Source organism: Rhodomicrobium sp. Az07 (assembly GCF_018619475.1).
Classification (GTDB): Bacteria; Pseudomonadota; Alphaproteobacteria; order Rhizobiales; family Rhodomicrobiaceae; genus Rhodomicrobium.
In genome coordinates this window covers 1-55,187 of the sequence record NZ_JAHFZG010000009.1, presented here as the reverse complement: position 1 = coordinate 55,187, position 55,187 = coordinate 1, and the positions used below count along the sequence as shown (strand labels likewise).

Below are 55,187 nucleotides of genomic sequence, written 5' to 3'. Positions count from 1 at the left end.
GCATAGACGATGCCGAGGGGCGCTTCGCCGCGGCTGACGAGGAGGAGCGCGGCACGCACGCTTTCGGCCTGCGCAAGCTTGCCCTCGACCTGCGACCAGAGGCCCAGCTTTTCGAGCGCGGCCTTGGCGTATTTGCCGGCGGGCACGGACGTGACCTGTCCGGCCGCGAGGCGGCCATCGCCTACGAGCTTGCCGAGATCGGCGCCTTCCTTCAGCTCGATCGTCGCCGTGCTATCCTTCGGCGCGATGAGCACGATCGCGTTGCCAAGCAGGTTCGCGCGGCTTGCCGTATCGATCAGCGCTTTCTTCTCGACGTAGTTCATCCAGTCGAGGTCGGCCGAAATGAAGATGTCGGCGGGCGCGTCCTGTTCGAGTTGCTTCGCGAGCGCCGAGCTTGCGGCGTAGCTGGTCTTCACGGATTTGCCCGTCTCCTTCTGCCAGTCGGCGGAGATGGCATCGAGCGCGTTCTTCAGGCTCGCGGCGGCGAACACGATGACGGGTTTCGTTTCCTGGGCGATGGCCTGCGGCACAAGGAGCGCCGCAGAGAGAAGCGCGGCGGAGACCGTCGCCACGAAGCGTGATCTGAAGCTCATTCTTTTCCTCGTTCGATCTGATGGATCGGTGGGTGAGATATGTCCGTCTGTATATATGCAATGTATCCCTGTCTATATAGCTGACGGGAAAAACTGTCGACATTAAACAGGTCCCTGCCCGTTCACGGAAACGCTAGGCAAATTGGCCGGCTTCGCGCAAAATGACGCAGCGCGGCATTCGACGTTTTTTGTTCAGCCTTCGGACAAGAAGGAAGCTTGCAAGCCGCGCCGTCGGGTTCCTCTTGTGAAGCCGGCGGGCGAAAACCGAGTTCGGCTCAAAGAGAGTGCCATGATCGACACGCTTAGTCCCGCCCTCGGCGGTCTTTCCGATCTCGAATCCCGCCTTCAGGACGACATCCGCCTTCTGGGCGCGCTCCTCGGCGACACGATCCGCGAGCAGGAGGGCGAGGAAGCCTTCCGCATCATCGAGACGATCCGGCGGCTGAGTGTCGCCTTCGAGCGCGAGGCCGATACCGACGCCGCCCGTGCGTTGGACGACATCATGGCCGGCGTCACGCCCGAACAGGCGGTGATCATCGCGCGCGCCTTCAGCTATTTTTCCCACCTCGCCAACATCGCGGAAGACCGGCACCGCATCCGCGCGGCGCGCGTCGCCCTGGAGCAGCGTCCCGACGGGCAGGGAGGGAGCCTCGACCTTACCTTCGACCGCCTGGCGAAAGCCGGTATCGAAACCGACACCGTGTTCGACATGCTGGCGACGAGCCTTGTCTCGCCGGTGCTGACCGCGCATCCGACCGAGGTCCAGCGGCGCAGCATCCTCGATGCCACAAGCTCCATAGAGCGCCTGCTCGAAGAACGCGACCGCCTCACCGGCCTCGAACTGAAGCGCAACGAGGCGCTGCTGCGTGGGCGAGTGCTGCAACTTTGGCAGACGCGGCTGCTGCGCTCCACCCGTCTCACGGTCGCCGACGAGATCGAGAACGCGCTGCGCTTCTACAAGTCGAGCTTTCTCACGGAAATCCCGCGCCTTTACGAAACGCTGGAACAGCGCATCGGCAAGCCGCATGTCGGCTCTTTCTTCCAGATGGGATCGTGGATCGGCGGCGACCGCGACGGCAATCCGAACGTGAACGCCGACACGCTGCGGCTGGCGCTCAGGCGGCAAAGCGAAATCGCGCTGCGCAATTATCTGACCGAAGTGAACGAACTCGGCATCGAAATGCCGCTGTCCACGCGCCTCACGCAATGCACGCCCGAGCTTAAGGCGCTGGCCGAGCGGTCGAACGACAACGACCCGCACCGAGCCGACGAGCCTTATCGCCGCGCGCTGACGGGCATCTATGCGCGGCTCGCCATGACGCTGCGAAAGCTCGCCGACACGTCCGCGCTCCGGCCGCCGCTCACCTCCGCGGCGCCTTATGCGCGGGCCGAGGATTTCCTCGCCGACCTCGTCGTGATCGAGGAGTCGCTTCGGGCGAACAAGGGCGGCGCGCTGATCGAAACGCGGCTCGGCCCCTTGCGCCGCGCCGTCGAGGTGTTCGGCTTCCATCTCGCCACCGTCGATCTCCGCCAGAATTCCGACAAGCATGAGGAGGTGGTCGCCGAGCTTCTGGCGACCGCCCGTGTCGCGCCCGAATACAAGAGCCTCGGTGAAGAGGAAAAGCAGGCCGTGCTGCTTTCGGTGCTGCGCGACCCGCGCCAGCTTCGCATCCCGACGGCCGCTTATTCGGATCTCGCCGCCTCGGAACTCGCCATCCTCGACACCGCGCAAATGTTGCGCGCCACCTATGGCGAGCGCGCCATCCGCCAGTACATCATCAGCCACACGGAGACCGTGAGCGACCTTCTGGAAGTCATCGTGCTTCAGAAGGAGGCGGGGCTGATGAAGGGCGCGCTCGGCGACGCGGACGCGCGCGCGGCGCTGATCGTGGTGCCGCTGTTCGAGACCATCCCGGACCTGCGCCGCGCCGAGCACATCATGCGCGACTTCTTCGCGCTGCCGGGCATCCATCGACTCGCGGCTGCCGGCGACGGCATTCAGGAGGTGATGCTCGGCTATTCCGACAGCAACAAGGACGGCGGCTTCTTCACGAGCAACTGGGAAGTTTACCGCGCGTCGGTCGCGCTCGAAGGACTGTGCGCGGAAGACGGGCTGCGCCTGCGTCTTTTCCACGGGCGCGGAGGCACGGTGGGGCGCGGTGGCGGCCCGACTTATCAGGCCGTGCTGGCGCAGCCCGCGGGCACGGTGAACGGCCAGATCCGCATCACGGAGCAGGGCGAGGTGATCGCGTCGAAATACGCCCATGCGGAAATCGCCCGGCGCAATCTCGAATCGCTCGCCGCCGCCTCCATCGAAGCGACATTGCTGTCGCCCCGGCAGCCTGTCCCGCCCGAATTCCTCGAAGCGGCGGAGGAGCTTTCGGCACTGAGCATGAAGTCGTATCGCGCGCTCGTTTACGATCTGGAGGGCTTCGACGCCTTCTTTTTCGCCGCCACGCCCATTGCGGAAATCGCCGAACTCAACATCGGCTCGCGCCCCGCCTCCCGAAAGGCGACACAACGCATCGAGGATTTGCGCGCGATCCCGTGGAGCTTCTCCTGGGGACAGGCGCGCGCGGCGCTTCCCGGCTGGTACGGCTTCGGCACGGCGGTTCGCGCCTACGCGAAGGAAGCTCCGTTCGAACGCACGGCGCTGTTACGGCGCATGCGGCGTGAATGGCCGTTCTTCCGCGCGCTGCTTTCCAACATGGACATGGTGCTTGCCAAGGCGGACATGCGGATCGCGCGGCGCTATGCCGATCTCGTGCCGGACAGGCAGCTTGCGCGCCGCGTGACGGGGGCGCTGCTGGTGGAATGGAACGCCGCCGTCGAGGCTCTGAACATCATAACCGGGTCGCCGCATCGTCTCGCCGATAACCCGCCGCTAGCGCGCGTAATTTCCCGGCGCATTCCGTATATCGCGCCGCTGAACCATCTTCAGATCGAGTTGTTGAAGCGCTGGCGGCGCGGCGATCACGCGGAAAAGATCCGGCTGGCGATTCAGATTTCGATCAACGGCGTGGCCGCCGGCATCAGGAACACCGGGTGAGGTGCCCCCTGCCAAGCGCCAACCTGTTGCGCCAACGACGAAGATAAATAGGTCCGCCCGGTTCAGGCGATATGTATAATATATTATATAGCATTGCCTCGAATCCGCACTTGCGGTTTCGCAAGAACGCCATACTTTGTGTGCGACCTTATGCTGATCGTTTATAAAGGAGCCCCCCGATGAAAGTCAGCGCGCGGAATGTATTCACCGGCAAGATCACCAAGGTTATCAAGGGCACGACGACGGCGCATGTCATGCTCGACGTCGGCGGAACGACGATCACCGCCGCGATCACAAATGAGTCCGTCGAAGATCTTGGCCTGAAAGACGGCATGGAAGCGTCCGCCATCATCAAGTCTTCGGACGTCATCATCGCCGTGAAGTAAGTTCGGCGTCCCGCCAGTTCGAGTAACGCGTCTCAGTCAAACGAGATGACGGCAGCGCGATTTGCACGCGCTGCTTTTTCGACTATACGCGGTCCGCTGCGTCGATTTCGCGGCCGCGTCCGGCGTTGACGAAAAACTCGCGGATCTCCGGTCGGCGTTCGAGCTGAATCCGGTAGATCGCTCCCGCCGCCTGCGTGAACTCGCCGTTCCTGCCCAGGATCGCTTCGCCAAACTCCAGAATGCGCAGGTTCGGCCATGCCTTGTCTCGCATCGCGAAGATATGCATCATGATCGAATCGGCGGCGAGCGTCGGCTGCGACTGCGCAAGCAGCAGCGCCATTGTGGCGGTCGAGCGCGAAATTCCCATGTGGCAGTGAACGAGCAAGTGCCTGAGGCTCCCGGCCTCGGCCACCGAGTCGCGCCCGAACGCCAGCATTTGCGCAACGTCGTCGGGCGTCGGCGCGATGTGTCCGGCCGTCTCCTCGATGATGTCGTGAAACCGCATCTCAAGCCGCGCGTGCTCTCCGTAAGTGCCAAAAGCCGGCGGCTCGGGTTCGTCGGGATCGAGGATCGACAGAACGTGGCTCACCTCGCGCGACGAATGTCCGGCCAGTTCCTCCAGCCCGCAGACGGTGGTGAGGAACGGCATTTCGATTAGCGGCATCGTGGAATTCCTCTTCGAAAGATCGGCTCCCGCGGGGGCTTTTATAACTCAAAATCGGAGCGGCGCGGATCGAAACAAGCCGATTTCTGAAAATTGCGCTCAATCGTGGCGCTTCGTCATCTTCGTACAAAAAGGCCGCAAGCTTATACCAAAGAAGCAAGCTCCTGCTTCTCCGGACGGCTTTTTTGCCGCAGTTCGCATCTTGCGGAACAGCCGCCACTTTGAGCACTATGCGGGCAATCTGGAGGACTGCCTATGACTTCGCCAAATCCGGCTCAAAGCCGCTATCACGACGTTTACGAGAGCTGGAAGCGCGACCCGGAGGGTTTCTGGGCCGAAGCCGCACGCGAGATCGACTGGTTCGAGCAGCCGAAGAAGATCTTCGACGCGAACGAAGGCGTTTACGGCCGCTGGTTCACGGGCGGCGTCACGAACACGGCCTGGAACTGCATCGACCGCCACGTTAAGAACGGCCGCGCCGATCAGCCCGCCATCATCTACGACAGCCCTGTCACGGGCCAGGTGCGCATCCTGACCTATGCCGACCTCCTGACGGAAGTCGCCACCTTCGCGGGCGTGCTGAAGGAAAAGGGCATCGGCAAGGGCGACCGCGTCATCGTCTACATGCCGATGATCGCCGAGGCGCTTATTGCGATGCTGGCCTGCGCCCGCATCGGCGCGATCCACTCGGTGGTGTTCGGCGGCTTCGCGGCGAACGAACTCGCCATCCGCATCGAGGACACGCAGGCGAAGGCGGTCATCACCGCGTCCTGCGGCATCGAAGTGACCCGCGTCATCCACTACAAGCCGCTCCTCGACCACGCCATCGAGCTTTCCTCGGTGAAGCCCGAGGTTTGCATCATCGTGCAGCGCCCGCAGGAACTTGCGACGCTCATCGAAGGCCGCGATTTCGATTATGCGGCGCTTCTCGACGACGCGAAGGCGCGCGGCGTCAGCGCTCCCTGCGAGCCGATGGCTTCGACGGACCCGGCTTACATCCTTTATACGTCCGGCACGACCGGCCGCCCGAAGGGCGTCGTCCGCGACATCGGCGGCCATATGGTCGCGCTGAAATGGACGATGAAGAACCATTACGACATCGATCCGGGCGAAGTGTTCTGGGCCTCGTCGGACGTGGGTTGGGTCGTCGGCCATTCCTACATCGTCTACGGGCCGCTGCTGCACGGCGCGACCACCATCGTCTACGAGGGAAAGCCCGTCGGCACGCCGGACGCGGGCGCGTTCTGGCGCGTCATCGCGCAGCACAAGGTGAAGGCGCTGTTTACCGCGCCGACGGCGTTCCGCGCGATCAAGAAGGAAGATCCGCAAGGCTCGTTCCTCGCCCATTACGACGTGTCGAGCCTGAAATATCTGTTCCTCGCGGGCGAGCGCGCGGACCCGAACACGGTGCAATGGGCGGAAGACCTGTTGAAGGTTCCGGTCATCGACCACTGGTGGCAGACGGAAACGGGCTGGGCCATCGCGGGCAACTGCGCGGGGCTCGGTACGACGCCGATCAAGCTCGGCTCGCCCACCTTCGCGCTGCCGGGCTACGAGCTTCACGTACTGAATGAGTCGAATGAGGAAGTCGCGCGCGGCCAGACCGGCGCTCTGTCGATCCGCCTGCCGATGCCGCCAGGCTGTCTGCCGACGCTGTGGAACAACGATCGGGGCTTCATCGAAGGCTACCTCATCGAATATCCGGGCTACTACAAGACCGCCGACGCGGGCTACATCGATGAGGACGGCTATGTCTTCGTGATGGCGCGCACTGACGACATCATCAACGTGGCGGGCCATCGGCTTTCGACCGGCGCCATCGAGGAAGTTGTCGCGAACCATCCGGACGTCGCCGAATGCGCGGTGATCGGTGTGGCGGACGGTCTCAAGGGACAGGTGGCCGCGGGCTTCGTGCTGCTGAAGGCAGGCGTGATCCGCGAGATCAACGTGATCGAAAAAGAGATCGTCGCCATGGTGCGCGATCAGATCGGCCCGGTGGCGGCGTTCAAGACGGTGCTCACGGTGAACCGCCTGCCGAAGACGCGCTCCGGCAAGATCCTTCGCGGCACCATGCGCAAGATCGCCGACGGCGAGGCGTACAAGATGCCCGCCACCATCGACGATCCGGCGACGCTCGAAGAAATCGCCGCCGCGCTCAAGGCGAAGGGCTTCGGGTCGACGAGCGAAGCCGCGTAAGCGCTGCGGACCGGAGGCTTTCGCGCCTTCACACGCACATAACCGCCCCCGTTCGGCCCGTCCGTGCGGGGGCGAGTTGTCTCGACGCCCCCGCTTCCAGAACGACAAGGCTAGGCAGCCTTCGCGATGGGGAGCGGCTCGACCTCCACAGTGACGTGCGAGAGTTCGTGAATCGAGGCCAGTCGCGCCTTGTAGTAAGACGGCGCACGCGGATGGGCCGATGCGAGCGCCACGATGGCCGCGTGATGGCCGGGGCCGACTTGCCACACGTGGAGATCGGTGATGCGCTCGCCGCCGACCTCGATAGCCGACCTGATTTCGGCTTCGAGGTTGTCATGCTTCGGCACCATGTCGAGCAGCACGCCGCCCGCGTCGCGGACCAGTCCCCAAGACCAGCGCGCGATGACCAACGCGCCGACAACGCCCATGACGGGATCGGCCCAGAGCCAGCCGTAGATGCTTCCGAGCAGGAGGGCGACAATCGCCAGAACCGAAGTCAATGCGTCGGCGAGCACATGCAGATATGCAGCGCGAAGGTTGTTGTCGCGGGCATGGTGGTTCTCATGATCGTGGTCGTCGTGGCTGTGATCGTGCGCGTGCCCGTGATGGTGGTGGTGCGAATGGTCGTCCTTGAGCAGCCATGCGCTGACGAGGTTCACGGCGAGCCCCAGGATCGCGACCGTGATCGCCTGTTCGAAGCTGATCGGAATCGGATTGGCGAGCCGCACGAGACTTTCCCATCCGATCAGAAGCGCAACGAGCGCAAGCACAATCGCGCTTGAGAACCCGGCGAGGTCGCCCAGCTTTCCGGTTCCGAAGGTGAAGCGAGGATCGTGCGCATGCCGCCGCGCATAGAGATAGGCGAGCGCCGTGATGAGCATGGCCCCGGCGTGGGTCGACATATGCCACCCGTCCGCGATGAGCGCCATGGAGCCGTATATCGTCCCCGCCACGATCTCGACGACCATCATGCTGGCCGTCAACGCGATGACAAGCCAGACCTTGCGTTCGTTGCGTTGGTGATGCTGTCCGAGGAATATGTGCTCGTGGACGAAATTCGTTGCGGTGTTCTGAGTCACCGGCCGTTCTCCCGCGTTACGTCACTTCATGTATGTGCGTATGACCTGGATCAGTTCTTCGGCGCCCTTGCTCCGGTCTTCTTCCGTATCTGCCGCGAGGATATGCCCGCGCACATGCCCTTCCATGATCTCGGAAGTCAGACCGGCCAAGGCGCCACGGATCGAAGCCAACTGGCGCAGCACCTCGGCGCATTCGGCTTCGGCCTCCAGGGCGCGTTCCACGCCTTCGAACTGACCTTTCAAGCGCCGAACGCGAGCAAGCAGAGCCTCCTTGTAGATGGTGGTATGCGCCATGCCGACAGAAGCCTTCCCCAAAAATATAACCTAGAGGGGTATACTATTCAGGGCGCTTGCGTAAAGGCAACAGGGTTTCGGGATGTGGAAAAGTCCCGCTCATTGCCTGTCGGGCTGCGGAGGAATGGATGAGAACGAGCCGACCCCGGCGGCTGGTCCGCTTCCGGCGACGCCTGAAGAAATCGTCGCCGCGCTCAAGGCGAGGGGTTCGGTTCGACGAGCACGGCTGCGCAAGCGACAGTTTGCGGCCGGTGCCATGCGCCCGGTCGCGTCAGCCTTGCAACGGGAAGAGAGCGCTATTGCCCGGCTTCCGATACAGCCTTGTCGAGGAGGGACGCCATGTATTTCGATGGCGTTTGGCCGAGTGAAACGGCCTTGTCGCGCAGCGCCTCGTAAACCTTCGGCGAGATGTCGACCTGCGCCAGGATGGATGAATCGCCGGCCGATGAGATCTGCGACGCAAGCCTCTCGCGCATCACCGCTTCGAACTTCCAGATGCGGGACGACTTCTCCTGCGCGCTCAGGTTCTTCGCGTCCGCGATGACCGGGCAATATGCCGCCATCGCGGCATTCAGCAGGCTCGAATAGTCGATGCCGGGCCGCTGAGACTTCAGGCTCACGATCAGGCTTGTGATTTCGTTCGCCAGATCCGAGGAGCTGCCCTCCGTGAATACCTTCGCCTGCGCGGGCGAAATCCGCACCTCGCCCTTGCCGATCTCGGGACACTCGAACCCGGCGGCGGTCGCCGCACCGACGCCCGATACGGAAAGCAGCAGCACTGCAAGGCATATTTGCGCGGCGCGCTTCGAAGACGGAAAAGCTGGCATTTGGCCCCTCACTCGCATTTGCATCCAGAATAAAGGATGCGTCCGTCTTCGTGATGCTCTTTCAGGTTGTGTACTGAAGGCCGCGTTAAGCCGCAAGATGCGATCCTCCAAGCTGCTTGACAGACGGTGCCGCCAGAGGGCACGCATTTGGATGAAGAAAGCGGGAGGTTTCCAGCCATGACGAATGATCTGAAGGCGGTCATCGATGCCGCGTTCGAGGATCGCCAGGCCATCCGGTTCGGGCAGAAGGGCGAGATCGCCGACGCGGTCGAGGCGGCCCTCGCGCTGCTCGACGACGGCAAGGCGCGCGTGGCCGAGAAGGTCGGCGGCGAATGGGTCGTCAATCAATGGCTGAAGAAAGCCGTGCTTCTCTCCTTTCGTCTGAACGACAACGCGCTCATGGGCGATGGCGAAGCGCCGGGGCCGTGGTGGGACAAGGTGCCGTCGAAATTCTCGGGCTGGGACGACGCGCGGTTCCGCGCCGCCGGCTTTCGCGCGCTGCCGGGCTCCATCGTGCGCCGGTCCGCCTTCATCGAGAAGAACGCCGTCCTCATGCCCTCCTTCGTGAATGTCGGCGCCTATGTCGGCGAAGGCACGATGGTCGATACATGGGCGACGGTCGGCTCCTGCGCGCAGATCGGCAAGCACGTGCATCTCTCGGGCGGCGCGGGCATCGGCGGCGTGCTGGAGCCGCTACAGGCGGGGCCGGTGATCATCGAGGATAATTGCTTTATCGGCGCCCGCGCGGAGGTCGCCGAAGGCGTCGTCGTCGGCGAAGGTTCTGTGCTGTCGATGGGCGTCTATCTCGGCCAGTCCACGAAAATCGTGGATCGCGCGACCGGGGAGGTTTTCTATGGCCGCGTGCCGCCTTATTCGGTGGTGGTGTCGGGCGCGATGCCGGGCAAGCCGCTGCCTTCCGGCGAGCCGGGTCCGTCGCTCTATTGCGCGGTGATCGTCAAGCGCGTCGATGAAAAGACGCGGTCGAAGACATCCATCAACGAGCTTTTGCGCGAGTAGAATGTCGCGCGTTCGGATGGTTCCTGAACGCGGGCGGCTTGGGAAACGAAGTTCATAAGACGGATACCGATCGTATTCCGTCTTTAAATCTGAAGAAGAGCCCGTTCCGATGATAAGACGGGCTTCAGGCGCCGAAAGCGCGATGGAGAATTCTATGGGCTGGGGCGAAGTGTTGTTCGGCTTTCATGGCCGCATCAACCGGCTGACATATTGGGGCGGAAGCCTCGCGGTGACGGCAGCCGGTCTCGCTTTCGCCGCCCTTCTCTCGTGGCTTGCCACGGGCGACCCGCTCGCGCCCGCCGTCTGGCAGCGCCCCGCCGACCAGTCGGGCCTGTGGGAGCCGGTTTGGTTCAGCTATTTCGCGTTGATCGCGTGGCCGATGAGCGCATTGTCCGTGAAGCGCCTTCATGACCGCGCGTTGCCGCGCTGGCTCTGGTATTCCTATTTCGCGTTCTCCGTCGCCATGGCGCTCGTGCCGATGACGGACACGCTCGAAGCGGGAACGCCTGCCTCATCCGGCTTCCTCGCCGCCGTGCTCACCGGCTTTTCGATCTTCATGTTCGTGCAACTGAGCGTGCTTCGCGGCACGCCCGGCCCGAACCCGAATGGGCCCGACACGCTCCCGCCCGGCTTTTACGGCGGCGATCACGACATCTGGAGCGTACTGTTCGGACTGGAAGGCCGCCTGAGCCGCGCGCAATGGTGGCGGGGAACGCTGATGGTCGGCTCGGCTGCGCTGACGGTGTTTTTCGCGTCGATGCTTTTTCTTGACGACTACCTCAACCGCCACCCTGAAATCGTTCAGAACATGAACAACCGGGATTGGCTCAAGAGCGACGAGGCGAGGCCGGTGGCCGCCGAGATCGCGCGGTGGATGTTCATTCCGGGGATCGTCTTCTGCGTTGCGCTATGGAACCTGCTGGCGCTCGGCGTGAAGCGCCTGCATGACCGGGGGCTTTCCGGCTGGCTGACCCTGCTTCTGATTGGCCCGTTCTTCGTACTCGGCCTCGCGCCGGGCCTCGTTGCACAAGCCGCCATCAGCGAGGGCATGGTCAGCCTCGTGGCGCTTCTCTTTCTGGCTTCGCTGATCTGGGGATTGCTCCAATTCGGAGTTCTGCCGGGGGAAACGGGGCCGAACCGTTACGGACCCGATCCGCTCGCCGGAAAGGCGTGAACGCTCAAAGCCGCCACCCAAGCTGCCCACGAAAAGCCTGAAAAGGGGGCTTTCGTCAAGAGAAGGCACGCGCCCGGAAGATCGGCTTACAGATCATTTTCCTGTGGCGTGATTTGCCAGTTTCAGCTGCGTGAAGGCACACCATGCCACGTTTCGTGACCCTTGACGAAACCGAAGTCATCAAGTCCGCCTACAAGCTGCAAAATCGCGTGGCGGAGCGCTTTCCCGATCGCGGGCTTACCCGCGAGGCAACGCGCCTCGCCGAATACGCGCATGCCATCGCTCGGGAAGCGCGGATCCTCGCAAAGCGCAACGTGGCGGCGGATTTCGCCATCGGCGCGTTGACGATGATCGGCTTCGCAGTCACGGTCTTCATCCTAGCGCGCATTCCGTGGATCGAAATCCAGTTTGCGAAGCAACAGGAATTCTTTCAGGCAATGCAGGGCATCAGCGCGGCGATCCATGTCGCCGTTTCAGTCGGCCTTGTGATCTTCTTCGTGACAAATCGCGCGACGCGCATGAAGCGCAAGGAAGCGCTGCGGGGGCTGCATAGTTTGCGTGCCTTCGCCCATGTCGTCGACAGCCACCAGATGAACAAGGATCCGGCGGCGATGGCGGCAAACCTGCCGCCCACGCGATCCTCGCCCGACCGAGACCTGAGCCCGCGCGAGCTGCTTCGCTATCTCGAATATTGCTCGGAGATGCTGTCTCTCATCAGCAAGTTCGCGGCGCTTTACGCGCAAAGCATCCGCGATCCCGTTGTTTTCGATGCGGTGAACGACATCGAGCAATTGACGGCGTCACTCAGCAACAAGATCTGGCAGAAGATCATGATCCTGCACAATTCGCTGGGGAGCCAGCCGCATGGCCAAGAGATCCGCCTGCCGGACACGGCGTTCGCGCCGCCATCGCCCGTTACCACGGTCCAGCCGCAAAACGGGCCGCCACGAGAGCTGATCCCCTGACCGGTTCCGCTTGTTGAACCCACTGAAAAAGCCTGATCGCCCGAGGAAACAGAGAAAAGACATGACAAGCGCTACCGAGTACGCCCAGGCTCTCATTCTCTGCGAAAGCGTCACGCCCGACGAGGCCGGCGCGCTCGCCTTTCTGGAACGCGAACTCGGCGCGGCGGGCTTCGCCTGCGAGCGGCTGCGCTTCAGCGAGCCCGGAACGGCCGATGTCGAAAACCTCTACGCCCGCATCGGCGACGGGACGCCGCATATCTGCTTCGCGGGGCATATCGACGTCGTGCCGCCGGGCGATGAAGCGGCGTGGCGGTTTCCGCCGTTCGCTGGCGAGATCGAGGACGGCGTTCTTTACGGGCGCGGCGCGGTCGACATGAAAGGTGCGGTCGCGGCCTCGCTTGCGGCGGCGCTCGGATATCTGCGCGAGAAGGCGAATCTGGCGGGCTCCATCAGTTTCCTCATCACCGCCGACGAGGAAGGGCCGTCGATCAACGGGACGCGCAAGGTTGTCGAGCGCCTCATCGCGCGGGGCGAACGTCCCGATGCCTGTGTGCTCGGCGAATGCACCTCCGAAGATGCTGTCGCCGATGCGATCAAGATCGGGCGGCGCGGCTCGCTCGGTACTGAACTCACCGTGCGCGGCGTGCAGGGGCACGTCGCCTATCCGCACAAGGCGCGGAACCCGCTGCCCGCCCTCATCGACGCGCTGACGCTTCTCAAGGCGCGCCGCCTCGACGAAGGCAGCGAGCATTTTCAGCCGTCGAACCTCGAAATCACGACCATTGATACCGGAAACAGGGCGACGAACATCATCCCGGCGCAGGCAACCGCGCGCTTCAACATCCGCTTCAACGATCTGCACACCGCGCCCGCGCTCAAGGCATGGATCGAGGAGGAGGTAGCTGCCGCGCTCCTCGATACCGGCGTAGAGCATACGCTGACCTTCGATTCGGCATCCGAGAGCTTCCTGACAAGTCCGGGCGGCTTCGTGAAAATGCTGGGCGCGGCGGTGCTGGCTGAGACGGGGCGCGAGCCGGTGCTGTCCACCGGCGGCGGAACGTCGGACGCGCGGTTCATCAAGGATCTGTGCCCGGTCGCTGAACTCGGCCTCCTGAATGCCACGGCGCACAAGGTGGACGAGCATACGGCGACGGCGGACATCGAAACGCTCGCGCGCATCTACAAGCGCTTCCTGCACCTCGCCATCGGGTGACGCGCGCGGCGTGTCACCGCCGGAAGAACATCCCGCGCACGACATAGAAAACGACGGCGGCGATCCAGATGGCCGCCGCAATCGCGCCCGCGATCATGGCCAGGAGCGCGATGAGGAAAAACCCCATGCCCACGGTATAGAGGAGCGGCCCGGCGTCGAAACCGCCGATGAGGCAGGTCTGCGCGCCGCTTTCGTCGAGGCGGCAGCCCGCGAAATGCGCCACGCTCGCGGCGAAGATCACCGGGATCATCGGCAGCACGGATAAAACGAGGATCGCGATGGCCGCGCGGCGGAAGCGCCTGCGACGCGCCGATTCGGGCTTTGTCATTCGGTCGTTTTCGCCTTGCATGCGCCACCGCCCGTTGAGCACGCCTTGCGGCAAAAGCGCGGCTTTTCGGTCTGCGCAAGATGCGCCACAAAGCCGAGACTAGCCCAACGCCTCGCGCTCCGCCTGTGCGTTGTCCGCCTCGCTCTGCTGGCCGGGATGCGAAACCTCGACCAGCACCCCGTCATCGAGTTGCAGCACGCGATCCATGCGGCCGGCAAGTTCGAAATTATGCGTGGCGATGAGCGCGGCGACACCTGAATTTCGGATGAAGAAGACGAGTTCGTCGAACACGCGGTCGGCGGTGTGCGGGTCGAGGTTGCCCGTCGGCTCGTCGGCGAGCAGCACGCACGGATTGTTCGCAACCGCGCGCGCAATGGCGACGCGCTGCTGTTCGCCGCCCGACAATTCGGCGGGGCGATGCGAAGCGCGGTCGTAAAGGCCGAAGGTCGAGAGCAGTTCGAGCGCGCGCTCCTTCGCATCCTTTCGTCGAACGCCCGCGAGAAGCTGCGGCATCATCACATTTTCGAGCGCCGAGAACTCGGGCAGGAGATTGTGGAACTGGTAGATGAAGCCGATTTCCGTCCGGCGAACCCGCGTGCGGTCCTTGTCGTTCAGCGCGGTGCAATCGACGCCGTTGAGCAGCACGGCGCCGCCGCCCGGCCTTTCCAGCAGGCCCGCCATATGCAGCAGCGACGACTTGCCGGACCCCGATGGCCCGACGAGCGCCACAGCCTCGCCGTCGCATATTTCGGCGGAAGCGCGGCGCAGCACCTCAATCGTGCGGTTGCCCTGCACATAGGTGCGCTCAAGCTCGACGAGTTGCAGAACGGGCCTCGTGCCCGCGAAATCGCGCGTGACAATTTTCATTCGTAGCGCAGAGCCTCCACGGGATCGAGTCGCGCCGCCTGAAGCGCGGGATAGATCGTAGCCCCCATCGAAAGAAGAAGCGCGATCACGACGACCACGATCACCTCCGCGGGATCGAGCTGGGACGGCAGGCTCGACAGAAAATAGACGCTCGGATCGAACAGATGCGTGTTGGTGAGCCAGGAAACGAGCTGGCGTATGTCTTCGAGATGCAGGCTTACGAGCACGCCAAGGATGACGCCGACAAGCGTCCCGATCAGGCCGATGCTCGTGCCGGATATGAAGAACACGCGCATGACCGCGCCGCGCGTGGCACCCATGGTGCGCAACACTGCAATATCGCGCCCCTTGTTCTTTACGAGCATGGTGAGGCCGGAGATGATGTTGAGCGTGGCCACCAGCACGATCAGCATCACGATGATGAACATCACGTTCCGCTCGACCTTGAGAGTGTTGTAGAAGGTGGCGTTGCGCTGCCGCCAGTCGGTGAGCAGCATGTCGGCACCGCCCGCTTCCTGCAATACGCCGCGCATCGCCTCGACATTGTCCGGGTTGTCGATCACGACTTCCAGCACATGCACCGCCTGCCCAAGATTGAAGAAGCCTTGCGCCTCCTTCATCGGCATGAAGGCGATGGAGCCGTCATATTCGGACATGCCCATCTCGAACACGGCCGCGACGCGATATCGCTTCACGCGCGGTGCGGTGCCGAACGGCGTCGAGGCGCCCTTGGGCGCAAGCAGCGTTACCTCGCTGCCGACGAACACATTGAGGCTGTTCGCGAGGCGCGTGCCGATGACGATGCCGCCCGAATCGTCGAAGCCGTCTAGGGTGCCGAAGCGGATATTGCCCGAGATCGATTTCAGGGCTTCGAGGTCGCGCCCCATGAGGCCGCGCACGATGACGCCGGACGAGCCGTTCTGCGAGGAGATCATCACCTGCCCCTCGACGACGGCGAGCGCATGGTCGACGCCCTTCACGGCGTTCAGCCGCTTCGCGACTTCGTCGTAGTCGGTGAACGGGCGCGCGAGCGGCCGCACGATGACATGGCCGTTAAGCCCGAGGATCTTGTCGAACAATTCCTTGCGGAAGCCGTTCATCACCGAAAGCACGATGATGAGCGTGGCCACCCCGAGCGCGATACCGAGCACGCAGAAGAACGCGATGACGGACACGGAGCCCTTCTTGCGGCGCGCGCGCAGATAGCGGAAAGCGAGAAGCCACTCGAACGGCGCGAACGCGCCCGGTTCTTTCACGGCTTTTTCTGTCATGCCTCGTCCCGCGTGTTGATTTTCGACAGGCATCCGCGCGCACGCGATTTCGCGACCGCAACGCCGGGCTGTGTGGTGCAACGGATTTATGGCTGCATCAAGGGCGAAAATGCGTCATTGCCGGGCCGCCCCGCGCGGGCAATATCGAAAGAGTGCGTGGCGAGCTGCGAAACGCGTCTGGTTCGCCCGTGATCGCTGTCTTAAAGTATAGGTTGCGTGGCCGAAGCGGACGCGGTCAGATTGTGCTTTTTACTAGCGGGGAAACGATAATGGCGGAAATAAAAACGTCGGTCTTGTTCGTGTGCCTTGGCAATATTTGCAGGTCGCCCCTCGCCGAAGCGGCGTTCCGCGCCGAGGCGAAGAAACTCGGCCTCGATGTCGAAGTCGATTCGGCGGGAACGGGAAACTGGCATGTGGGCGAGCCGCCCGACCGGCGCGCGCAGGCGGTGGCGCGGAAGAACGGCGAGGACATCGGCGGTTATCGCGCGCGTCTCGTCACGCAGGACGACTTCCGCCGCTTCACGCATATCGTCGCACTCGACGGCTCGAATCTGTCCGTGCTTCGCTCGATGCGCCCGTCCGATGGCACGGCGAAGCTCGCGCTGTTCCTCGATTATGTGGACGAGCGCAGAGGTGAGGCGGTCGCGGACCCATATTATGGCGACGAGGCGGGTTTCGACACGACCTGGGCCGACGTGACGGAAGGCGCGCGGGCCCTGGCGCGCGCGATCGCCGACGGGCAATGAGCACGCTCGGCGAGGCGGGCGCGGCACTTCTCGGCGGCACGCTCGCGGCCGAGGCGGCGCTTGGCGGCGGCTCGCTGTCGGAGATCGTGCGCATCCGTCTCGGCGACGGGCGCGAGGCGGTCGTGAAGGGCGGCGGCCTGCCAGAAATTGAAGCGAGAATGTTGCGGGCCATGGCGGCGGCTGGCGCGCCTGCCCCGGCGGTTCTGGCAGTGGGCGACGGCGTTCTCGTGATCGAGGCTCTCGATGCGGGCGGCTCGATGAGCCGGGCATGGCCGCAAATCGGCGTGGCGCTTGCCACACTCCATGCTGCAAAGGGCAAATGTTGCGGATGGGACGACGATTACGCCTTCGCGCGCGTGGCTATCGAAAACCGCTGGATGCAAAACTGGCCCGCCTTCTGGGCCGAGCGCCGTCTGCTTGTGAATGTCCCGCATGTTGGCGCGGACCTCGCACACCGCCTCCAAGCGCTGGCGCAATCGCTCCCCAATCGGCTGCCCGAGCTTGCCGCGCCGAGCCTTTTGCATGGCGACCTCTGGGGCGGGAATTTGCTCGTATCGCGCGGCGGTGCCGTGTCCTTCATCGATCCCGCCTGCTATTACGGCCACGGCGAGGTCGATATCGCGATGCTGAACATGTTCGACACGCCGCCCCGCGCCTTCTACGACGCCTACGGCCCGCTCGAACCCGGCTTCGATGAGCGCCAGCCGATCTACCGGCTTTGGCCCGCGCTCGTGCATCTAAGGCTGTTCGGTTCCGGCTATCGGGGCATGGTCGAGCGGCTGCTCGCGGCGGCGGGCGTTTGAGCGGCGCCGCTGATCGCAGCGTGAGGCGAACCAGATGCGCCGAAGCGGCGTACGGCGTTACCGGAGAATGGTTGACGAACGAAAGGGTGTTGAAATGCACGGGCCTGCGGTTATGCCGAACGCGCGAACGTGGCGGAATGGAAAGGCTCGCTTGAGCCGATCATGGGCCGCGTAAGGCGCGAAATTCGCACGCAGCCCGTCATGCGCCTGCCCCTCGGTGAGTTTCAGCGCGATCGGCAGGCCGTTGGCGTCGACGAGCGCGTGGATTTTCGTCGTCAGGCCGCCGCGCGAGCGACCCATGCAACGGGATCGCACGGCTTTTTTCGTGACCTTAGTGCAGCGAATTAAGTCTCGCTCAAATGTCAAATGTAACAGCTCCACTACAGCCGCTTGAGTATTGCCTCTTTCTTCGCGGCAAACTCTTCTTCCGAAATGTAACCCTTGTCGCGCAGACCGCCGAGCTGTTCGAGAAGGGCCAGCCCCGCGCTTTGAATCTCGCTCGCCGAGGGCGCGCCCGAGGTCGTTACCGCAGCAGGCGACGCATGCTCGCCGCCGTGCGACGCTGCGGCAGGAGCTTTTTGTCCAGCGGAGCCGCCCACGCGCGGCAGGGTGTCGATACGCACGGTGCCGTTCTGGCTCGAAAACGTCATGCTCTCGCCGCCGCCCTGCTGCTGGCCGAAGCCATAGACCGAATAGCCCGTCGTATCGTAGACCTCGATGCGGCCGTTGCCGTAATCGATTGCGAGGCGATTGGAGTCCGGAAAATAAGCGTAGCGAGTCGTGTTCTGCCCGCCCGTGGAGGACGGATTGCCAAGCTCCGATGGCCACCAGCCGCCGGACGACGACTGGCCGAAACCGAATCCGCCCCCGCCCTGATATTGCGACTGTCCGTACCCACCCGACTGTTGCTGCTGACCGGGATAACCGCCGGACTGCTGCTGCTGATTGGAATAGTTCTGGTTCGCGTGGGGTTGCTGCTGCGGCTGCGGGGCAAAGACGCCCGGCTGATACATCAGGTTCGACAACTCGTTGCAGAGGTTATCGACCGTGATCTTCGCGGAGTTGTTGAACATGTCGCCGACCATGGTCATGCCGCCGCGCATCCACTGGCCGCCGCCGCCAAACTCGGACAAGTTGAACTGCGCCATGCTCCCGCCACCGCGAATGACGGCGTCGAACATGATTTTCACCGAGTCGATGGCGATCTGGTAGCGTTCGGCGATGGCGGCGACGAGGCGCTCGCCCTCAGGGGTAAGATTTGTCATTGCGGCGTCTCCCTTGGCGCATCGGGCGCATGTTTGAAGAGCGAAAGCATTCGAGCGGGCCGTGCACGCTCACGCTTCTGGTCAGGAAATCAAATGCAAGACCGGATCTTGCTTTTCGCGGAATACCCTAAAGAATGAACTTCGAAAGGTCCGCGTTCTTCGCGAGATCGCCCACCTGCGCCTTTACATAGGCGGCGTCGATGACGAACTTTGTACGCCCTTTATCCGCTGCCTCGAAGCTTATTTCATCCAGCGCGCGTTCCATGACAGTGGAAAGACGCCGCGCGCCGATGTTTTCGACATTCGCGTTTACTTCCACGGCTATGTCGGCGATGGCGTCGATGGCATCTTCGCTGAACTCAAGCTCCACGCCTTCGGTTGCCATAAGCGCGATCGATTGCTTGATGAGGCTCGACTTCGGCTCGCGCAGGATGCGGCGGAAATCGTCGCCCGTCAGCGCCTGAAGCTCGACGCGGATCGGAAGGCGCCCCTGAAGCTCGGGCAGCATGTCTGAAGGCTTCGCGACATGGAACGCGCCCGACGCGATGAACAGGATGTGGTCGGTTTTCACCGGGCCGTATTTCGTGCTGACGGTCGTGCCTTCGATCAGGGGCAACAGGTCGCGCTGCACGCCCTCGCGGCTGACATCCGCGCCGAGCCGCTCCGAGCGCGCGGTGATCTTGTCGATTTCATCGAGGAAGACGATGCCGTTTTCCTCCACCGCCGTGATCGCATCCTGAACCACGGCCTCGTTGTCGAGCAGCTTGTCGCTCTCGTCGTTGATCAGCACCTCGTAGGAATCGCGCACGGAAAGGCGGCGCGTCTTGGTGCGCTGGCCGAACGCTTTGCCGAGCACGTCGTTGAGGTTCATCATGCTGATGGACGAGCCCGGCATGCCGGGGATCTCGAAGCCGCCCATTGGCCCGCCCGAATCGGCCACCTGCACCTCGATTTCCTTGTCGTCGAGTTCGCCGTCGCGCAGCTTCTTGCGAAACGCGTCTTTCGTGGCGGGGCTCGCATTCGGGCCGACGAGCGCCATCAGGACGCGCTCTTCCGCCAGAAGATGCGCCTTCGCGCGCACGTCCTTGCGCTTTGTCTCGCGCACGAGGCCGATCGCGCTCTCCACGAGGTCGCGAATGATCTGGTCGACGTCGCGGCCGACATAGCCGACTTCGGTGAATTTCGTGGCTTCGACCTTCAGGAACGGCGCGTTGGCGAGCTTGGCGAGGCGGCGCGAAATCTCCGTCTTGCCGACGCCGGTCGGGCCGATCATGAGAATGTTCTTCGGCAGAACCTCCTCGCGCATCTCGTCCTTGAGTTGCTGCCTGCGCCAGCGATTGCGCAGAGCGATGGCGACGGCGCGCTTCGCGGCGTGCTGGCCGATGATGTGGCGGTCGAGTTCGGAGACGATCTCGCGCGGGGAGAAATTGACTTCAGTCATTGGACGCCAGGCTTTCGACGATGATGTTGTTGTTCGTGTAAACGCAAATGTCGGCGGCGATGGCCATGGCCTTGCGCGCGATCTCCTCCGCGGAAAGGTCTGTATCGAGGAGCGCGCGCGCGGCCGCGAGCGCGTAATTGCCGCCCGAGCCGATGCCCATGATAGCGTGCTCGGGTTCGAGAACGTCGCCCGTGCCGGTGAGCACCAGCGTCGCGTTCTTGTCGGCGACGATCATCATCGCTTCGAGGCGGCGCAGATAGCGGTCGGTGCGCCAGTCCTTCGCAAGGTCGACGCAGGCGCGCACGAGTTGGTCGGGATACATCTCAAGCTTGGATTCGAGGCGCTCGAACAGCGTAAAGGCGTCGGCCGTCGCGCCCGCGAAGCCGGAGATCACATTGCCCTTGCCGAGCGTGCGAATCTTTTTCGCATTGGCCTTGATGACCGTCTGGCCGAGAGACACCTGTCCGTCACCGGCGACGACCACCCGTCCGCCCTTGCGAACGGTAAGAATTGTGGTGCCGTGCCAGCCCGTGGGGTCGTGAGGGGATTGCGCAAAATGCATCATTTGTCGTACCTGCTTTATCGAGCGGATATGGCACGCGGGTTTGAACCGTCAAGAAGCGGCTTCGCTTGCGCGGCCTGTATAGGATCGAGACTGTGAGAAAAGCGCGGATCGAACGGAAGACAAAGGAAACCGGGATCGCTGTCGAGGTAAATCTGGACGGGACCGGCGCTTTTTCAATAGCGACGGGCGTCGGCTTCTTCGACCATATGCTGGAGCAGCTTTCGAAGCACTCCCGCATCGACATCGCGGTTTCGGCCGAGGGCGATCTGCACGTCGACCAACACCACACGGTTGAAGACGTCGGCATCGCGCTGGGTCAAGCCATCGCGCAGGCGCTGGGCGACAAGCGCGGCATCGCCCGCTACGCACACGCCTACCTGCCGATGGACGAGACGCTGACGCGCGTCGCGCTCGATGTCTCGGGGCGGCCTTACCTCATATGGCGCGTGAAGTTCCCGACCGAGAAGATCGGCCAGATGGACACGGAGCTTTTCCGCGAGTTCTTTCAGGCGCTGGCGCAAAATGCCGGGATCACGCTTCACATCGAGACGCTCTACGGCGAGAATGCGCATCACATCGCCGAAAGCTGCTTCAAGGGCTTGGCGCGGGCGCTGCGTGAGGCCATTCTGATCGACGAGGCCGCGCGCGGCGAAATTCCATCGACGAAAGGGCAGCTCGGCGGGTGACGCTTGGCTGGAACCGCCCATGATCATCTACACCGTGCACGAGCCGCCGCACTCCACCGGCAATGTGGGGGAGCGCTCCGAACGCATCGCCTTCGTGCGGGAGAGCTTCACGTTCTGGGGCTTTCTGTTCGGCCCGTTCTGGCTCATCTGGAACCGCCTCTGGCTCGAAGCCATCGCCGTGGTGGCGCTCGCGGCGGGGCTCTACGCGATTATGATGCAGGCCGGCGTCGGCGAGCAGTCGGCCGGGATCGTCAATCTCCTGGTCGCGCTCATCATCGGCTTCGAGGGTAACGACCTCATCCGCTGGCGGCTCCAGCGCAAAGGCTACACCTTCATTTCCTCCGTCGCCGGGCGCAACCGGGAGGAATGCGAACACCGCTTCTTCGCCGCGTGGATGCCGACCGTCATGGCGAGCGGCGGCGGGCGCACATCAGGCGCCGTGAAGGGCGATTGGCAAACGCCGCATTCCGTGGGCACCTGGCCGGAGGCGGCGGCCTGACATGAGCGTTGCAATTGTAGACTACCAGTCGGGCAACCTGCATTCGGCGGCCAAGGCGTTCGAACGCGCGGCGCGCGAAGGCGGCTTCGACACCGACATCCGCGTGACATCGGACCCCGACACCGTGCGCCGCGCCGACCGCGTCGTGCTGCCGGGCGTCGGCGCGTTCGGGGATTGTTATCGTGGGCTGTCGGAAACGCCCGGCATGATCGACGCGCTGAAGGAAGCCGTGTTCGAGCGCGGAAGGCCGTTCTTCGGCATTTGTGTCGGCATGCAGATGCTGGCGGATCGCGGGCTTGAGCATGGCGAGCACAAGGGACTTGGCTGGATCGGCGGCGAGGTGGACCTCATCAAGCCATCGGACCTGCGCCTCAAGATCCCGCATATGGGCTGGAATACGCTCGACATCGCGCGCCCGCATCCGCTGCTGGAGGGCATTCCCGGCGGCGACGAGGGCTGGCACGCCTATTTCGTGCATTCCTACCATTTCAAGCCGACGGATGAGGCCGACGTGGTGGCGCGCACCGATTACAGCGCCCCGATCACCGCGCTCGTCGCGCGCGATAATGTCGCGGGCAGCCAGTTTCACCCGGAGAAAAGCCAGAAGCTCGGCCTCAGGCTGATTTCAAATTTCTTGCGATGGCGGCCTTGAGGTGACGCGACGCCTGTCCGTTGCGGCTGAAGATGGCGGTGAGGATGTGGCTCTTTGCCCGCGCGTCAGCGATCTGCGACACCTTCTCGCCACCAGCGTCGCAGGTATTGAACGCCGCCGCTTCCTCGCCCGCCTCACAGACAAGCACGCGATCCCTGAACGTCAGCTCCTGCATCAGCGCCGCGCGAATTTCCGTCGCCGTGACTTCGGTGCGGATGAGCCAGACGCCCGTCATCGGATGTTCCCATTCCGTTGCGAGCCTGCGGATGCAGTCGGCCGCCTTCGCGGCGCGCTTCTCCCGTTGAAACTCGCAGCAAATGAGATAACGGCGCATCGCACTCTCTTCGAAGAACTCGGTTTGAACGGGGCATCGCTGACTGATACTAAAGGAAAGCGGCATCGTCCGGTCAAAGAAAACAGCCTGCGCACGTGGTATTGATCCACGTGTGTTTAATCCTGGGGACAACTTGCATGATTCTCTATCCCGCCATCGATCTCAAAGACGGGCAATGCGTGCGCTTGAAGCAGGGCCTCATGGACCAGGCCACGGTGTTCAACGACGACCCGGCGGATCAGGCGAGACAATTTCAGACGCAAGGGTTTTCCGCGCTGCATGTGGTGGACCTGAACGGCGCCTTCGAAGGCCGCTCGGTCAACGCCGACGCGGTGACGCATATTCTCGCGGCGGTGACGATCCCCGTGCAGCTCGGCGGCGGCATCCGCACCCTCGAAGGTGTGTCGCACTGGATCGACCGCGGCGTCTCCCGCGTGATCCTCGGCACCGCAGCCGTGCGCGATCCTCATCTCGTGAAGGAGGCATGCGCGCGCTTTCCGGGCAAGATCGCGGTCGGCATCGATGCGAAGGACGGCCGCGTCGCGGTGCAGGGCTGGGCGGAGACGTCCGAGCTTTCGGCGGTGGACCTTGCACAGCGCCTTGCCGACGTGGGCGTCGCGGCGATCATCTACACCGACATCGCGCGCGACGGAATGCTGACGGGCCTCAACCTCGAAGCGACCGCCGAACTTGCGCGCGCGGTGCACCTTCCCGTGATCGCGTCGGGCGGGTTGGCCGGCATCGCCGACATCGAAAGGCTTCTGTCTCCGGCCTATGCCATCATCGCGGGCGCTATCGCCGGGCGAGCGCTCTATGACGGGCGGCTCGATCCCAAGGCCGCGCTCGCCCTTATCGGCGGGCAATCGTAATCTTGACGGAGCGACGCAAGCTTCGCCTCACCTCGCGGATTTATCTGTCAGGCGCCGGGGCTTTAACGCCCCGTTGCCACTTCATGGTTACCATTGCTTTCGGCCACGCTAGACTTCTGCAACATATAAATGACGAAATCGGCCACTACCGGCAAAGGGAGTGGCAAAACGATGCCTGCGAAAGGAAGAGCCTCCTTAATGGCAAAGCGACCGTTGCTTGGCAGCGATTGGGCTAACCCCGCTGCCGTTCTCTTCCTTTTGCTTGTGCTTTTTGCGTTCGTTTCCATAGCCAGGGCACGCGCGCAGGAGACGCCGCAAGGCGGCGTTGCCGCATCCGACGCCCCGTCGGAAAAGAAGGCGGAAGAAAAAAAGCCCGCAGTTCCCCAGCTTTCGGAAAAGCCTGAGGCTCCTCAACCGGCGGAAAAAAAGGCGGAAGTTGCGACGGACGCCAAACCGGAAGCGAAGCCCGAAGCCGAAAAGCCGCACGCGAAGGCGGTGGAAGCCCCCGAAGCGAAGCGACCGCCCCAGGCGAGCGCTTCGGGAAACGGGAAGGCCGGGGACAACAAGTCACCCGGTGAAGCCAGGGAAGCTCGTCCGGCTGAAAAAGCCGCCGACAAGGCCCCTGCCGAGCGCGAACGTGCGACCGAAAAGGCTGTCGAGCAGCCGAAAAACCTCACGCCCCCGATTCAGGGTGGCAATGGCGCGCTTGCGGTGCGCAGTTCCAAGATCAACGCACTCTACCGTATCCATTGGATCGGCGCGCACATCGGCGATTTCCGTATCCGCTCGTCGATCACAAACCGCCAGTATTCCTTGCAGGCCGACGCCGACATCAGCGTCCTGTTCGGCAGCGTGAGTTGGCGGGGCGTGACATCGAGCAGCGGGCTCATGACCGCCAACGGGCCGGTTCCGCAAAGCTACATGTTCCGCTACCAGACGGGTAATCGGGGCGAGACCGTCAAGTTGCTCTTCCAGCAGAAGATGGTTCGCGACATTCTCATCAACCCGCCCGCGCGGCCCGGCGCGCGCAATGCGCCGATCACCGCGGCGCACCTTCAGAACGTCGTCGACCCACTGAGCGCGCTGGTGCTTCTTTCGCAGGCGCGGCTTGCGAAAAACACGGGCGAAGGCGCGTGCAACAAGCGCCTGCCGATCTTCGACGGGAAGATCCGCTACGATCTGGTGCTGTCTCCGAAGGGGAAGCGATCCGTCGCCGGGGCCGGGAAGCTCAGAGGCACGGCCTTTGTCTGTAACGTGCGTTATGTCCCGATCGCGGGCTACAAGCTGGGCAAGCCGGGCGAAAGCGATTATGCAACCGGAAATACGGGCATAGAAGTTTGGCTTGTACCCTTGCCGGAAGCAGGTTTAATAGTACCCTACTACGTGCATGTCCCGACCCCCGCAGGCACCGCTTCCCTCGTGACGACGACATTCCACGTGGAAACGGCCGGGGGGCGTCACGCACTGGCCGAGTGAAGAGGGGAAAAACAAAGGCTACCATTCGCGACAACGGGCTGAACTGCCAACGATATCACGGCAGGTTCGCTTATTGCCGCAGGCGCACCTCTTCGCACACGCATCGCGCCGAAGCCTGATACATAACCACCAACAGCGTGCGGTTTATCAGAAAGTCCGCTCATGAGCGCATCAACGCAGACGGCTTCCATCAAGCCATCCCAGTCCCGTCACGTAACAGCGGTGCTGGGTCCGACCAATACCGGCAAGACGCATCTCGCCATCGAGCGCATGCTCGGCCACGAAAGCGGATTGATCGGCCTGCCGCTCAGGCTTCTCGCGCGCGAGGTCTATGACAAGATCGTCGCGCAGATCGGTCCACGCGACGTCGCGCTCATTACGGGCGAAGAGAAGATCAAGCCGGACCGCCCGCGCTATTACGTCTGCACCGTCGAAGCGATGCCGCGCGAGGTGGAGGTGGACTTCCTCGCCGTCGACGAAATCCAGCTTGCCGCCGACCCCGACCGTGGCCACGTCTTCACCGACCGCCTGTTCCACTCGCGCGGGACAAGCGAGACGCTGCTTCTCGGCGCCGCGACCATGACGGACGCGATCCGCGAGCTTATCCCCGGCGCGAACTTCATCGCGCGGCCGCGCCTCTCGAAACTGACCTACTCCGGCCAGAAGAAGATTACCCGGCTCCAGAGCCGCTCCGCCATCGTGGCTTTCTCTGCGAACGACGTTTACGCCATCGCCGAACTCATCCGTCGCCAGCGAGGCGGCGCGGCCGTGGTGCTCGGCGCGCTCTCGCCCCGCACGCGCAACGCGCAGGTGGCCCTGTACCAGAACGGCGACGTGGATTTCATCGTCGCGACCGACGCGATCGGCATGGGCCTCAATCTCGACGTGGATCATGTCGCCTTCGCGGGCAGCCGCAAGTTTGACGGCCGCAACCATCGTGACCTCACCCCCGCCGAGATGGGCCAGATCGCGGGTCGCGCGGGCCGCCACCTGAACGACGGCACCTTCGGCGTCACAGCCGATGTCGAGCCGTTCGACCAGGATGTCGTCAACAAGCTGGAAAATCACGATTTCGAACCGGCGAAGCTGCTCCAGTGGCGCAACACGCGCCTCGATTTCGACAGCGTGGACCGGCTGAAGGACAGCCTGCGCCAGGTGCCCGACCATCCGCGCCTGACGCGCGTGCGCACCGCCGACGACGTCGAAGCGCTCGACCTTGCCGCGAGCGATCCGCGCATCGCCGAACTCGCGACCGGTATCGGCTCGGTGAAGCGGCTTTGGGATGTCTGTCAGGTGCCGGACTACCGCAAGGTCGGCCCCAGCCAGCATGGCGAACTCGTCACCGCCCTCTACAAGCACATCATGACGGGCGAAGGCCACATACCGGAAGACTGGTTCGCCCAGCAGGTCGAACAGGCCGACCGCATCGACGGCGACATCGACACACTGTCGAACCGCATCGCGCATATCCGCACATGGACGTTCGTCTCGAACCGCTCCGAGTGGCTCAGGGATCCCGAACAGTGGCAGGGCAAGACGCGCGAGATCGAGGACCGCCTTTCCGACGCGCTGCATGAGCAACTGACGCAGCGCTTCGTCGACAAGCGCACGAGCGTGCTCATGAAGAGCATGCGCGACAAGGACAGCCTCTTCGCCGAGATCGAGAAGGATGGCCGCGTCGTCGTCGAGAAGCACTATGTCGGCAAGCTCGAAGGCTTCTGCTTCACGCCCGACCTCGAAGCAACGTCCGGGCTCAACGGCAAGGCCGCGCGCAACGCCGCCGCCAAGGTGCTCGTGCATGAACTCGCCGCCCGCGCGGACCGTCTCGCCGCCGCGCCCGACACCGGCTTCACGCTGACGCGCGAAGGGCGGATCGTCTGGGAAAATCAGGAGATCGGCAAGCTCGCCCCGAGCGACGATCCGCTGAAGCCGACCTTCGCGCTGAACTCGGATGAGCACCTCGCCGCCATCGACAAGGAAAATATCGGCAAGCGCGTCGAGACGTGGCTCCAGCACTATATCGAGATCCGCCTCAAGCCGCTGGTCGAGATCGCGAAGGCCGAGGAAATCACCGGTCTTGCGCGAGGCATTGCGTTCCGCCTCCGCGAGAATTTCGGCATCCTGAAGCGCGACACCGTGGCCGATGAGATCAAGACGCTCGATCAGGATGGCCGCGCCCAGCTTCGCAAATACGGCGTTCGCTTCGGCGCGCATCACATCTACTTCCCGCTGCTGCTTAAACCCGCAGCGGCGGATCTCTTGCTGCTGTTCTGGCTCTCGAAGCACGGCGCCGAGCACAATCTCACGCCCGCATCCATCGGGGATGCGCCGCGCCAGGGGCTGACCTCGGTGCCGAAGGTGGCCGAAGTGCCGGAGGCATTCTATCGCGCGGCTGGTTTCCAGGTGTGCGGACCGCGCGCCGTGCGCATCGACATGCTGGAACGGCTCGCCGATATCATTCGTCCGCTCACGACCTGGAAGCCGACCGACGCCAACGCCGAGCCACCGGCTGGTGCGGCAGGCGGCGGCGCTTTCCGCATGCGGCCCGAGATGATGTCCATCATGGGCTGTTCCGCCGAAGAACTCGGCGCGATCCTCGAGTCGCTCGGTTTCCGCCGCGAAAAGCGCCCGATCAAGAAAGCTCCCGGCGCCGAGATCGCGATAGCCAACGCAGGCGAGAAGTCATCCGCCGAACTTGCAGAGGCCGCATCGAGCGCTGTCGTGACCGAAGCAGCCGCCGAGGCGCAAGCCGTGGAGCCGGAAGGCGAACTCACGCCCGAAAGTGCGCCGCAATCCTTCTCGCAGGTCGAGCATGAAGACGCCGCACCCGTCGAGCCCGCGCAGGAAGAAGCCGCCGAAGCGGCCGCTTCCGAGATGCATGGTGAAGCAGGGTCGAACGCCGACGCATCGACGCCCGCCGTTTCGGAAACAGCGTCCGGCGACGCCATCGCCGCAGAAGCCGCGCCTGCCGAACCCGAGTTCGAGGAAGTCTGGCGTTTCCGCCGGCCGAAGCCGAAATTCGAGCGCGGCGAAGGGCAAGGCGACCGCCGTGCGCAGCATCGTCGTCACGGTGGCGCGGGACACGGCGAACGCACAGGCCAGGGCGAGCGCGGCGGTCAGCGTCCGCCGGGAGATCGCGGACCGCGCCCGCGCTCCGATAACGCGCCGCAACCGGCAGCCGCCGTTGGCGCAGAGGCACCCGCCGGACAAACCGAGGGCGCAGCCGCGAGCGGCGACCGCGCGCCGCGCCGCGAGTTTTCACGCGACCGCAGCGGGCCGCGCGATCAGAACCGCGAACGTGGAGATCGCAACCGCCAGCCGCGTTCCGATGGCAACCGTGATCGCCAGCAAGGCGCACCGGGCGACGCACCGCGGCCTGACAATGATCGTCGCGCGGGCGGCGGCCAGCCGAACCGGCCGCACCATCAACGGTCCGACCGGCCGAACGACCGCAATCGCGATTCGCGGCCTCCGCGTCCGCAGGGCATCGCCGCCAGCGCATCGCCGAAACGGTCGTCCGGCGGCGTCGATCCGGATTCACCCTTCGCAGCCTTGAGCAAGCTCAAGGAGCGCCTCGAAAAGCAGACCGAGGATCAGACCGCTTGACGGCACCGGACGAGCAGCGCCTCGACAAGTGGCTGTGGCATGCGCGGTTCGTGAAATCGCGCAGCCTCGCCGCGAAATTGATCGAGGAAGGCTGCATCCGGGTCAATCGTCAACGCGTCGTGAAAGCTGCAACCTGCATCAAGTGCGGCGACGTGCTGACGGCAAGTCTGTTCGGAGATGTGCGCGTGATCGAGATACGCGGCATCGGCGAGCGGCGCGGGCCTCCCGAGGAAGCCGCCGCGCTCTATTGCGAGCGTCTGGCCCTGCCGCCGTCGCCCTTACCGAACGGCGAACGCGAGCGATAAGCTGTAGTCGTCACGCGGCTATCTCCCGCCCCGCGCCGCTACCTCGCGCCGCACCTCGGCCCACGCGCGCAGCCGCTCTTCGATGCGCGCCTCGTAGCCGCGCCCGCGCGGGTGATAAAACTCGGCGCGGTCGAGCCCGTCCGGGAAATAGTTCTGCCCCGACACGCCCTCTTCCGTCGCATGGTCGTAGACGTAACCTTCGCCGTAGCCCTCGCTCTTCATGAGCTTCGTCGGCGCGTTGAGGATATGCTTCGGCGGAGGCAGCGAACCGCTCTCCTTCGCATAGCGCATCGCCGCACCGTAAGCCTTGTAGGCCGCGTTCGATTTCGGCGCAGTGGCGAGATAGACGACGCATTGCGCCAGCGCGAGTTCGCCTTCGGGGCTGCCGAGGAAATCATAGGCATCCTTTGCGGCAATCGCCTGCACGAGCGCGTTGTGATCGGCAAGCCCGATGTCCTCCACCGCCATGCGCACCATGCGCCGCGCGAGGTAAAGCGGCGCCTCCCCGCCATCGATCATGCGGCAGAACCAGTAGAGCGCCGCGTCAGGGTCGGAGCCGCGCACCGCCTTGTGCAGCGCGCTGATGAGGTCGTAATGGCCGTCGCGGTTCTTGTCATAGAGCGGCGCGCGGCGCTGGACGATCTCGGTCAGTTCGGCGGTGTCGATGGGGTGCGACGGATCGCGGCCGGTGGCGAACACATCTTCCGTGAGGTTGAGCGCGGTGCGCCCGTCGCCGTCCGCCATGCCGACCAGCGCGCCGCGCGCGTCCGGCGTCAGCGGCAGCGTCTTGCCGAGCACGCTCTCCGCGCGGGCGAGAAGCTGCGCGATGTTCTCATCCGTCAGCCGCCTGAAGACGAGCACCTTTGCGCGGGAAAGAAGCGCGCCGTTGAGTTCGAAGGACGGGTTTTCCGTCGTCGCGCCGATAAGGATGATGGTGCCGTCCTCGACGAAAGGCAGAAACGAGTCCTGCTGCGAGCGATTGAAGCGATGGATTTCGTCCACGAACAGGATCGTGCCCTGTCCGAAGCGCTGGCGATCCTTCGCGGCGTCGAACACCTTCCGCAGATCAGCCACGCCGGAAAAGATCGCCGAAAGCTGTTCGAAATGCGCGCCCGCGCCCTTCGCCATCAGCCGCGCGACGGTGGTCTTGCCCGTGCCGGGCGGCCCCCAGAAGATCATGGAGCGCGGCGCCTCGCCGTCTGCGATCCGGCGCAGCGGCCCGCCCTCGCCAAGGAGATGCTCCTGCCCGATCACGTCGCCAAGGGAAGCGGGTCGAAGCCGGTCGGGCAGCGGTCGCGAGGCCAGCGCAGCGGGCGACGGAGGCACGCTTTCGAACAGCGTCGCGCCTTCGGGCGTCGGGGAGGAGGAGCGCGGTTTGGCCATGACTGTTCACCGGTGGGAGTTCGACTGCACGTGTTCGCTTGCGGGTTTCCGGAAGATGGCGACGGAACGCGGGGATTTGGAGTTGCGCATCTCTTGCGCTCATCATCGCCGGGCGGTGCCGGCCGCGTCAATGCACGCCGGACGCGTTCCTCACATGTCGGCCTCACCAAAGGAACGCTTCGGGGGCCATCGTGACGATGGCCCCCCGCCCTCCGTGCCGACGCGCCTTGTCCACGCGGAGCCGGCATCCACTTCACTCGAAAACGCTCCTGTCGCTGGCGCGCGGATGCAACAAGGCGCGGCGCAGACCGGCCTTTCGCGAGATCACCAGCGAAAAGGCTGCCGCCGCATCCCAGTCGCGGGGATGCTCCCCGCTTAAGCGGCAGCAGGAGGCTTTCGCATTCGGGAACGGCACTGTCGCACGGCTGCGAAGTGCCTTTTGCTTGTTGCTTCAACCCGAACTGAAGTCATCTTGTGGCATCGCCGCGAGCTTAACAAGGCACCTGTCGCCGCTGTCTACAAGCTGGGGAAAGTTGTCTCGCACCGCTGCAACCTGTCCAAAAGCGCGATGGCAGCGTCTCGCTTGCGCTCCTGCAACGGCCTGTTATTGCGAGATATTTGGTACCGCCATGGGGCGCGTTTCGGGTTGCGCGAACGAGCGGCGAACGATGTGGAAAAAACAGCGCGAGCGTCTGGGTGGGTCTTCCACGTATGAGGCGTGCGGCGATCGCGTCGTCAGGGCCAAGCAAATCGAATGAAGCCCGGTGATCCACCCTATCATGACTTCGCTGGACAAAGTTTGTGACGCCATTGCGACGTCACGCGGCAAACTCACTGGCTAAAATCAGTCGGGGCCAGCGCTCAAGCCATCGCTTTTCCTGTACGCGCCTTCGGAAGATAGGCAATTTTTCGCCGATGAATGCGGGCGTCGGCCTGACGGTCAGGGAAAATAGGTCATCGATGCCGAACGGGGCCATGATCTCCACGCTGCGATCCGTCAGTCGCAGCGCGATCGCGGTCGCTGTTTCAGGCCATCGGCTCACAGCATCCTTGGCTGAGATGTATGGCTCATCGCCATTGCGCAGGTGCATGCGGGCTTGGTTCTTTACCGACCAGTCGATGGATGGTTCAACGGCCTTCAGTTGGGCCTCTATTTCACTGTCGACCGTTGCGGCGGCCCTCTTCCTGTCGAACCAAATCACATCGACATCATCCGTTGGGGCAGTCGCTAGGCGACCATGAAGGTAATCCCAAACGGCAGCGCGAACAAATCCTGCCCCGATCCAACAGTCAGGGAGATGCAGGGCTTGCACCTTTTCCAGCAGGCGCATGCGCCCGGCATCACCTGCTATAAGGGATGTAAGACGGTTTTCTAGGTCTGCACTCGCCGGTCGCATCAAACGTGTCTACCGCGATGCGACTCGCAAGGCTATGGCTGATCCAACTCATGCGACGGGATATGCCGTCGGAGAGACTGCAACCCGCGCCAGCGATGGGGCGAAGTGCGAATTGCAGTCGCCGCTCATTCGCTACCGGTCGGCTGAAAATCGAGCGCAACCCCGTTCATGCAGTAGCGCAACCCCGTTGGACGCGGCCCGTCCGGGAAGACGTGGCCAAGATGCGCGTCGCAGCGCGCGCAACGCACCTCGGTCCGGTTCATCATGAAGGAATGATCCTCGTGCGTTGTAACCGCGTCCTGCTCGATGGGGCCGGTGAAGCTTGGCCAGCCGGACCCGGACTCATATTTCGCGTCCGAGGTAAAAAGCGGCGCGCCGCAACAGACGCACGCGAAGACGCCTGCCCGCTTCTCGTCGTTCAACGGGCTCGAAGCCGCCCGCTCCGTGCCGTGCTGCCGCGTAACCTTGTATTGCTCGGGCGTCAGTTTCTCACGCCACTCCGCATCGCTTTTCATCATGCGCTCGGTCATCGACCCGACCTCCTCTCGCATTTTTCTTGAATGTGTTATGTGGAGACCGTTAGGTTTTTTGAAGAGGGCGACGCTTCGGGGGCGGCCCGCTCTGCTTTCAAATCGCCGTCATCCCCTGCCCCGCGCCGAGATAATTCCTCAATGCAAAATTTGCCCAGACTTCTTTTCCGTAGCATCGCGGCCATCGGCCTGCTCGCGGGGCCGACGCCTGCAATGGCCGCCGGGCCGGCGCTCGATGGCGCGGGCCTGAGCCTCTTGTGGTGTCTGCCGTTCGCGGGCGTGCTCCTGTCGCTTGCTATCCTGCCAATGGTCGCGCCCCATTTCTGGCATCGGCGGCAGGGGCTTGTCGCGCTCGTCTGGGGACTGCTCTTTCTGGTGCCTTTTGCCGGTGCCTATGGTTCGTCTTCCGCGCTCCATCAGTTGCTCGACGTGGCGCTGCTCGAATACATCCCGTTCATTGTGCTGATCGGCTCGCTCTACACCATCGCGGGGGGCATCTGGCTCGGTGGCAGCCTCAGCGGTTCGCCCGGCCAGAATACCGCGATCATGGCCGCCGGAACCGGCCTTGCCAGCTTCGTCGGCACGACGGGCGCGGCGATGGTCTTCATCCGCCCGCTGATGCGCGCGAACCGCAGCCGCTCGCATCAGGTTCATCTCGTCGTCTTCTTCATCTTCCTCGTCTGCAATGTCGGCGGGGCGCTCACTCCGCTCGGCGATCCGCCGCTGTTCCTCGGCTATCTGAAAGGCGTGCCCTTTTCCTGGCCTTTCCTGCATCTGTGGCCGCATACGCTATTGCTCGTGACGATCCTTCTCGGCTGGTTCTACATCGTCGACCGGCGCTATTACAAAACCGAACCGCCGCGCGAGCACAGGCCCGGCGAGGGCCTGAAAATATGGGGCATCGTGAACCTGCCGCTGATCGCCTGTGTGGTCGTAGCCGTGGCGGCAAGCGGCGCGACCTTTATTGGCCCGGTGGATGTCGCGGGCGTCGAGGTGCGCGGCGAAAGCCTCGTCCGCGACGGGGCGCTCGTCATGCTGGCCGTGCTGTCCCTTGCGCTCACGCCGCTCAAGGCGCGCAGACAGAACGAGTTCAATTGGGCGCCGGTGCTGGAAGTCGCGAAACTGTTCGCCGCCATCTTCGTGACCATCGTCCCGGCGATCGCGATCCTGAAAGCGGGCGAACAGGGGGCGGCCGCGCCGCTGTTTGCGGCTCTCGGCAGCACGGAGGCACCGAATCACGTCGCCTATTTCTGGCTGACGGGCCTGCTTTCGAGCTTCCTCGACAACGCGCCGTCCTATCTCGTGTTCTTCAACGCGGCGGGCGGCGACCCGGTGGCGCTCGCCGGTCCGCTCGCTTCGACGCTTGCCGCCATATCGGCGGGCGCGGTCTTCATGGGCGCGCTCACCTATATCGGCAACGCGCCGAACTTCATGGTTCGCGCCATCGCGGAGCATCAGGGCATCAAGATGCCGAGCTTCTTCGGCTTCATGCTGTGGTCGGGAGCCTTCATGATCCCGCCGCTCCTGCTGATGACGGCGATCTTCTTCGCCGGATAGGCTGTCGTCGGGGCATCGTGGGGTTGTCCGCCACCCCCGATGCGAGCGGGGACGCAGCGTTTGTCGCTGCGTTCCGTCGCCCTGAAGCCGCCGAACGAACCGTTGAGGCGAAATCGCGGCGAATTGCCTGACACGATCGCTTATGAGGTCTTGCACCTTGGCGGCGGCTGTGGCAGGTTCCCGCGCATCGCTGCAGTAGCTCAGTGGTAGAGCACTCCCTTGGTAAGGGAGAGGTCGAGAGTTCAATCCTCTCTTGCAGCACCATCCATCCCCCTGACATCTCAGAGAAAAGCGCGCCTTGCGAGGGCGAGCACTCCCTTTTCCCCTGCGAACATGCCATCGCCCGACATCGAATAGCTGCGGAAATGCCTTGACGCGCACTCCGCGGCGCAATCGGCCAGGACTTCGGGCCGCGCGATGTGACGGCCTTTGATCATAATGGCCTCACGCAGCAGCCGCAGATAGGCCTCTCCTGCTTGAGGCGATTGCAGCTCTGATGCGATTAAGGTGATCGGAGAAGGTCGACCACACGCCAATCATACCGCGCATGCGAATCCGTCACGCCGGACGCCCGGCATACGCATAACGTAGCCGCCGCCATTGTGGCTCGAAGCCCCAGCTCCAGCAGTAACGCGGATCAGTGTAATAGGTGATGACCGCCGCGAGGGTAGGTCCATCACAGTCCGCTCGTTTTGACGAGCGGACTGGGGATGATGCGGGGTCAAGGCTGCGTCTGCTGTGGCTTCATCGGGCTTTCCACTGTCTCTTGCGGATAGGACGACCATTGCGTCGGTGTCGCCGTCTTGGCCTTCACTTCCTCGCTTCGAATGCGCGAGAGAGATTCGTTCTTCTCCTTCACCTGATCTTCAGTAATGCCTGCATTGTGCGGCCGGTGGTCGATCTCCCCCTGCGTATCGACGATGTGTTTCTTGGGATCGTTGACGTACTCCCAGGATTCGCCCGAACCCCACGGCCCCTGTCCCTCGTTCCACGGGCCGCGAGCATCAGCGCCATTCGACATGTTGAAGTAAGTATGCGTATGTCGCGGATCGCCCTGGAGCACGCCGGGTGGGAAATTCGGCTGGATGGTTTCGAGGGCGGCGCCGAACATCTGGAAATGCGCGATCTCGCGCGTCATGAGAAAGCGGAGCGTTTCGCGCACAAAGGGGTCTTCGGTGAACTTAAGGAGATACTCGTACGTGATCTTTGCGCGGCTCTCCGCGGCCATGTTGGAACGTAAGTCCACAGTCAGATCGCCATTTGCGTTCACATAAGTGCCGCTCCATGGCACGCCTTGCGAATTCGTAACGCTCGGACCACCGCCCGTCTCAACGAGAAAGGCCGGATTGGTAAGCGCCTCATGCAACACGTCCTCCTTGCCCGTGGACCCTTGGGTGAGTCTCATGATCGGGCTCGCCGAGGCGGCATCCTTCAACTCGCCATTGATGCCATCAAGAAGCATGGTGATTGTCGCGCCCACGATTTCGAGGTGGCTGAACTCCTCTGTGGCGATGTCCATGAGGAGGTCATACTTATCCGGATAGGGCTTTCGTGCGGCGAAGGACTGGGTGAAGTATTGCATTGCGGCCTTCAGCTCGCCATTAGGCCCTCCGAACTGCTCGAGCAGCAGTGCTGCGAATTTCGGGTCGGGCTTGGAAACTCGAGCGTTGAACTGCAATTCCTTGACGTGGTGAAACATGGACCTCTCCTCGACAGGATTTCCGGCGCCTGGGCGGACCGGGTTTGCGCGCGCGGCGTCTGCGATCAGTGACTGCCGTTACGCAGCTAATCCTGAAGTTGTGCGATGGTTCCTTTTACAAGGAACTTCAGCAATCAAATCTCAAAGGAAAGTCGGGTCGTCTCACCCACATGGGCGCCGAAGCGAAAGGCGAGAACCCGGGAAAGGCGGTCAGCGCGGAGGAGCCGGCGGAGCCGGACCGGCGTTGGGTTTGGCCTGAATGATTGGATGCGGCAGGCATTCTTCCGAGAGAAGGGCTTTTCCTCTCAAATCCAGATGAAGCTTTATCGGCCTTGCGGTGTTGAGTGGTCATGACAATCGGCCATTCTCACTCAGGGGGCGAAGGGCCTCGCGGAGATCAGCTTATGCTCGGTTCCCGGTATGGCACCTTGCTCGCAGGGCTAACCGTTCACGCTGGCTTAAAGGAAGTCCGCCGCCCTGGTTCCGGCACCTCCGGAAGAAGGCAGGCCAATTGGGAAGATGGCTTACGGGAAGGCGGGTGATCAATAACAACGAAGGCGATCACTGCTCGAAATAAATGAAAAATCAGATGTCTTGATCCGGTGAGTGTAATATGAAGAGTCAAAGGATGGCAGTGCGGGCAGCGGGAGTTTTCCTTGCCGCAGGTATGACGGCCGCAGCGGCACAGCCTGCTCCCGTTGGAACGCTAACGTGCACGTCAATGCCTTCGAAGGAGCGAGCGGCCGCGGAAGCGGTTTTGAGCTGTTCGTTCGAAGGTGCGTCCGGGACGAAATTCCAGTATTCGGGCGCGCTGCTGCGCCAGGGCGATGCCACGGCCCCGCCGGGAAAGCGCGTGTATGTCTGGTCGGTGCAGGGGGAGCGTGAAATATCTTCAGGCGGGGATCTGGCCGGGCGCTATGTCGGCCGCACCGGAGGAGAATCGGCAGGCATACTGTCCCGCGGGCGTGATGCGTCCATCGTCTTGAAACCGCCCGTCAACACCTCTCAACTCGGGGATAACTCTGCCATTTCCGTCCTGGAGCTGAATCTCAAAGCGGTGCGAGCATAGCCTGAGTTTCCACGCAAGATGCTGCCGCGTCACATCATCCGCGACGCGAAAGCTCCTGGGACTGGACGGTTTTCGGCGGCAGCCGGACCCATCACGCGTACACCAAGCTTTCGGATGGGCCAGCCGCCGGGTTGATCCTGTTCCTGTCCTATGAGGAAGCGCCGAGTTGATGGAACGGCTACGCCTCCACCCACTCGATATTTCTCATCGGGGGATCGGCTCGCCGACCGGCGCGTCAGCCTGGAGACGCGTGCCCAGATGACGGATCAGCGCGACCGCGTCCGCCGGGGGCCTTTTCTCCACGCGCCGGTATTCGCGGCAGTCCGACGTGCGTGTCAGAAGACCGGTGTCGACCATCTCCCGTCTGAGCAGCGCGTGATCGCCGAACAGATGATTGGCGTTGAGAAGGGCATTCACCGCGCGCTCGTTCATGACCTGCGCGGCGGGCACGCGCGACCACATCACCCAGAGGCAAAGGTCGCGGTGGCTCGCCTTGGAAGGCCAGCGAGCGAAGCGCCCGGCAGCATCGAAATAACGGGCTACGCGCTCGACGCGCACGAAATCCACGGGCTCCGGCGCGGCGGGCCCGCGTTCGAGTTTCGCTTCCGCCTCCTGTTGCGCGCGGAAATGCTGGAAGTTGCGAAAGCCCGCTCCGCGCGCAAGCATGTTGAGCAACTGCACGTGGCCTGGCTTTTCGGAATCGGACTCAAGCTCGCGGCCTATCGAGCGGGCGAGCGCGGCAATATCGTTTGCGGCGTAGGGAAAAACGGTTCTGGTCATGGCTCATCCTCATGGCGCCAAACCGCTTGGAGGAACGGGTCGCGGGTCGCTCTTGACGACTGGCACCGAGGGTGACTGTCGAAAGATAATGAGGGCAGGTTTAGCTTCCCGGCGGGAATAGCGACGCCTCGGTGAACTGCCGACCGACGGGGAAGATAATGCGGACGCGCTTTTCGCGCAAGATCGAACGCAAAGCTGCCGCTGCGCGCGCTCGTTATCGCAACAGATCGTTCAGCGAGTCGGCGGGGATGGCCTTGTCGAGGTTGTCGAACTGGCCGAAGGCGAAGATTTCCTCGGCCTTGAGGCGCAGATTGCCCAGCAGCGAGCGCATCAGCGCGGTGCCGAGCGCGACGGACGACGCCCCTGCTCTACTCAGCGCCTTGAGGTCGGGCGCGGGGGTGAGCGCGACGGTGATCTGAAGCGGGCCGTCCACATGCGCGGAAAGCCGCTCCACGATCTGGATATGCTGAACGCCGGGCACGGAGATGCAGTCCGCGCCCGCCGCGAAATAGGCTTCCGCGCGCTCGACGGCGGTTTCGAACGGCGAACAGGGCGGCGGCTCCAGCAGGAACGCTTCCGTGCGCGCTGTCACCACGGCGGGAACGCGGGTTTCGAGCGCGGCGGCCTTCGCGGCCTTGATGGCCGCCGTCATGTCGCGCATCGAAGCCATGCCGTGCTGGCCGCCGCGTCCGCCGTCGCCGATGGTCACGCCCACGCAGCCGGCGGAAACAACGGCGCCGACGGCCTGGCCGATCTCCTCCATGGACCTGCCGATGACGCCTTCGAGGTCCGCGTTCACGGGGACCGAGAAGTTTGTCGCCACGCTCGCCGCGGTTTCGACGAGCACGTCGAGCGGCACGCGGTCGCTCGGCAGGAGCCCGCGCGACCATGCCACGGAAACGGGCGAGATGCCGACAATGTCGAAGCCTGCGTCGCCGATCACCCGCGCGGAGATGACGTCCCACACCTCGGGGAGGATGAACGCCTCGCGCGCCTGCAAGCGCTTGCGGAAGCGGCGCACCTTTTCCTTCTGATCCTTGAGGGCGCTCTCGTCGATGCCTGATACGCGGTCGAAATCTGCGACATGGTTCGAAATCATATCACACACTGCCCCTGCCCTTTGGTCCGCGTCCCGCGAGGCGACGCCGGATAAGGTCGATCTGGTTAAATGTCCATCGCCGATCCCGCAAGCAAAATGAGGCCTTGAAATGGCATGTCGTCGGCGCGACGCGCCTGCTTTTGCGGCTCGCAACCGTGGATGGCGCGCCCGGTATTTCGCTCGCGCGGTGCCGTTGGAACCGCGGACAGCGACGCCATATTAACGCCGGAGACTGCCTTGAGACCGGACTTGCGCCATGTTGCCCGCCATGTCACGCCGAACCGTTGCCGCTCGCGCCGCCATGGCGCTCGTCATCCTCGCCGCGCCGCTGGGGCTGGCCGTGTCGCGCGCCGCCGAGGAACGGCCCGAAGCTGCGACAGCTGCCATCGCGCAGACTGCCGAACCCGACACGCGCGGGCTTCAGTCCGATGCGCTGCTTTCGGCCATCGACCGCATCCTGAAGCGCGCGGCGGCCGAACGCGAGGCGGCGAAGACGCTTCCGAACCGGGAGAAGTTCCTGTTCGAACCGGTCTTCACCGAAACGCGGCAGGACCGTGAGAAAACCGTCCGCGCTCTGCTCGACGGCGCGCTTTCCGTCGTCACCGACGCGCCCGTCCTGAAGCTTCAGGACGACATCGCCCGCCAGCGCGAGAGGATTGTCGCGAATCGCGACCGCATCGCCACCTTGCGCGAACGGAGGCTCGACGCGCCGCAGGGCGGTATCTTGCCGGGCATCCTCACCGATACGAAGGACACGATCGACAAGACCATCGCCGCGCTTCAGGAAGACATCAAGGAGCGCGAGGCGCACATCCTCCGCGCCAAGCAGGACATCGGGAAGGCCCTCGATGCGGCGGGCGTTCCGCTCAGTCAGGATCAGCTCGACCTCTTGCTCGACAGCGTGCTCGGCGGCGACCTTCTGAAGCTGATGACTGCGTATGAGGTGGCGAAGATCGCCGACCGAAGGCTTGCGGAGCTTGTCGTGCAATCGAACGACGATCTGAAAGCGGCGCGGCGTTATTTCGCGATGCATGCGGCGCTGTTCGCGCTTCTCGTGCAGGCTCAGGAGTTGTTGCTCGAAAAGATCGACAAGATCTACATGGCGCGGCTCGACGGCATCATCGCCGACATCGCGAGGACGGGGGCCAAGACGCGCGATCTGATGCAGTCGGCCACGCGCGACGACCAGCGCCGCACGCTCGAAGCGAACGCAAAGGCGCAGGAGCTTTCGCGCAAGGTGTCGGGCTTCTACCGCGACTATCTCGTCGCGCAGCGCGGTCTTCTGTGGCAAACGCGCGAAAAGACCTTGTTCGATCTGCGTGTCGCCGACAATACCTACGAAACCGTTGAAGCCAGCTTTCAGTTGAAAGCGCTAATGGACGAAGCAAAAACATCCTTCGAGTCTTTGCAAAGACTTGACGCTCCGGGCTTCGACCAGATATTTCGCAATGAAAATTTAAGGCGGGAATTCGAAACTCTTACACGGAAGCTGACGCCTGCATCATGACCGGCAGGGGCTGTCTCCCTGAATCAACAGCGCGGGAAAAACGGGCGGCATCGCGGCCTTTACACTTCGTCAGCATGCGGTTCCGATCTATAGTTTTTGGTGTCTAGCGGGACGGTGGGTATCGAGATGCGGTTCGTACTAAGTCTGATTTTGGCGGGGGGCGTCTTTTCGGGCGCGCTCGCAAGCGATAATGACTGCGCGTACGATCCCAAAACGTCTGCCATGTCGCGCATCATCGCAGCCGATTCGACGCAAGGCGCGCTCTACGGCACGGCGCTGAACGCACCGTCGAACCGCGCCTATGCGCGCACGCTCAACCTCCGTGATCGCGAGGTGGTGCTGACCTTCGACGACGGCCCGCTCGGCACGAACACGCGGTCGGTGCTCAACACGCTCGACAAGCACTGCGTGAAAGCCACGTTCTTCTCGGTCGGCCGAATGGCCCTTGCCGACCCGAAACTTCTCCGCGAATACGACCGCCGTGGCCACACCGTCGGCGCGCACACCTTTTCGCACCCGTTCGGCATGGACCGCATGGCGCCGCAAGACGCCATCGCGGAGATCGAGAAGGGCTTCGCGGCGGTTAGCCATGCACTCGGCAAGCCCGTGGCACCTTTCTTCCGTTTTCCCGGCCTTCGCGATTCGCCCGAGGCTGTCGCCTATCTCGCCAGCCGCAACATCAGCACATGGTCGGTCGACGTGATATCGGGCGATACCGATCCAGGCGCGAATGCCGCCAAGGTGACGAAGGACGTTCTGGCGCGCGTTCGCGGGGCAGGCAAGGGCATCCTTCTCTTCCACGACATCAAGAAGCCGACGGCCGAGGCGCTGGACGGGATCATCACCGCTCTCAGGAAGGACGGCTACAAGTTCGTCCACGTCGTCTCCAACACCAACTACCAGCCCAATCCCGAAATGGTGGCGAACGCCGACGCTTTCCGCGCGAGGCCTGAAAAGCCTACATCGTCCAACGCCCGCTGGACGGCTGCGGCGCGCGCCGAAATCAGGGCCGGCAGTGTGGACGTGATGCGGACCGAATGGGTCGAACTTCAGCAGGCGAATGAGCAACTCACCGGCAAGACGCGCTCCGAGACGTCCGGCGCTCGCGGCGCCACTCAGATGGGCGGCGCATTTGTCGCCACCAGCGCGGGCAACGGTCAGACCGGCGGCGCCTACATGGCCAATAGCTGGCTTGCGACCGGACAGATTCAGTAACCGGGCGACGCCGCCTGTTCCACAGCTCGCGACTGAAGGAAGGGGACAGCGCTCAATCGCAGCTTGTTGCGCCCTTTCGCCATCCGCTATGTTTGCACCTCACAGGGGTGGCGAGCAGGCATGAGACAGGACGAAGCACTTCAAATCCTCAAATCGGGGGCGAGCGCCTTCCTCACCGGCGAGCCGGGCAGCGGCAAGAGCTACGTCGCCTCGCGCTTCTTCGGCTATCTGCGCCGCGAGGGCATCGCCGTCAGCGTCACCGCCTCGACCGGCATCGCGGCGGCCCAGCTCGGCGGCATGACCGTGCATGCGTGGAGCGGTATCGGCACGCGCTCGACCCTGTCGCGCTCCGACCTCGATTTCATCGCGCGCAACCGCCGCGTGACCGACCGCATCAAGAAGGCGCGCGTGCTGATCATCGACGAGGTGTCGATGCTGTCCGGGCAGACGCTCACCGCCGTCAGTCAGGTTTGCCAGTATGTGCGCAAATCGGCCGCGCCATTCGGCGGCATCCAGACGGTGTTCGTCGGCGACTTCTTCCAGCTTCCGCCCGTGGTGCGCCGCGACGAGCATCCCGGCGCCGAGACGGAAAGCCAGGATGAGGCGGACGCGTCGCCGTTCGCCTATGCGAGCCGCGCGTGGCGCGACCTGGACCCCGCCATCTGCTATCTCACCGAACAGCACCGCCAGACCGACCGCGAATTTTCGGAGCTTCTCGGCGCGATCCGTTCGAACGCCTGCCGCCGCGAGCACCTCGACATCCTCGGCAGCCGCAAGCCCCAGCGCGAAACGCTTCCGCACGGTATTACGCGGCTTTACACGCACAACATGGACGTGGACCGCATCAACTACGCCGAACTCATGAAGCTGCCGGGCGAGCCGAAAGTCTTCCTCATGAGCACGATGGGCGACAAGGTGCTGTCCGAGGGGCTGAAGCGCGGCTGCCTTTCGCCCGAAGAACTGGCGCTGAAGCTCGGCGCGGTGGTGATGTTCACCAAGAACGACCCCGAAGGCCGCTTCGTGAACGGGACGCTCGGCGTCGTCTGCAACTTCGACCGCGACGGCGGCTGGCCGGTGGTCGAAACGAAGAGCGGATTCACGGTCACGGCGAAGCCCGCCGAATGGAAGGTGCAGGAGGACGACGCCGTGAAGGCGGGCATCGAGCAGGTGCCGCTGCGCCTTGCCTGGGCGATCACCGTGCATAAAAGTCAGGGCATGTCGCTCGACGCGGCGCTGATGGATCTGTCGAATGCGTTCGAATACGGGCAGGGCTATGTCGCGCTGTCGCGAGTTCGCTCGCTCGGCGGGCTGCATCTGCTCGGCTGGAACGAACGCGCGCTGCGGGTGCATCCCGAAGCGCTGGCGAAGGACGCCGATTTCCGCGAGGCGTCGGAGGGCGAGGTCGACAGGCTCGCCGCGCATGGGGCGGACCAGATCGAGGCGCTGCGCGTTTCCAACCTGCGCGAGATGAAAGGACAGCCGACCGGTTCAGCCGCGCCGTCGCCTACCGCACGGCCCGCGGTCGCCGCAGACGGGGAGAACGGCCGCATCGCGAACGCCTACAAAAAATGGAGCGAGGAGGAAGAGGCCGACGTGTCAAACCGCTACAAGCGCGGCGAGAGCGTGAAGGCCATCGCCGCCGCTGTCGGCCGTCAGGAAGGCGGCATCCGCGCGCGGCTCGTGAAGCTCGGCCTCATCATGAAGTAGCCGCGCCGCGTGCGGCGCAACCGCAAAAGGTGACAGGGCGGCCGAATTCTGCTTTGTAAAGCCCTCGATAAAGAAACCGGCCCGCGTTTCCCTCCTGCCAAGATCCCAATGCCGCCCATCATCGCCGTCTCGAACGTCAGCAAGACCTACGCCTCCGGCCTCGTCGCGCTCAAGGGCGTGAGCCTCGACATCGCGCCGGGCGAGATATTCGCGCTGCTCGGGCCGAACGGCGCGGGCAAGACGACGCTGATCGGCATCATCTGCGGCATCGTGAACGCGAGCGGCGGCACGGTAACCGTCGGCGGCCACGATAACGTCACGGAATATCGCGCGGCGCGCTCGCTGATCGGGCTTGTGCCGCAGGAACTCGCGACCGACACGTTCGAGACGGTGTGGGCGACGGTTTCGTTCAGCCGCGGCCTTTTCGGCAAGTCGCCGAACCCCGCCTTCATCGAACAGGTGCTGAAGGATCTCTCGCTTTACGAGCGTCGCCACAGCAAGATCATGACGCTTTCGGGCGGTATGAAGCGCCGCGTGATGATCGCGAAAGCGCTCGCGCACGAGCCGCAAATCCTGTTCCTCGACGAACCGACGGCGGGCGTCGACGTCGAACTGCGCCGCAGCATGTGGGAACTGATCCGCAAGCTGCGCGACGTTGGCGTCACCATCATCCTCACCACGCATTATATCGAGGAAGCCGAGGAGATGGCCGACCGCATCGGTGTCATCAACAAGGGCGAAATCGTCCTCGTCGAGGAGAAGGCCGAACTGATTCGCAAGCTCGGACAGAAACAGCTCATCCTCGACCTCGCCCAGCCGCTCGCGGCGCTTCCGCCGGAACTCGCCCGGCGCAATCTCGTGCTTGCGGGAGACGGCCAACAACTCGTCTATACCTACGACACCAAGGGCGAGCACACCGGCATTACGGCGCTTCTGAACGAGCTTTCGGCGGCGGGCATCCGCTTCAAGGATCTGAACACCAAGCAAAGCTCGCTCGAAGACATTTTCGTGGGGCTTGTGAGCGGCAAATGAACTGGCGCGGCGTCTACGCAATCTACAAGTTCGAGATGGCGCGCATGCGCCGCACGCTGCTGCAAAGCGTGGTCTCGCCCGTCATCTCGACGGTGCTTTACTTCGTCGTGTTCGGCTCGGCCATCGGCGGCCGCATCACCGACATGCAGGGCGTGAGCTACGGCGCGTTCATCGTGCCGGGCCTCATCATGCTGACGATCCTCACGAACTCCGTGGCGAACGCATCCTTCGGCATTTACTTCCCGCGCTTTCTCGGCACGATCTACGAAATCCTGTCCGCGCCGATATCGGGCCTCGAAATCGCGCTCGGCTGCGTCGGCGCGGCGGCGACGAAATCGATCATTCTCGGCCTGATCGTACTCGCCACCGCCGGTCTGTTCGTGCCGCTCGACATCGCGCATCCGGTGGCGATGATCGGCTTCCTTGTGCTGACCGCGATCACCTTCAGCCTGTTCGGCTTCCTGATCGGCATATGGGCGGACAATTTCGAGAAGCTTCAGGTCATCCCGCTGCTCGTCATCACGCCGCTGACGTTCCTCGGCGGCGCTTTCTATTCGATCCATGTGCTGCCGCCTGCGTGGCAGACGGTGACGCTGTTCAACCCGATCGTCTATCTCATCAGCGGCTTCCGCTGGTCGTTCTTCAACGTTGCCGACGTCAGCCCCGGCGTGAGCCTCGCCATGACGGCGGGTTTCCTCTCGCTGTGCGTCCTCGCCGTCTACTGGGTGTTCAGGACAGGCTACAGGCTGAAGACCTGACGGCCTTCCATTTCTGGTCAGAATATCCTATATTCTGGTCAGGAGGTGCGAGCATGACACATTGGCAGGTTCAGGACGCGAAGGCGCATTTGAGCGAGGTGATTGAGCGCGCGCAGGGCGAAGGCCCGCAGATCATCACGCGGCATGGGGCCGAGCGCGCCGTGGTGCTGTCGATGGAAGATTATCGGCGTTTGGCGGCTGGTTCCGGCGGCTTCAAGGCGCATCTGCTCGGCGGCCCGAAGGTGGGCGAATTCGACGCGCCGCGCAGCCGCGACACCGGCCGCGATTTCGAATTTTAGGACAGTCCGCTCTCACGCCGTCGGCGTCGCTCCGCGATTTGCCGCAATCCTTGCCGATCTTGCGGCTTGAGCTGCGCGGCCACCAAGCGCGCGTCTCCATATCCGCCTCACCCGAAAGCGCACCATGACCGGCTATCTCCTCGACACCTGTGTTTTGTCGGAAACGCGGAAGCTGCGCCCAAACGCGGGCGTGATCCGCTTCCTCGAAGGCGTCGACGGGACGAAGCTCTATCTCAGCGTCCTGACCATCGGCGAGATGAAAAAGGGCGTCGAGAAAAAGCGCCTCACCGACGCGGTCGCCGCCGATCAGATCGGGCGCTGGGCCGACCGCATCGAGACGGATTTCTCCGACCGCATCCTCGACGTGACCGCTGAAGTCGCCCGCCTCTGGGGCGCACTCAGCAAGGAAGGCCGCGCGCCGGTGGTCGATACGCTGATCGCGGCGACGGGGCTCGTGCACGGCCTTATCGTCGTCACGCGAAATGTGAAGGATTTCGTCGCGACCGAGGTGCCGCTTCTCAACCCCTGGGATTGAGGCGAGCGAACCTCGCCGCGAATGCCGCCCTCCGCCTCTTTCCGGCCGCGCTGTCGCCAGCCTGCCATATACAGGCGCTATCCAGCGTTGCATCGCCCGCACCCGGACCGCGCAGCATGTCATTGTCCTCCGATCAGCACCTCAGAGGCGTCCTCATCGCCTTTCTCGCGTTCTTCGCCTATGCCGTGAGCGACGCCTCGGTGAAGGCCATCGCGGGCGCGATCCCGCCTTATGAATCGGCGTTTTTCGGCGCGCTTCTGGGGCTTGCCGCCGTGCCGCTCGTGCTCGGCCGGGGCGAGGGTCTGCGCGACATGTTTCACACGACCAACCGCCCGCTGTGGATGCTCCGATTCGTCGCTTCGGCGGCGGGCTCGGTCGGCGCCGTCGTCGCATTCACGCATCTTTCGATGGCCGAAGCTTTCGTGCTCATTTTTCTCATGCCATCCCTCGCCACGATCCTTTCGGTGGTTTTCCTGAAAGAGGATGTCGGCGTGAGGCGCTGGTCGGCCGTGCTGGTCGGGTTCGTCGGCGTGCTGATCGTGCTTCGGCCGGGGTTTCGGGAACTGACTATCGGCCATCTCGGCGCGCTCGTCTGCGCGCTGACGGCGGCGAGTTCCATCGTTATCCTGCGCGCCATCGGGCCGAAGGAAAAGAACGCATCGCTATTCGGCGCGGGTGTGCTCGGCACCATCGTCCTTTGCGGTCTCGCATCGATCCCGACCTTTCAGATGCCGACGCAAATCGAGTGGGCGCTGCTTGCGTCCTACGGACTGCTGGCCGCGGTTGCGAGTGTGCTGCTCATCCACGCCACCGCCGATGCGCCCGCTTCGCTCGTCGGGACGACGCAATACAGCCAGATGATATGGGCGGTGCTGTTCGGTTACCTGTTCTTCGGCGACGATGTCGATGCGCCGATGGCGGCGGGGATTTTGCTCATCGTCGGGTCCGGGATGCTGACGCTGATGCGCGAGAAGAAGCGCGGCGTGCTCTCGCCGCCGCAGCTTCCCTGAAGGACCGGTCGCTGCCATTTGCAGCCAGCCATGCGCGCCGTCGCGGGCAGCCATGTAGCTCCGAACTCTCAAGCTTGGCAAAACCCGGAAGCGCTAAGGTCAGGGCATGTCGCGACGTCATCGCCGCTGACACTCCATCGGGAAGCGCCGCATGGCCGTTCCACACGAGACACAACTGGTGATCCTGTCGGCTACGATATCGCTTCTTGGCGCCCTGACGGTGTCCATCCTGATGTCGAATCTGGACAGGCTCCGGGGCGGCGAGCGACAAGCCCGGCTTCTCATGGCCGGCGTGGTGCTCGGCGGCGCAATCTGGACGACGCATTTCGTGGGCCTTCTCGCGCTCGAATCGCCGGTCAATCTCGGGCACAATCAGGAGTTCGTCGCGCTCTCGGCGCTTGTGGCGTTCGCTGGAACGACAGCCGCGCTGCTCCTTGTCGGCCTGCGGCCGGACGGGGCGGCCAAACGCCTTCCGCTCGCCGCGACGCTTCTCGGATTGACGCTCGTGGCGACGAACTATTCGGGCCTCGTAGCCGTGGCCGGGCGGGAACTGCGGCTGTCGTGGTTCCTGACGGTCGTGGGCGTGGCGATTTCGATCCAGGCGGGCGTTGTCGTGCTGTGGCTCTTGATGCGGATCAGGCTGCGGGGGCTCCTGCTGACATGCGCGGGAGCGCTGACGCTCGGTATAGCCCTGACCTCGACGCATTATATGGCGGTCGCCTCCACCATCGGGCTCGACGATACACTTGCCGCCGTGCCGCGTGCGGTGGAACAAACCGGCGACCACTCGCTCGCCTGGACGGCGACCATCGCGCTTTATGTCGTTTGCGTGGTTTGCCTCTGCATCTTCGTGCTCTCTCAGTTCCGCTCCGAGCAGCCTTGATCGGAGTGCGCATTTCCGCGCGCGGCCGTTACTGCATGAGAACCTCGACGAGTTTCGTATCGCCCGCCGCGACGACAAAGGCTCCGGCGAACTGCCGCTCGCCATGCTGCGCCGCCACCCGGTATTCTCCCGCCGCGAGCACATGCGTCGGGAAGGCGCCCGCGCTTTCGCGGATCACCTCGCCGCCGGCATTGTAAATCGTCCAACGCGTGTCGGCGACGGCTTCGCCGCCCCTGCGCTGAACGAGCTTCAACGTCACCTTGCCCGCGTCGTGATCGACGTTCGCCTCTGCGATCTTGCCGGGCTCGATCACGATATCCGTCGACACCACCGAGTTCGCGTCGCCATAGGTGCTGACGATGTGATAGATGCCCGAGTTCAGGCGGATGACGATGCCTGGCCGGAGATCGCCGAACAGGCGCTGGCGGTTGCCCGTCTGATCCTGGGCGTCGGAATAGATTTCGAGCTTCAGGAGATGTTCCGCCACGATGGGGCCATTGGCCAGCGTGGCCATCAGCCGAAGGCCGCCCGCGTTCACGACAAAATCCTTGTTGACGGGCGTCTGCGGCCAGACGTCGATTTTTTGCGTGAGGTTCGCGCGGCCGTAGGCGACGTTGACGAGATAGCGGCCCGGTTTCAGCTCGATCGTCGGCCGGGCCTCGTAGATTTTCGTCACGAGCTTGTAGGTGCCGTCGCGGGCGTTGCGCTGCTGGAACACGCGCCAGACGACGTCGGCCACCATGGGCGCACTGCCTTCGCTCAGATAGGCGGTGAAAGTCACCGGAGCCGGAGGCCCGAAGGCTGGCGGTGCCGGCTGCGCATGCTGCTGCTCGGTGTCGGCGTCCGGCGAAATGACCGCTTTGGTGTCGGTCGGGATTTCCTCGCCGTCGACGACGTTGGGACTGCTCCATTTCGGCGCGGCATCGGCGGTAGCGAACCCAAGCCCGACGCACAGCACGCCCGCGAGCGCAACGGCAAAGGCGCTTGCAAGACACGCCTGCATTGCAGCGCGCATCGTCTCTCTCCGAAAAATCGTCATCGGATGCTCAGGCCGTCCCCCGATTGGCGTCTGCTTCGCGACGGATGCTAGAAACCGCCTTCGATGAAATTGAGGCGAAAGCGATTATTCTCCCAAATTCGTCGTCTTCACTTCTCCGGCGACGACGACGATCTCGGCGCGGCGGGGCGCATCAGGCTTGTTCTTCGCGCGGCATTCGAGGTCGTAGCGGCCCGCCTTCAGAATGAAACGAGGCTCCCCCCCAGCGGCGCGGATTGGGGCCGCGTCGGCGCGCGCGCCAGCCTCGGACACGGCGCAGATGCCCTCCTGCTTGCCGGGCGGCATGAGGATTTTCGCTTCGCCTGCGTCGAGCACGATATTTTCAGCCGTCGTCCGCCCCGCCGCGACGCTCACGGTCCGAACGTCGCGGATCGTGCCGTATACGGTTTCGAGGCGGTAGGTTCCCGCTGGAAGATCGATGCGCGGCGATGCGCCGGACAGGCGAAGGAGCGGCGCGCCCGGTTTTGCGACAGGACTTGTGTCATCGGCAAAAAGGCGATGCCAAGCGGAAACCGGTGTCGTCGCGGCCGGGGCGGCGAGCGCCTTGATCGCGAGCGTGCCCACGTTCAACGTCATGCTGACGACGGAAACTTTTCCGCCTTCGACGCGGACCGGCGCTTCAACTTTCGCAAGCCCTGCCATGGCCGCGATAATGTAGTTGCCGCCGTTGACCTGAAAAACCGCGGGCGCGATGCTTGAGCGGCCGATTTCTTCGCGAGCGCCATTTGCGCCCTGACGATACAGGGTGAAGAAAGCGCCCGCCGCCGGTTCGCCGCCCGGCGATTTGAGAGCCTCGGCGGCTATCGTGCCCGCGTCGAGCGCAATCGTGCGTTCCACCCTGGAACCCTCGACTGCGAATTCGGCGTCCGCCGTGGTGAGGCCATAGGCGAGGTTGACCTTGTAGCGGCCCTCCGGCAGCTTCGCTTTCGCCTGGCCGCCGGCGCCGACCCAAAGCGGCGCCTCGGCCGCGCGCATCTGCCCGGTGGGCGTCCGCGTCATCTTCAGGATCTTCCAGGTTACTCCGGCGTCGAGAGGCGGCAAGCCCGGCGCGAGCGTTGCGGAAAGAACGACGTTCGGTTCCGGTTGGAGAGGTGCGGGCGGCGCTGCGGGCTTGTCTTCGGCGGGTGAAAGCGACGTAGCGGCGGGCGCGGCTTTGGCCGCCTCGGCCTGCGCATCGGCGAAGGTCTGGCGCAGCGCCTTGTCGAGATCGGCGGGCGCCTTGATCGCGGTGAATGTGCCGCCCATCGCGTTGGCCGCGCAGGTGTAGGCGGCCGCAGCCTTCTCGTTCGCGCCAAGGCCGAACACGGTCAATTTCGCTTGCGGCGCAGCGTCGTGCAGCGCACGAGCTGCCGCGCATACATCCGCGGCGCAGTCGTCACCGGTGCCCGCGATAAGCACGGCCGAAACAGGCCCGTCGCCGCCCTGCGCCTTCACCGCTTCCTCGACGGCCGAAAGCGCGGGAGCGCGGCTCGCTTTCGGCCGGATTCTGGCGAGTGCCTTGGTCAACGCGGGCGGTGAAGCTTCGCGCTTCTGGCCCGACAGCACGTCGGCACGATCCTCGCACTTCTTCTGCGGATTGCCGCCGAACGTCCAGAGCGACACGCTGGCCTTCGGGCCGAGTTTCGCGAGTGCGCCGCTGATGCTCGCCCGTGCGATTGCGATCTTTTTCCTGCCGCCGAGATGCGCGTTCATCTGGGCCGTCGCATCGAGGACGATCACCGCGCGCGCTTCGGCGGCGGCTCCTGCTGCCGGAAGCAGGACCAAGCCGCCGATGCATAAGCGGCCAAGGAGACCGGCAAGACCTGTCCGCATCGCAAACCTCATTTCGCGCGTCCCGCATCATTATCCGGCAAAGGTTACGTCGTGCTTTCAGTGCAATGAATTGGGCGCGTCAGAAGCGGAATTGTTCGGCGAGTATGCGCTCCTCAAGCGCGTGGCCGGGATCGAAAAGGAGCTTCAGCCCGATGGCGCGCTCCTCACGAATGGAAACGGAGAGAATGCTCCTGAATTCGGCATGGTCGGCCACGGCGCTGACCGGGCGTTTCCCGGCTTCCTGCACCGTGATCTTCACATGCGCCTTGTTGGAAAGAAGCGCGCCGCGCCACCGCCTCGGCCGGAACGGGCTGATAGGGGTGAGCGCGAGAAGCTTCGCCTTCAGCGGCAGGATGGGGCCACCGGCCGAAAAATTGTACGCCGTGCTGCCAGCGGGCGTGGCCACGAGCACGCCATCGGCGACGAGTTCGCCGATCCGCTCCTTGCCGTCGACCGAGATCGACAGCCGCGCGCTCTGCGCGGTCTGACGGAAGAGATGAACTTCGTTCACGGCGAGCGCGTTGAGCGTCTCGCCCGCCATGTTCTCGACCTGCATCTTGAGGGGATGGATGATCGACAGCTTGGCGTTGGCCACGCGTTCGGGGAGGTCGTCCTCGATGAACTCGTTCATCAGGAAGCCGACCGAGCCGCGATGCATGCCGTAGATCGGCACCTCTGTGCCCATGAAGCGGTGGAGCGTGGCCAGCATGAGCCCGTCGCCGCCGAGCGCCACGATCACGCTGGCCGAGGACGGGTCGACCGCGCCGTAACGCTTCGCGAATTTCTTCAGGGCGGCCTGTGCTTCCGGCGCGGGGCTTGCAACGAAGCCGAGGCGCACCTTATCCGCGAAGACAGCGCCGCGGCTCGGTGCGGGGGCTACCTCGGCCATGAGAGTCCGGCCCTGTTGTCCGGCAAGCCGACCAGCCGCCATGCGATGCGCATTCGTGAACCCGTCCGAGATGAAGCCATGACCGAAGATGCCGCAATGATCATCATTTATACCACGCTTCCGAGTGAAGAGGATGCTCAGAAATTAGGCGGAGAGCTGGTGGAAAAGAAGCTCGCCGCCTGCATCAATATACTTCCCGGAATGGTTTCAATTTATCGATGGCAGGGCGCCGTCGAAAACGGAAACGAAGCCGTCATGCTCGTTAAAACCAGAAAGAGCCTGAAAGTGCGGGTGATGAGCGAAATTTCCGCGCAACATCCCTACTCGGTCCCCGCCATCCTGGTTTTTGAGCCCAGCGACGTGGCGGCGTCCTATCTCGAATGGCTCTGCAATCAAACCGTCACCTCGCGCTAGGTTAATGAGCCGAAATTATGGCAAGCTTCGCGCAAGGTTGGTGCTTTTCCGCCACGCTTCCACAGCAACAAATCCAAAACCCTCGAAAACAGAGGTACTTAAAGGATGAATCAACGAACTTGCATTCATAGAGGTTCACAATCATCTTAAGTCTGTAGCGGGAGAGTGAAACATGGGCAGGCAAGGAAAGTTGAAGGAGGCGGCACTGGCGTGTTGTATCGCCTTGTCGCTTGCCCAGCAGACGACGACAGCGGAAGCCTTCACAGCCGAGCCGGTAACACCTCCGGCTGTGACGCAAGTGCCCGCGTCACCGCTTGCGCAACCCGCCGCCCCGCAGGCCGAATTCAACGCTCCTGGCGATCAGGTCGGGAAGTCGGGCGGTACGGAACTCACCATCCCCGGCATCGGCGTTGTCGGCACATTGCCCAAGCTCGACTTCGGCCTGGAACTGCTGTACGGCCCGAAGAGTAGCGATTCTGCGGCGGATCTGTCGGCGCCGCCCCTGCAATTCGATCAGCGCTCGCTCGAAAACGACGACGTGCAGATCAAGGGCACCTTCACGCATAAATTCTGACATACGTCGGCATCCGATGACCTCGCGCTTTGTCTCGACGCTTAAGATCTTGGCCTGCGCGGGTGTACACCTTCTCACCGCGAGCGGGGCAGTGTTCGGCCTTCTGGCGCTGATGGCGGCAAGCGACTCTCAGTGGGAGGTCGCGTTCGCGTGGCTCGGCGTCGCGCTGGTTGTGGACGGCATCGACGGCCCGCTCGCGAGGGCGCTCGACATCAAGAAGACGCTGCCGCGCTTTTCGGGCGAAGACCTCGACCACGTCGTCGATTACCTGACCTATGTCACCGTGCCCGCCTACATGGTGGTCACCTCGCCGGTAGCGCCCGAAGGTCTGCGCCTGCCGCTGGCGGCGCTCATCATGCTCTCTTCGCTCTATCACTTCTCCGACAGGGAAAGCAAAACGGCAGAGGGCTATTTCGTCGGTTTTCCGGCCATCTGGAATGCTGTCGTCCTCTACTGCTTCGTGCTCGGCCTCGACCAGACGAGCGCGGCAATCGTCATCGCGGTTTGCGTGGTCTTCACATTCATCCCGTTATGCTGGGTTCATCCGGTGCGCGTGCGACGGTTGCGCCTTCTCACGCTGGGTGTCGCGCTGGCATGGGGCGCTGCCGCGATCTCGGCGATGCTCCACGGATTTCCGGGCACCATTGGCGAACGGATCGTTTTCGTGGTTGCGGCGGTTTACCTGATCGCAGTCGGCGTCAGCGGAAGAAGGCGGAGCAGTTCCCCTTCGGACGCATCGAAGTTGGCGACAGAGTCCGGCGCTTGATTTGAGGGACCGCTCTCCGAGCGGATAAAAACCGTGGAACTGCTACTCGATCCGGCTGTCTGGGTATCCCTCGTCACCTTGACGGCGCTCGAAATCGTCCTCGGCATCGATAACATCGTAGTGTTGTCGATCCTGACGCAGCGCCTGCCGCCGGAGCAGGCAAGACAGGCGCGCGCCATCGGCCTCGGCCTGGCGCTTGTGCTGCGGATCCTGATGCTGTTCGCAATTTCCTGGATCATCCAACTCACCTATCCCGTGTTTTCGGTCGTCGAACGCGAATTTTCGTGGCGCGACATGATCATGATCGGCGGCGGCCTGTTCCTGCTCGTGAAGGCGACGCAGGAAATTCACGCCTCTGTCGAAGGCGATGGACACGCGAGCGATACGACCGCCAAGGCGAGTTACGGGGCCGTCATCGCGCAGATCGCTTTGATGGATGCGGTCTTCTCGCTCGATTCCATCATCATGGCAGTCGGTCTCGCGCAGCATATCGAAGTTATGGTGGCTGCGGTCTGCATCGCCATCGCCGTGATGTTTCTTGCGGCGAACCCCGTCGCAGAATTCATCAAGAGGCATCCGACGACCAAGATGCTCGGCCTCGCCTTTCTCTTCCTGATAGGCGTGGCGCTCATCGCGGACGGCTTCGAGGTCCACATCCCGCGCGGCTATATCTACTTCGCCATGGGCTTCGCGGCCGTGATCGAGGCGTTCAACATCTGGGCGAAGGGGCGTCGCGAGCGCTCCGCCCCGCCATCGGCGGGCGCCGAATCAAAAAAGCCGGGAACTCGCGCTGTTGCAGCCGATGGGGCGCCGTCCGGCGGGGGAGGTTCCGTCGCCGGCCGCCCGGCCAGGCAGGGAAAATCCACACAAAAGCCGCGCCGGCGATAAGGTTTCCGGGGCGAACTGCGCTTTTTCCGCACAATCAAGGGCCGAGCCATCGATTTGGCCGCGGTCTTGGCCCTGATTTGGTCCATAACGCCCGATAGCCATTGGCGCGGGTTTGTACCATCGGGAAGGGGATTCATGCGCGGCCTCATCGTTTCGGCTCTTGCGGCGTTCGCGATCGCGGCGGGAGCGGCACCCAGCGCCGCCGAGCGGGTTACGATCGACCATCTCGGGCTCGACCTCACCGCCAATCTGGAACTGGCGCCGGGCAAGTCGCTGAAGAGCGACGGCGCCGTGCTGATCGTTCATGATTCGCTCGGCAGCGACCGCATGGAACCTATCGCAACGCTTCAGGATGCGCTGCGCGACCACGGCATCAATACGCTGGCGATCACGCTCGGGCTCGGAATCGACAGCCGCAAGGGCAACTTCAATTGCTCGCTGGAGCAGGCCCATCACCACGAGGACGCAATCGACGAAATTGCGGACTGGGTGAAGTGGCTCAAGGACAAGGGCGCCTCTTCCATCACGGTAGCCGGGCATGGTCGGGGCGCCAATCAGGTCGCGCTCTACGCCATCAACCGCCTCGACAAGGCTGTGAAGCGCGCCGTCTTGATATCACCGCTGATGCAGACGGAGGAGAGCGCCGAAGCAAAATATAACGCGATGTTCCGTGGCTCGCTCCGACAATATCTCGGGCAGGCGGAGGAACTTGTCGCCAACCAGAACGGCAACCAGTTTGTGAATGTGCCGGGCTTCCTTATCTGCACCAATCCGGCGGTGACGGCGAGCGCCTTCGCCAACTATTACAGCCCCAACCCCAAATTCAAGACGACCAATCTTCTGCCGAGCATCAAGCTGCCGGTTCTTGTCGCGGTCGGCGACGGCGACCCGGCGCTTCCGGAAATCAAGGCCGCTGAGAGCGAATTTTCGCAACTCAAGAGCGTGACGCTGGCGGTTGTTCCCGGCACCGACCAAAATTTCCATGACCTCGGCGCGGAAGACCTTGCGAAAAAGGTCAAGGAATTTCTCGTCCACCGCACGCAGGGCTAGGAAGTGTGGACATTTATCGGATCCACAAGATGGTTGCTGCGAGAGCGATCATGGAGCGGTAGTTTCGGGCGGTTTTTTCATATCTCGTAGCGATGCGTCGAAACTGT

53 protein-coding genes, 1 tRNA gene and 2 pseudogenes (1 of these 56 running past the window's edge) are annotated in these 55,187 nt (G+C 63.6%); 33 read left to right on the top strand and 23 right to left on the bottom strand.

The window, feature by feature from the left end:
* Positions 1-593 carry the 5' portion of a molybdate ABC transporter substrate-binding protein gene (gene modA, locus KKP04_RS08435; RefSeq protein WP_215029296.1) on the bottom strand. The gene continues 202 nt to the left of window position 1, outside the view, so the window shows 593 of its 795 coding nt (coding positions 1-593); it begins with the start codon at positions 591-593; the stop codon falls past the left edge of the window.
* A gap of 289 nt (positions 594-882) precedes the next feature.
* Here modA and ppc point away from each other — a divergent pair, with 289 nt between their 5' ends.
* Positions 883-3,642 (top strand): phosphoenolpyruvate carboxylase, encoded by a 2,760-nt coding sequence (gene ppc, locus KKP04_RS08430; RefSeq protein ID WP_215029293.1) that lies wholly within the window; start codon positions 883-885, stop codon positions 3,640-3,642.
* A 179-nt stretch (positions 3,643-3,821) separates the two neighbouring features.
* The gene (locus KKP04_RS08425; protein WP_215029290.1) at positions 3,822-4,028 is read left to right on the top strand and encodes a molybdopterin-binding protein; all 207 of its coding nucleotides are present in this window, start codon (positions 3,822-3,824) and stop codon (positions 4,026-4,028) included.
* An 82-nt stretch (positions 4,029-4,110) separates the two neighbouring features.
* Here KKP04_RS08425 and KKP04_RS08420 read toward each other — a convergent pair whose 3' ends face one another.
* Positions 4,111-4,692: a tyrosine phosphatase family protein gene (locus KKP04_RS08420; RefSeq protein WP_215029286.1), complete on the bottom strand. Its 582-nt coding sequence runs from the start codon at positions 4,690-4,692 to the stop codon at positions 4,111-4,113.
* A gap of 255 nt (positions 4,693-4,947) precedes the next feature.
* Between KKP04_RS08420 and KKP04_RS08415 the strand changes: the two genes are divergently transcribed.
* A complete protein-coding gene (locus tag KKP04_RS08415; protein WP_215029283.1) occupies positions 4,948-6,888 on the top strand; it encodes a propionyl-CoA synthetase in 1,941 nt (646 codons plus the stop codon).
* Between the two features lie 110 nt (positions 6,889-6,998).
* Here KKP04_RS08415 and dmeF read toward each other — a convergent pair whose 3' ends face one another.
* The 3 genes from dmeF to KKP04_RS08400 form a co-directional block, all read right to left on the bottom strand.
* Positions 6,999-7,967: a CDF family Co(II)/Ni(II) efflux transporter DmeF gene (gene dmeF / locus KKP04_RS08410; RefSeq protein ID WP_215029280.1), complete on the bottom strand. Its 969-nt coding sequence runs from the start codon at positions 7,965-7,967 to the stop codon at positions 6,999-7,001.
* Positions 7,968-7,988: 21 nt separating this feature from the next.
* The gene (locus KKP04_RS08405; protein ID WP_215029265.1) at positions 7,989-8,261 is read right to left on the bottom strand and encodes a metal/formaldehyde-sensitive transcriptional repressor; all 273 of its coding nucleotides are present in this window, start codon (positions 8,259-8,261) and stop codon (positions 7,989-7,991) included.
* A 296-nt stretch (positions 8,262-8,557) separates the two neighbouring features.
* Positions 8,558-9,088 carry a hypothetical protein gene (locus tag KKP04_RS08400; RefSeq protein ID WP_215029262.1) on the bottom strand — a complete coding sequence of 177 codons (531 nt, stop codon included), beginning with the start codon at positions 9,086-9,088 and terminating at the stop codon, positions 8,558-8,560.
* Positions 9,089-9,265: 177 nt separating this feature from the next.
* Between KKP04_RS08400 and dapD the strand changes: the two genes are divergently transcribed.
* From dapD to dapE, 4 genes are all read left to right on the top strand, one after another.
* Complete coding sequence (dapD, locus tag KKP04_RS08395) at positions 9,266-10,105, top strand: 2,3,4,5-tetrahydropyridine-2,6-dicarboxylate N-succinyltransferase (protein ID WP_215029259.1); 840 nt, start codon at positions 9,266-9,268, stop codon at positions 10,103-10,105.
* Positions 10,106-10,247: 142 nt separating this feature from the next.
* Positions 10,248-11,279 (top strand): DUF805 domain-containing protein, encoded by a 1,032-nt coding sequence (locus KKP04_RS08390; protein ID WP_215029256.1) that lies wholly within the window; start codon positions 10,248-10,250, stop codon positions 11,277-11,279.
* A 143-nt stretch (positions 11,280-11,422) separates the two neighbouring features.
* Entirely contained in the window at positions 11,423-12,244 is an 822-nt protein-coding gene (locus KKP04_RS08385) for a hypothetical protein (RefSeq protein WP_215029253.1), read from the top strand.
* Between the two features lie 61 nt (positions 12,245-12,305).
* On the top strand, positions 12,306-13,457 hold the full coding sequence (gene dapE, locus KKP04_RS08380) for a succinyl-diaminopimelate desuccinylase (protein ID WP_215029250.1): 1,152 nt from the start codon (positions 12,306-12,308) through the stop codon (positions 13,455-13,457).
* Positions 13,458-13,470: 13 nt separating this feature from the next.
* Here the strand turns inward: dapE and KKP04_RS08375 are convergent, their stop codons facing one another.
* The 3 genes from KKP04_RS08375 to KKP04_RS08365 all read right to left on the bottom strand — a co-directional run bounded on the left by KKP04_RS08375 (position 13,471) and on the right by KKP04_RS08365 (position 15,923).
* Positions 13,471-13,785: a hypothetical protein gene (locus tag KKP04_RS08375; RefSeq protein WP_215029235.1), complete on the bottom strand. Its 315-nt coding sequence runs from the start codon at positions 13,783-13,785 to the stop codon at positions 13,471-13,473.
* A 99-nt stretch (positions 13,786-13,884) separates the two neighbouring features.
* Positions 13,885-14,652: an ABC transporter ATP-binding protein gene (locus KKP04_RS08370; RefSeq protein ID WP_215029232.1), complete on the bottom strand. Its 768-nt coding sequence runs from the start codon at positions 14,650-14,652 to the stop codon at positions 13,885-13,887.
* Positions 14,649-15,923: a lipoprotein-releasing ABC transporter permease subunit gene (locus KKP04_RS08365; RefSeq protein WP_215029228.1), complete on the bottom strand. Its 1,275-nt coding sequence runs from the start codon at positions 15,921-15,923 to the stop codon at positions 14,649-14,651. The genes KKP04_RS08370 and KKP04_RS08365 overlap by 4 nt, the downstream gene beginning before the upstream one ends.
* 269 nt (positions 15,924-16,192) lie before the next feature.
* Between KKP04_RS08365 and KKP04_RS08360 the strand changes: the two genes are divergently transcribed.
* Together KKP04_RS08360 and KKP04_RS08355 are read left to right on the top strand one after the other, a co-directional pair.
* A complete protein-coding gene (locus tag KKP04_RS08360; RefSeq protein WP_215029225.1) occupies positions 16,193-16,669 on the top strand; it encodes a low molecular weight protein-tyrosine-phosphatase in 477 nt (158 codons plus the stop codon).
* Positions 16,666-17,472 carry a fructosamine kinase family protein gene (locus tag KKP04_RS08355; RefSeq protein ID WP_215029222.1) on the top strand — a complete coding sequence of 269 codons (807 nt, stop codon included), beginning with the start codon at positions 16,666-16,668 and terminating at the stop codon, positions 17,470-17,472. Before KKP04_RS08360 ends, KKP04_RS08355 begins: the two co-directional genes overlap by 4 nt.
* 198 nt (positions 17,473-17,670) lie before the next feature.
* Here KKP04_RS08355 and KKP04_RS08350 read toward each other — a convergent pair.
* From KKP04_RS08350 to hslV, 4 genes and pseudogenes are all read right to left on the bottom strand, one after another.
* Positions 17,671-17,772: pseudogene (locus tag KKP04_RS08350) on the bottom strand (IS5/IS1182 family transposase); the annotation flags it as partial.
* Between the two features lie 80 nt (positions 17,773-17,852).
* Complete coding sequence (locus KKP04_RS08345) at positions 17,853-18,737, bottom strand: SHOCT domain-containing protein (protein WP_215029219.1); 885 nt, start codon at positions 18,735-18,737, stop codon at positions 17,853-17,855.
* A gap of 127 nt (positions 18,738-18,864) precedes the next feature.
* The gene (gene hslU, locus KKP04_RS08340; protein WP_215029216.1) at positions 18,865-20,178 is read right to left on the bottom strand and encodes an ATP-dependent protease ATPase subunit HslU; all 1,314 of its coding nucleotides are present in this window, start codon (positions 20,176-20,178) and stop codon (positions 18,865-18,867) included.
* Positions 20,171-20,743, bottom strand: a complete 573-nt coding sequence (hslV, locus tag KKP04_RS08335; protein ID WP_215029212.1) for an ATP-dependent protease subunit HslV — start codon at positions 20,741-20,743, stop codon at positions 20,171-20,173. Before hslV ends, hslU begins: the two co-directional genes overlap by 8 nt.
* Before the next feature lie 92 nt (positions 20,744-20,835).
* Here hslV and hisB point away from each other — a divergent pair, with 92 nt between their 5' ends.
* Genes hisB through hisH form a run of 3 tightly spaced genes read left to right on the top strand, consistent with a single transcriptional unit; the run spans position 20,836 to position 22,580 of the window.
* A complete protein-coding gene (gene hisB, locus KKP04_RS08330; RefSeq protein WP_215029207.1) occupies positions 20,836-21,429 on the top strand; it encodes an imidazoleglycerol-phosphate dehydratase HisB in 594 nt (197 codons plus the stop codon).
* A 19-nt stretch (positions 21,430-21,448) separates the two neighbouring features.
* The gene (locus KKP04_RS08325; RefSeq protein WP_215029204.1) at positions 21,449-21,928 is read left to right on the top strand and encodes a DUF2628 domain-containing protein; all 480 of its coding nucleotides are present in this window, start codon (positions 21,449-21,451) and stop codon (positions 21,926-21,928) included.
* A 1-nt stretch (position 21,929) separates the two neighbouring features.
* Positions 21,930-22,580 carry an imidazole glycerol phosphate synthase subunit HisH gene (gene hisH, locus KKP04_RS08320; RefSeq protein ID WP_215029202.1) on the top strand — a complete coding sequence of 217 codons (651 nt, stop codon included), beginning with the start codon at positions 21,930-21,932 and terminating at the stop codon, positions 22,578-22,580.
* On the opposite strand, the gene KKP04_RS08315 is transcribed toward hisH, so the two are convergent.
* Positions 22,543-22,914, bottom strand: a complete 372-nt coding sequence (locus KKP04_RS08315) for a hypothetical protein (protein ID WP_215029199.1) — start codon at positions 22,912-22,914, stop codon at positions 22,543-22,545. The genes hisH and KKP04_RS08315 overlap by 38 nt on opposite strands.
* A gap of 137 nt (positions 22,915-23,051) precedes the next feature.
* Here KKP04_RS08315 and hisA point away from each other — a divergent pair, with 137 nt between their 5' ends.
* The 4 genes from hisA (at position 23,052) to KKP04_RS08295 (ending at position 29,170) form a co-directional block, all read left to right on the top strand.
* Positions 23,052-23,783, top strand: coding sequence for a 1-(5-phosphoribosyl)-5-[(5-phosphoribosylamino)methylideneamino]imidazole-4-carboxamide isomerase (gene hisA / locus KKP04_RS08310; RefSeq protein WP_215029196.1), 732 nt, complete (start codon positions 23,052-23,054; stop codon positions 23,781-23,783).
* A gap of 198 nt (positions 23,784-23,981) precedes the next feature.
* A complete protein-coding gene (locus KKP04_RS08305) occupies positions 23,982-25,259 on the top strand; it encodes a DUF3108 domain-containing protein (RefSeq protein ID WP_215029192.1) in 1,278 nt (425 codons plus the stop codon).
* A gap of 162 nt (positions 25,260-25,421) precedes the next feature.
* Positions 25,422-28,865 (top strand): helicase-related protein, encoded by a 3,444-nt coding sequence (locus KKP04_RS08300; RefSeq protein WP_215029189.1) that lies wholly within the window; start codon positions 25,422-25,424, stop codon positions 28,863-28,865.
* Positions 28,862-29,170, top strand: coding sequence for an RNA-binding S4 domain-containing protein (locus KKP04_RS08295; protein WP_215029184.1), 309 nt, complete (start codon positions 28,862-28,864; stop codon positions 29,168-29,170). Before KKP04_RS08300 ends, KKP04_RS08295 begins: the two co-directional genes overlap by 4 nt.
* An 18-nt stretch (positions 29,171-29,188) precedes the next feature.
* On the opposite strand, the gene KKP04_RS08290 is transcribed toward KKP04_RS08295, so the two are convergent.
* The 3 genes from KKP04_RS08290 to msrB all read right to left on the bottom strand — a co-directional run bounded on the left by KKP04_RS08290 (position 29,189) and on the right by msrB (position 32,480).
* Complete coding sequence (locus tag KKP04_RS08290; protein ID WP_215029181.1) at positions 29,189-30,553, bottom strand: replication-associated recombination protein A; 1,365 nt, start codon at positions 30,551-30,553, stop codon at positions 29,189-29,191.
* Positions 30,554-31,371: 818 nt separating this feature from the next.
* A complete protein-coding gene (locus tag KKP04_RS08285) occupies positions 31,372-31,884 on the bottom strand; it encodes a nucleotidyltransferase family protein (RefSeq protein WP_251133986.1) in 513 nt (170 codons plus the stop codon).
* Between the two features lie 191 nt (positions 31,885-32,075).
* Positions 32,076-32,480 (bottom strand): peptide-methionine (R)-S-oxide reductase MsrB, encoded by a 405-nt coding sequence (gene msrB / locus KKP04_RS08280; protein WP_215029173.1) that lies wholly within the window; start codon positions 32,478-32,480, stop codon positions 32,076-32,078.
* A 141-nt stretch (positions 32,481-32,621) separates the two neighbouring features.
* Between msrB and KKP04_RS08275 the strand changes: the two genes are divergently transcribed.
* Positions 32,622-34,037 carry a sodium:proton antiporter gene (locus KKP04_RS08275; protein ID WP_215029167.1) on the top strand — a complete coding sequence of 472 codons (1,416 nt, stop codon included), beginning with the start codon at positions 32,622-32,624 and terminating at the stop codon, positions 34,035-34,037.
* A 189-nt stretch (positions 34,038-34,226) separates the two neighbouring features.
* Positions 34,227-34,301: transfer RNA gene (locus tag KKP04_RS08270), tRNA-Thr, on the top strand.
* A 457-nt stretch (positions 34,302-34,758) separates the two neighbouring features.
* On the opposite strand, the gene KKP04_RS08265 is transcribed toward KKP04_RS08270, so the two are convergent.
* A complete protein-coding gene (locus KKP04_RS08265) occupies positions 34,759-35,736 on the bottom strand; it encodes a manganese catalase family protein (RefSeq protein WP_215029155.1) in 978 nt (325 codons plus the stop codon).
* Positions 35,737-36,349: 613 nt separating this feature from the next.
* On the opposite strand from KKP04_RS08265, the gene KKP04_RS08260 reads away from it, so the two are divergent.
* Positions 36,350-36,805 carry a DUF992 domain-containing protein gene (locus tag KKP04_RS08260; protein ID WP_371818737.1) on the top strand — a complete coding sequence of 152 codons (456 nt, stop codon included), beginning with the start codon at positions 36,350-36,352 and terminating at the stop codon, positions 36,803-36,805.
* 204 nt (positions 36,806-37,009) lie between these two features.
* Here the strand turns inward: KKP04_RS08260 and KKP04_RS08255 are convergent, their stop codons facing one another.
* Together KKP04_RS08255 and KKP04_RS08250 are read right to left on the bottom strand one after the other, a co-directional pair.
* Positions 37,010-37,585: a DUF2087 domain-containing protein gene (locus KKP04_RS08255; RefSeq protein ID WP_215029149.1), complete on the bottom strand. Its 576-nt coding sequence runs from the start codon at positions 37,583-37,585 to the stop codon at positions 37,010-37,012.
* Between the two features lie 214 nt (positions 37,586-37,799).
* Positions 37,800-38,684 carry an isocitrate lyase/phosphoenolpyruvate mutase family protein gene (locus KKP04_RS08250; RefSeq protein WP_215029146.1) on the bottom strand — a complete coding sequence of 295 codons (885 nt, stop codon included), beginning with the start codon at positions 38,682-38,684 and terminating at the stop codon, positions 37,800-37,802.
* Between the two features lie 268 nt (positions 38,685-38,952).
* Between KKP04_RS08250 and KKP04_RS08245 the strand changes: the two genes are divergently transcribed.
* The 9 genes from KKP04_RS08245 to KKP04_RS08205 all read left to right on the top strand — a co-directional run bounded on the left by KKP04_RS08245 (position 38,953) and on the right by KKP04_RS08205 (position 47,630).
* Positions 38,953-40,191: a hypothetical protein gene (locus tag KKP04_RS08245; protein WP_215029142.1), complete on the top strand. Its 1,239-nt coding sequence runs from the start codon at positions 38,953-38,955 to the stop codon at positions 40,189-40,191.
* Between the two features lie 222 nt (positions 40,192-40,413).
* Complete coding sequence (locus KKP04_RS08240; protein WP_215029138.1) at positions 40,414-41,406, top strand: polysaccharide deacetylase family protein; 993 nt, start codon at positions 40,414-40,416, stop codon at positions 41,404-41,406.
* A gap of 120 nt (positions 41,407-41,526) precedes the next feature.
* The gene (locus KKP04_RS08235; protein WP_215029135.1) at positions 41,527-43,113 is read left to right on the top strand and encodes an ATP-dependent RecD-like DNA helicase; all 1,587 of its coding nucleotides are present in this window, start codon (positions 41,527-41,529) and stop codon (positions 43,111-43,113) included.
* A 108-nt stretch (positions 43,114-43,221) separates the two neighbouring features.
* Positions 43,222-44,145, top strand: coding sequence for an ABC transporter ATP-binding protein (locus KKP04_RS08230; RefSeq protein WP_215029133.1), 924 nt, complete (start codon positions 43,222-43,224; stop codon positions 44,143-44,145).
* Positions 44,142-44,903, top strand: coding sequence for an ABC transporter permease (locus tag KKP04_RS08225; protein WP_215029130.1), 762 nt, complete (start codon positions 44,142-44,144; stop codon positions 44,901-44,903). Before KKP04_RS08230 ends, KKP04_RS08225 begins: the two co-directional genes overlap by 4 nt.
* 53 nt (positions 44,904-44,956) lie before the next feature.
* Positions 44,957-45,202 (top strand): type II toxin-antitoxin system Phd/YefM family antitoxin, encoded by a 246-nt coding sequence (locus tag KKP04_RS08220; RefSeq protein WP_215029127.1) that lies wholly within the window; start codon positions 44,957-44,959, stop codon positions 45,200-45,202.
* Positions 45,203-45,326: 124 nt separating this feature from the next.
* Positions 45,327-45,737, top strand: a complete 411-nt coding sequence (locus KKP04_RS08215; RefSeq protein ID WP_215029124.1) for a type II toxin-antitoxin system VapC family toxin — start codon at positions 45,327-45,329, stop codon at positions 45,735-45,737.
* 116 nt (positions 45,738-45,853) lie between these two features.
* Positions 45,854-46,747 carry a DMT family transporter gene (locus tag KKP04_RS08210; RefSeq protein ID WP_215029121.1) on the top strand — a complete coding sequence of 298 codons (894 nt, stop codon included), beginning with the start codon at positions 45,854-45,856 and terminating at the stop codon, positions 46,745-46,747.
* 151 nt (positions 46,748-46,898) lie between these two features.
* Positions 46,899-47,630, top strand: coding sequence for an MHYT domain-containing protein (locus KKP04_RS08205; protein ID WP_215029118.1), 732 nt, complete (start codon positions 46,899-46,901; stop codon positions 47,628-47,630).
* 28 nt (positions 47,631-47,658) lie between these two features.
* Here the strand turns inward: KKP04_RS08205 and KKP04_RS08200 are convergent, their stop codons facing one another.
* From KKP04_RS08200 to KKP04_RS08190, 3 genes are all read right to left on the bottom strand, one after another.
* Complete coding sequence (locus KKP04_RS08200; protein ID WP_215029116.1) at positions 47,659-48,645, bottom strand: hypothetical protein; 987 nt, start codon at positions 48,643-48,645, stop codon at positions 47,659-47,661.
* Positions 48,646-48,753: 108 nt separating this feature from the next.
* On the bottom strand, positions 48,754-50,499 hold the full coding sequence (locus KKP04_RS08195; protein WP_215029113.1) for a vWA domain-containing protein: 1,746 nt from the start codon (positions 50,497-50,499) through the stop codon (positions 48,754-48,756).
* 79 nt (positions 50,500-50,578) lie between these two features.
* Entirely contained in the window at positions 50,579-51,388 is an 810-nt protein-coding gene (locus tag KKP04_RS08190) for an NAD kinase (RefSeq protein WP_215029110.1), read from the bottom strand.
* Positions 51,389-51,403: 15 nt separating this feature from the next.
* Here KKP04_RS08190 and cutA point away from each other — a divergent pair, with 15 nt between their 5' ends.
* From cutA to KKP04_RS08165, 5 genes are all read left to right on the top strand, one after another.
* Positions 51,404-51,802: a divalent-cation tolerance protein CutA gene (gene cutA / locus KKP04_RS08185; protein ID WP_251133983.1), complete on the top strand. Its 399-nt coding sequence runs from the start codon at positions 51,404-51,406 to the stop codon at positions 51,800-51,802.
* Positions 51,803-51,974: 172 nt separating this feature from the next.
* Positions 51,975-52,376 carry a hypothetical protein gene (locus KKP04_RS08180; RefSeq protein ID WP_215029581.1) on the top strand — a complete coding sequence of 134 codons (402 nt, stop codon included), beginning with the start codon at positions 51,975-51,977 and terminating at the stop codon, positions 52,374-52,376.
* Between the two features lie 16 nt (positions 52,377-52,392).
* Positions 52,393-53,142: a phosphatidylcholine/phosphatidylserine synthase gene (locus KKP04_RS08175; RefSeq protein ID WP_215029107.1), complete on the top strand. Its 750-nt coding sequence runs from the start codon at positions 52,393-52,395 to the stop codon at positions 53,140-53,142.
* Positions 53,143-53,175: 33 nt separating this feature from the next.
* Positions 53,176-54,030 (top strand): TerC family protein, encoded by an 855-nt coding sequence (locus tag KKP04_RS08170; RefSeq protein ID WP_215029104.1) that lies wholly within the window; start codon positions 53,176-53,178, stop codon positions 54,028-54,030.
* Positions 54,031-54,165: 135 nt separating this feature from the next.
* Positions 54,166-55,080: an alpha/beta hydrolase gene (locus tag KKP04_RS08165; RefSeq protein WP_215029102.1), complete on the top strand. Its 915-nt coding sequence runs from the start codon at positions 54,166-54,168 to the stop codon at positions 55,078-55,080.
* Between the two features lie 13 nt (positions 55,081-55,093).
* On the opposite strand, the pseudogene KKP04_RS08160 reads toward KKP04_RS08165, so the two are convergent.
* Positions 55,094-55,187 (bottom strand): annotated as a pseudogene (locus tag KKP04_RS08160) (IS5/IS1182 family transposase); the annotation flags it as partial.

Bases quoted from the DNA above. Each gene is read 5' to 3' on its own strand.
- KKP04_RS08260 (WP_371818737.1), top strand. From the start codon at position 36,350: ATGAAGAGTCAAAGGATGGCAGTGCGGGCAGCGGGAGTTTTCCTTGCC.
- KKP04_RS08220 (WP_215029127.1), top strand. From the start codon at position 44,957: ATGACACATTGGCAGGTTCAGGACGCGAAGGCGCATTTGAGCGAGGTG.
- KKP04_RS08400 (WP_215029262.1), bottom strand. From the start codon at position 9,088: ATGCCAGCTTTTCCGTCTTCGAAGCGCGCCGCGCAAATATGCCTTGCA.
- KKP04_RS08200 (WP_215029116.1), bottom strand. From the start codon at position 48,645: ATGCGCGCTGCAATGCAGGCGTGTCTTGCAAGCGCCTTTGCCGTTGCG.
- KKP04_RS08230 (WP_215029133.1), top strand. From the start codon at position 43,222: ATGCCGCCCATCATCGCCGTCTCGAACGTCAGCAAGACCTACGCCTCC.
- KKP04_RS08245 (WP_215029142.1), top strand. From the start codon at position 38,953: ATGTCACGCCGAACCGTTGCCGCTCGCGCCGCCATGGCGCTCGTCATC.
- KKP04_RS08390 (WP_215029256.1), top strand. From the start codon at position 10,248: ATGGAGAATTCTATGGGCTGGGGCGAAGTGTTGTTCGGCTTTCATGGC.
- KKP04_RS08415 (WP_215029283.1), top strand. From the start codon at position 4,948: ATGACTTCGCCAAATCCGGCTCAAAGCCGCTATCACGACGTTTACGAG.
- KKP04_RS08300 (WP_215029189.1), top strand. From the start codon at position 25,422: ATGAGCGCATCAACGCAGACGGCTTCCATCAAGCCATCCCAGTCCCGT.
- KKP04_RS08225 (WP_215029130.1), top strand. From the start codon at position 44,142: ATGAACTGGCGCGGCGTCTACGCAATCTACAAGTTCGAGATGGCGCGC.
- dapD (WP_215029259.1), top strand. From the start codon at position 9,266: ATGACGAATGATCTGAAGGCGGTCATCGATGCCGCGTTCGAGGATCGC.
- hisA (WP_215029196.1), top strand. From the start codon at position 23,052: ATGATTCTCTATCCCGCCATCGATCTCAAAGACGGGCAATGCGTGCGC.
- KKP04_RS08375 (WP_215029235.1), bottom strand. From the start codon at position 13,785: ATGACAAAGCCCGAATCGGCGCGTCGCAGGCGCTTCCGCCGCGCGGCC.
- hslV (WP_215029212.1), bottom strand. From the start codon at position 20,743: ATGATGCATTTTGCGCAATCCCCTCACGACCCCACGGGCTGGCACGGC.
- KKP04_RS08285 (WP_251133986.1), bottom strand. From the start codon at position 31,884: ATGCGCCTGCTGGAAAAGGTGCAAGCCCTGCATCTCCCTGACTGTTGG.
- KKP04_RS08210 (WP_215029121.1), top strand. From the start codon at position 45,854: ATGTCATTGTCCTCCGATCAGCACCTCAGAGGCGTCCTCATCGCCTTT.
- KKP04_RS08265 (WP_215029155.1), bottom strand. From the start codon at position 35,736: ATGTTTCACCACGTCAAGGAATTGCAGTTCAACGCTCGAGTTTCCAAG.
- KKP04_RS08180 (WP_215029581.1), top strand. From the start codon at position 51,975: ATGGGCAGGCAAGGAAAGTTGAAGGAGGCGGCACTGGCGTGTTGTATC.
- KKP04_RS08315 (WP_215029199.1), bottom strand. From the start codon at position 22,914: ATGCGCCGTTATCTCATTTGCTGCGAGTTTCAACGGGAGAAGCGCGCC.
- KKP04_RS08235 (WP_215029135.1), top strand. From the start codon at position 41,527: ATGAGACAGGACGAAGCACTTCAAATCCTCAAATCGGGGGCGAGCGCC.
- KKP04_RS08370 (WP_215029232.1), bottom strand. From the start codon at position 14,652: ATGAAAATTGTCACGCGCGATTTCGCGGGCACGAGGCCCGTTCTGCAA.
- KKP04_RS08355 (WP_215029222.1), top strand. From the start codon at position 16,666: ATGAGCACGCTCGGCGAGGCGGGCGCGGCACTTCTCGGCGGCACGCTC.
- ppc (WP_215029293.1), top strand. From the start codon at position 883: ATGATCGACACGCTTAGTCCCGCCCTCGGCGGTCTTTCCGATCTCGAA.
- KKP04_RS08215 (WP_215029124.1), top strand. From the start codon at position 45,327: ATGACCGGCTATCTCCTCGACACCTGTGTTTTGTCGGAAACGCGGAAG.
- KKP04_RS08165 (WP_215029102.1), top strand. From the start codon at position 54,166: ATGCGCGGCCTCATCGTTTCGGCTCTTGCGGCGTTCGCGATCGCGGCG.
- KKP04_RS08190 (WP_215029110.1), bottom strand. From the start codon at position 51,388: ATGGCCGAGGTAGCCCCCGCACCGAGCCGCGGCGCTGTCTTCGCGGAT.
- KKP04_RS08360 (WP_215029225.1), top strand. From the start codon at position 16,193: ATGGCGGAAATAAAAACGTCGGTCTTGTTCGTGTGCCTTGGCAATATT.
- KKP04_RS08385 (WP_215029253.1), top strand. From the start codon at position 11,423: ATGCCACGTTTCGTGACCCTTGACGAAACCGAAGTCATCAAGTCCGCC.
- KKP04_RS08275 (WP_215029167.1), top strand. From the start codon at position 32,622: ATGCAAAATTTGCCCAGACTTCTTTTCCGTAGCATCGCGGCCATCGGC.
- KKP04_RS08420 (WP_215029286.1), bottom strand. From the start codon at position 4,692: ATGCCGCTAATCGAAATGCCGTTCCTCACCACCGTCTGCGGGCTGGAG.
- KKP04_RS08405 (WP_215029265.1), bottom strand. From the start codon at position 8,261: ATGGCGCATACCACCATCTACAAGGAGGCTCTGCTTGCTCGCGTTCGG.
- KKP04_RS08175 (WP_215029107.1), top strand. From the start codon at position 52,393: ATGACCTCGCGCTTTGTCTCGACGCTTAAGATCTTGGCCTGCGCGGGT.
- KKP04_RS08325 (WP_215029204.1), top strand. From the start codon at position 21,449: ATGATCATCTACACCGTGCACGAGCCGCCGCACTCCACCGGCAATGTG.
- KKP04_RS08365 (WP_215029228.1), bottom strand. From the start codon at position 15,923: ATGACAGAAAAAGCCGTGAAAGAACCGGGCGCGTTCGCGCCGTTCGAG.
- KKP04_RS08240 (WP_215029138.1), top strand. From the start codon at position 40,414: ATGTCGCGCATCATCGCAGCCGATTCGACGCAAGGCGCGCTCTACGGC.
- msrB (WP_215029173.1), bottom strand. From the start codon at position 32,480: ATGACCGAGCGCATGATGAAAAGCGATGCGGAGTGGCGTGAGAAACTG.
- KKP04_RS08345 (WP_215029219.1), bottom strand. From the start codon at position 18,737: ATGACAAATCTTACCCCTGAGGGCGAGCGCCTCGTCGCCGCCATCGCC.
- KKP04_RS08195 (WP_215029113.1), bottom strand. From the start codon at position 50,499: ATGCGGACAGGTCTTGCCGGTCTCCTTGGCCGCTTATGCATCGGCGGC.
- KKP04_RS08205 (WP_215029118.1), top strand. From the start codon at position 46,899: ATGGCCGTTCCACACGAGACACAACTGGTGATCCTGTCGGCTACGATA.
- hslU (WP_215029216.1), bottom strand. From the start codon at position 20,178: ATGACTGAAGTCAATTTCTCCCCGCGCGAGATCGTCTCCGAACTCGAC.
- hisH (WP_215029202.1), top strand. From the start codon at position 21,930: ATGAGCGTTGCAATTGTAGACTACCAGTCGGGCAACCTGCATTCGGCG.
- KKP04_RS08290 (WP_215029181.1), bottom strand. From the start codon at position 30,553: ATGGCCAAACCGCGCTCCTCCTCCCCGACGCCCGAAGGCGCGACGCTG.
- KKP04_RS08250 (WP_215029146.1), bottom strand. From the start codon at position 38,684: ATGATTTCGAACCATGTCGCAGATTTCGACCGCGTATCAGGCATCGAC.
- KKP04_RS08425 (WP_215029290.1), top strand. From the start codon at position 3,822: ATGAAAGTCAGCGCGCGGAATGTATTCACCGGCAAGATCACCAAGGTT.
- dapE (WP_215029250.1), top strand. From the start codon at position 12,306: ATGACAAGCGCTACCGAGTACGCCCAGGCTCTCATTCTCTGCGAAAGC.
- KKP04_RS08255 (WP_215029149.1), bottom strand. From the start codon at position 37,585: ATGACCAGAACCGTTTTTCCCTACGCCGCAAACGATATTGCCGCGCTC.
- KKP04_RS08305 (WP_215029192.1), top strand. From the start codon at position 23,982: ATGGCAAAGCGACCGTTGCTTGGCAGCGATTGGGCTAACCCCGCTGCC.